The organism is Streptomyces sp. NPDC091209 (assembly GCF_044757755.1).
Taxonomy (GTDB): Bacteria; Actinomycetota; Actinomycetes; order Streptomycetales; family Streptomycetaceae; genus Streptomyces.
This window is the reverse complement of the sequence record NZ_JBIVVR010000012.1, coordinates 1-57,671: the sequence shown is the minus strand read 5'-3', so window position 1 is coordinate 57,671 and position 57,671 is coordinate 1. Positions and strand designations below refer to the sequence as shown.

47 protein-coding genes and 1 pseudogene (1 of these 48 running past the window's edge) are annotated in these 57,671 nt (G+C 71.6%); 26 read left to right on the top strand and 22 right to left on the bottom strand.

The genetic code is table 11. From position 1 onward, the window contains the following. Positions 1-894: the 5' portion of a lipase maturation factor family protein gene (locus ACIQRL_RS30690; protein ID WP_401337613.1), read on the bottom strand. The gene continues 534 nt to the left of window position 1, outside the view; only the first 894 of its 1,428 coding nucleotides appear in the window; its start codon is at positions 892-894; the stop codon falls past the left edge of the window. 117 nt (positions 895-1,011) lie between these two features. Between ACIQRL_RS30690 and ACIQRL_RS30685 the strand changes: the two genes are divergently transcribed. From ACIQRL_RS30685 to ACIQRL_RS30675, 3 genes are all read left to right on the top strand, one after another. Further along, positions 1,012-2,355, top strand: a complete 1,344-nt coding sequence (locus tag ACIQRL_RS30685) for a DUF6777 domain-containing protein (protein WP_401337611.1) — start codon at positions 1,012-1,014, stop codon at positions 2,353-2,355. A gap of 78 nt (positions 2,356-2,433) precedes the next feature. Beyond that, on the top strand, positions 2,434-4,509 hold the full coding sequence (locus ACIQRL_RS30680) for a SpoIIE family protein phosphatase (protein WP_401337609.1): 2,076 nt from the start codon (positions 2,434-2,436) through the stop codon (positions 4,507-4,509). 173 nt (positions 4,510-4,682) lie between these two features. Further along, positions 4,683-5,543 (top strand): Fpg/Nei family DNA glycosylase, encoded by an 861-nt coding sequence (locus ACIQRL_RS30675; protein ID WP_401337607.1) that lies wholly within the window; start codon positions 4,683-4,685, stop codon positions 5,541-5,543. 131 nt (positions 5,544-5,674) lie between these two features. Here ACIQRL_RS30675 and ACIQRL_RS30670 read toward each other — a convergent pair whose 3' ends face one another. The 4 genes from ACIQRL_RS30670 to ACIQRL_RS30655 form a co-directional block, all read right to left on the bottom strand. Continuing rightward, the gene (locus tag ACIQRL_RS30670) at positions 5,675-6,355 is read right to left on the bottom strand and encodes a zf-HC2 domain-containing protein (RefSeq protein WP_401337605.1); all 681 of its coding nucleotides are present in this window, start codon (positions 6,353-6,355) and stop codon (positions 5,675-5,677) included. A 219-nt stretch (positions 6,356-6,574) separates the two neighbouring features. After that, positions 6,575-7,090, bottom strand: coding sequence for a hypothetical protein (locus tag ACIQRL_RS30665; RefSeq protein ID WP_401337604.1), 516 nt, complete (start codon positions 7,088-7,090; stop codon positions 6,575-6,577). Between the two features lie 135 nt (positions 7,091-7,225). Further along, a complete protein-coding gene (locus tag ACIQRL_RS30660) occupies positions 7,226-7,774 on the bottom strand; it encodes a sigma-70 family RNA polymerase sigma factor (RefSeq protein ID WP_401337602.1) in 549 nt (182 codons plus the stop codon). Positions 7,775-7,784: 10 nt separating this feature from the next. Continuing rightward, positions 7,785-7,997 (bottom strand): hypothetical protein, encoded by a 213-nt coding sequence (locus tag ACIQRL_RS30655; RefSeq protein WP_401337600.1) that lies wholly within the window; start codon positions 7,995-7,997, stop codon positions 7,785-7,787. 146 nt (positions 7,998-8,143) lie between these two features. Here ACIQRL_RS30655 and ACIQRL_RS30650 point away from each other — a divergent pair, with 146 nt between their 5' ends. Beyond that, complete coding sequence (locus tag ACIQRL_RS30650) at positions 8,144-9,292, top strand: CapA family protein (protein WP_401337598.1); 1,149 nt, start codon at positions 8,144-8,146, stop codon at positions 9,290-9,292. A 13-nt stretch (positions 9,293-9,305) separates the two neighbouring features. On the opposite strand, the gene ACIQRL_RS30645 is transcribed toward ACIQRL_RS30650, so the two are convergent. Further along, positions 9,306-9,770: a universal stress protein gene (locus tag ACIQRL_RS30645; protein WP_401337597.1), complete on the bottom strand. Its 465-nt coding sequence runs from the start codon at positions 9,768-9,770 to the stop codon at positions 9,306-9,308. 101 nt (positions 9,771-9,871) lie between these two features. Here ACIQRL_RS30645 and lysX point away from each other — a divergent pair, with 101 nt between their 5' ends. Further along, a complete protein-coding gene (lysX, locus tag ACIQRL_RS30640; protein WP_401337595.1) occupies positions 9,872-13,150 on the top strand; it encodes a bifunctional lysylphosphatidylglycerol synthetase/lysine--tRNA ligase LysX in 3,279 nt (1,092 codons plus the stop codon). An 82-nt stretch (positions 13,151-13,232) separates the two neighbouring features. Beyond that, positions 13,233-14,078 (top strand): polysaccharide deacetylase family protein, encoded by an 846-nt coding sequence (locus ACIQRL_RS30635; RefSeq protein ID WP_401337593.1) that lies wholly within the window; start codon positions 13,233-13,235, stop codon positions 14,076-14,078. 110 nt (positions 14,079-14,188) lie between these two features. Here ACIQRL_RS30635 and ACIQRL_RS30630 read toward each other — a convergent pair whose 3' ends face one another. Further along, positions 14,189-14,851, bottom strand: a complete 663-nt coding sequence (locus ACIQRL_RS30630) for a class F sortase (RefSeq protein WP_401337591.1) — start codon at positions 14,849-14,851, stop codon at positions 14,189-14,191. Positions 14,852-15,182: 331 nt separating this feature from the next. Between ACIQRL_RS30630 and ACIQRL_RS30625 the strand changes: the two genes are divergently transcribed. Beyond that, positions 15,183-15,674, top strand: coding sequence for a hypothetical protein (locus tag ACIQRL_RS30625; protein ID WP_401337589.1), 492 nt, complete (start codon positions 15,183-15,185; stop codon positions 15,672-15,674). 129 nt (positions 15,675-15,803) lie between these two features. Here the strand turns inward: ACIQRL_RS30625 and ACIQRL_RS30620 are convergent, their stop codons facing one another. From ACIQRL_RS30620 to ACIQRL_RS30610, 3 genes are all read right to left on the bottom strand, one after another. After that, positions 15,804-16,331, bottom strand: a complete 528-nt coding sequence (locus ACIQRL_RS30620; RefSeq protein WP_401337587.1) for a hypothetical protein — start codon at positions 16,329-16,331, stop codon at positions 15,804-15,806. A 224-nt stretch (positions 16,332-16,555) separates the two neighbouring features. Beyond that, the gene (locus ACIQRL_RS30615) at positions 16,556-17,320 is read right to left on the bottom strand and encodes a hypothetical protein (RefSeq protein ID WP_401337585.1); all 765 of its coding nucleotides are present in this window, start codon (positions 17,318-17,320) and stop codon (positions 16,556-16,558) included. A 15-nt stretch (positions 17,321-17,335) separates the two neighbouring features. Continuing rightward, complete coding sequence (locus tag ACIQRL_RS30610; protein ID WP_401337583.1) at positions 17,336-17,968, bottom strand: hypothetical protein; 633 nt, start codon at positions 17,966-17,968, stop codon at positions 17,336-17,338. A gap of 272 nt (positions 17,969-18,240) precedes the next feature. On the opposite strand from ACIQRL_RS30610, the gene ACIQRL_RS30605 reads away from it, so the two are divergent. The 4 genes from ACIQRL_RS30605 (at position 18,241) to ACIQRL_RS30590 (ending at position 23,831) form a co-directional block, all read left to right on the top strand. Next, entirely contained in the window at positions 18,241-19,185 is a 945-nt protein-coding gene (locus ACIQRL_RS30605; protein WP_401337581.1) for an SCO0930 family lipoprotein, read from the top strand. 462 nt (positions 19,186-19,647) lie between these two features. Continuing rightward, the gene (locus ACIQRL_RS30600) at positions 19,648-20,460 is read left to right on the top strand and encodes an SAM-dependent methyltransferase (RefSeq protein WP_401337579.1); all 813 of its coding nucleotides are present in this window, start codon (positions 19,648-19,650) and stop codon (positions 20,458-20,460) included. Further along, on the top strand, positions 20,457-22,592 hold the full coding sequence (locus tag ACIQRL_RS30595) for a putative bifunctional diguanylate cyclase/phosphodiesterase (protein ID WP_401337577.1): 2,136 nt from the start codon (positions 20,457-20,459) through the stop codon (positions 22,590-22,592). Before ACIQRL_RS30600 ends, ACIQRL_RS30595 begins: the two co-directional genes overlap by 4 nt. 459 nt (positions 22,593-23,051) lie before the next feature. Further along, positions 23,052-23,831 (top strand): oxidoreductase, encoded by a 780-nt coding sequence (locus ACIQRL_RS30590; protein WP_401337575.1) that lies wholly within the window; start codon positions 23,052-23,054, stop codon positions 23,829-23,831. 116 nt (positions 23,832-23,947) lie between these two features. On the opposite strand, the gene ACIQRL_RS30585 is transcribed toward ACIQRL_RS30590, so the two are convergent. Then, complete coding sequence (locus tag ACIQRL_RS30585) at positions 23,948-24,838, bottom strand: LysR family transcriptional regulator (protein WP_401337573.1); 891 nt, start codon at positions 24,836-24,838, stop codon at positions 23,948-23,950. A 120-nt stretch (positions 24,839-24,958) separates the two neighbouring features. On the opposite strand from ACIQRL_RS30585, the gene ACIQRL_RS30580 reads away from it, so the two are divergent. The 5 genes from ACIQRL_RS30580 to ACIQRL_RS30560 all read left to right on the top strand — a co-directional run bounded on the left by ACIQRL_RS30580 (position 24,959) and on the right by ACIQRL_RS30560 (position 30,334). Then, positions 24,959-25,630, top strand: a complete 672-nt coding sequence (locus ACIQRL_RS30580) for a succinate dehydrogenase (RefSeq protein WP_401337571.1) — start codon at positions 24,959-24,961, stop codon at positions 25,628-25,630. 1 nt (position 25,631) lies between these two features. Beyond that, on the top strand, positions 25,632-27,593 hold the full coding sequence (locus ACIQRL_RS30575) for a fumarate reductase/succinate dehydrogenase flavoprotein subunit (RefSeq protein ID WP_401337569.1): 1,962 nt from the start codon (positions 25,632-25,634) through the stop codon (positions 27,591-27,593). After that, positions 27,590-28,339, top strand: a complete 750-nt coding sequence (locus ACIQRL_RS30570; RefSeq protein ID WP_401337567.1) for a succinate dehydrogenase/fumarate reductase iron-sulfur subunit — start codon at positions 27,590-27,592, stop codon at positions 28,337-28,339. The genes ACIQRL_RS30575 and ACIQRL_RS30570 overlap by 4 nt, the downstream gene beginning before the upstream one ends. 265 nt (positions 28,340-28,604) lie before the next feature. Next, positions 28,605-29,375: a GNAT family N-acetyltransferase gene (locus tag ACIQRL_RS30565; protein ID WP_401337566.1), complete on the top strand. Its 771-nt coding sequence runs from the start codon at positions 28,605-28,607 to the stop codon at positions 29,373-29,375. After that, complete coding sequence (locus tag ACIQRL_RS30560) at positions 29,375-30,334, top strand: lysophospholipid acyltransferase family protein (protein ID WP_401337564.1); 960 nt, start codon at positions 29,375-29,377, stop codon at positions 30,332-30,334. The genes ACIQRL_RS30565 and ACIQRL_RS30560 overlap by 1 nt, the downstream gene beginning before the upstream one ends. Before the next feature lie 347 nt (positions 30,335-30,681). On the opposite strand, the gene ACIQRL_RS30555 is transcribed toward ACIQRL_RS30560, so the two are convergent. Next, complete coding sequence (locus tag ACIQRL_RS30555; RefSeq protein WP_401337562.1) at positions 30,682-33,036, bottom strand: ATP-binding cassette domain-containing protein; 2,355 nt, start codon at positions 33,034-33,036, stop codon at positions 30,682-30,684. A 218-nt stretch (positions 33,037-33,254) separates the two neighbouring features. After that, on the bottom strand, positions 33,255-33,755 hold the full coding sequence (locus tag ACIQRL_RS30550) for a methylated-DNA--[protein]-cysteine S-methyltransferase (protein ID WP_401337560.1): 501 nt from the start codon (positions 33,753-33,755) through the stop codon (positions 33,255-33,257). A gap of 206 nt (positions 33,756-33,961) precedes the next feature. Here ACIQRL_RS30550 and ACIQRL_RS30545 point away from each other — a divergent pair, with 206 nt between their 5' ends. The 3 genes from ACIQRL_RS30545 (at position 33,962) to ACIQRL_RS30535 (ending at position 38,451) form a co-directional block, all read left to right on the top strand. Further along, positions 33,962-34,735 (top strand): nuclear transport factor 2 family protein, encoded by a 774-nt coding sequence (locus ACIQRL_RS30545; protein ID WP_401337558.1) that lies wholly within the window; start codon positions 33,962-33,964, stop codon positions 34,733-34,735. Positions 34,736-34,820: 85 nt separating this feature from the next. Continuing rightward, the gene (locus tag ACIQRL_RS30540; protein ID WP_401337556.1) at positions 34,821-35,789 is read left to right on the top strand and encodes an aldo/keto reductase; all 969 of its coding nucleotides are present in this window, start codon (positions 34,821-34,823) and stop codon (positions 35,787-35,789) included. A gap of 490 nt (positions 35,790-36,279) precedes the next feature. Beyond that, complete coding sequence (locus ACIQRL_RS30535; protein ID WP_401337554.1) at positions 36,280-38,451, top strand: ricin-type beta-trefoil lectin domain protein; 2,172 nt, start codon at positions 36,280-36,282, stop codon at positions 38,449-38,451. 37 nt (positions 38,452-38,488) lie between these two features. Here the strand turns inward: ACIQRL_RS30535 and ACIQRL_RS30530 are convergent, their stop codons facing one another. From ACIQRL_RS30530 to ACIQRL_RS30510, 5 genes are all read right to left on the bottom strand, one after another. After that, positions 38,489-39,736, bottom strand: a complete 1,248-nt coding sequence (locus tag ACIQRL_RS30530) for a hypothetical protein (protein ID WP_401337552.1) — start codon at positions 39,734-39,736, stop codon at positions 38,489-38,491. Between the two features lie 216 nt (positions 39,737-39,952). Then, positions 39,953-40,705, bottom strand: coding sequence for a DUF4232 domain-containing protein (locus ACIQRL_RS30525; protein ID WP_401337550.1), 753 nt, complete (start codon positions 40,703-40,705; stop codon positions 39,953-39,955). 150 nt (positions 40,706-40,855) lie between these two features. Further along, positions 40,856-42,247 carry a serine/threonine-protein kinase gene (locus ACIQRL_RS30520; protein WP_401337548.1) on the bottom strand — a complete coding sequence of 464 codons (1,392 nt, stop codon included), beginning with the start codon at positions 42,245-42,247 and terminating at the stop codon, positions 40,856-40,858. Between the two features lie 502 nt (positions 42,248-42,749). Further along, on the bottom strand, positions 42,750-44,225 hold the full coding sequence (locus ACIQRL_RS30515) for an AAA family ATPase (protein ID WP_401337798.1): 1,476 nt from the start codon (positions 44,223-44,225) through the stop codon (positions 42,750-42,752). Positions 44,226-44,328: 103 nt separating this feature from the next. Further along, a complete protein-coding gene (locus ACIQRL_RS30510) occupies positions 44,329-45,204 on the bottom strand; it encodes a universal stress protein (protein ID WP_401337546.1) in 876 nt (291 codons plus the stop codon). Positions 45,205-45,766: 562 nt separating this feature from the next. Between ACIQRL_RS30510 and ACIQRL_RS30505 the strand changes: the two genes are divergently transcribed. The 3 genes from ACIQRL_RS30505 (at position 45,767) to ACIQRL_RS30495 (ending at position 48,643) form a co-directional block, all read left to right on the top strand. Beyond that, the gene (locus ACIQRL_RS30505) at positions 45,767-46,678 is read left to right on the top strand and encodes a DUF1918 domain-containing protein (RefSeq protein WP_401337544.1); all 912 of its coding nucleotides are present in this window, start codon (positions 45,767-45,769) and stop codon (positions 46,676-46,678) included. Positions 46,679-46,801: 123 nt separating this feature from the next. After that, positions 46,802-47,794 (top strand): Acg family FMN-binding oxidoreductase, encoded by a 993-nt coding sequence (locus tag ACIQRL_RS30500; RefSeq protein WP_401337542.1) that lies wholly within the window; start codon positions 46,802-46,804, stop codon positions 47,792-47,794. A gap of 297 nt (positions 47,795-48,091) precedes the next feature. After that, complete coding sequence (locus ACIQRL_RS30495; RefSeq protein WP_401337540.1) at positions 48,092-48,643, top strand: RNA polymerase sigma factor; 552 nt, start codon at positions 48,092-48,094, stop codon at positions 48,641-48,643. 69 nt (positions 48,644-48,712) lie between these two features. Here the strand turns inward: ACIQRL_RS30495 and ACIQRL_RS30490 are convergent, their stop codons facing one another. Both ACIQRL_RS30490 and ACIQRL_RS30485 read right to left on the bottom strand, forming a co-directional pair. Next, the gene (locus ACIQRL_RS30490; protein WP_401337538.1) at positions 48,713-50,062 is read right to left on the bottom strand and encodes a jacalin-like lectin; all 1,350 of its coding nucleotides are present in this window, start codon (positions 50,060-50,062) and stop codon (positions 48,713-48,715) included. Positions 50,063-50,092: 30 nt separating this feature from the next. Continuing rightward, complete coding sequence (locus ACIQRL_RS30485) at positions 50,093-51,472, bottom strand: glycoside hydrolase family 43 protein (protein ID WP_401337536.1); 1,380 nt, start codon at positions 51,470-51,472, stop codon at positions 50,093-50,095. Positions 51,473-51,800: 328 nt separating this feature from the next. Here ACIQRL_RS30485 and ACIQRL_RS30480 point away from each other — a divergent pair, with 328 nt between their 5' ends. Next, complete coding sequence (locus tag ACIQRL_RS30480) at positions 51,801-52,292, top strand: hypothetical protein (RefSeq protein WP_401337797.1); 492 nt, start codon at positions 51,801-51,803, stop codon at positions 52,290-52,292. A 42-nt stretch (positions 52,293-52,334) separates the two neighbouring features. On the opposite strand, the gene ACIQRL_RS30475 is transcribed toward ACIQRL_RS30480, so the two are convergent. Next, a complete protein-coding gene (locus ACIQRL_RS30475) occupies positions 52,335-52,550 on the bottom strand; it encodes a dodecin (RefSeq protein ID WP_261707589.1) in 216 nt (71 codons plus the stop codon). A gap of 241 nt (positions 52,551-52,791) precedes the next feature. On the opposite strand from ACIQRL_RS30475, the gene ACIQRL_RS30470 reads away from it, so the two are divergent. Then, on the top strand, positions 52,792-54,054 hold the full coding sequence (locus tag ACIQRL_RS30470; RefSeq protein ID WP_401337534.1) for an extracellular solute-binding protein: 1,263 nt from the start codon (positions 52,792-52,794) through the stop codon (positions 54,052-54,054). A gap of 182 nt (positions 54,055-54,236) precedes the next feature. On the opposite strand, the gene ACIQRL_RS30465 is transcribed toward ACIQRL_RS30470, so the two are convergent. Beyond that, a complete protein-coding gene (locus ACIQRL_RS30465) occupies positions 54,237-55,211 on the bottom strand; it encodes an Acg family FMN-binding oxidoreductase (RefSeq protein ID WP_401337533.1) in 975 nt (324 codons plus the stop codon). Positions 55,212-55,444: 233 nt separating this feature from the next. Here ACIQRL_RS30465 and sulP point away from each other — a divergent pair, with 233 nt between their 5' ends. Continuing rightward, positions 55,445-57,244, top strand: coding sequence for a sulfate permease (gene sulP, locus ACIQRL_RS30460; protein ID WP_401337531.1), 1,800 nt, complete (start codon positions 55,445-55,447; stop codon positions 57,242-57,244). 222 nt (positions 57,245-57,466) lie between these two features. After that, a pseudogene (locus ACIQRL_RS30455) lies at positions 57,467-57,671 on the top strand (hypothetical protein); the annotation flags it as partial.

Below are 57,671 nucleotides of genomic sequence, written 5' to 3'. Positions count from 1 at the left end.
GCTGAGGGTGAGCAGACCGGCGGCCACCGCGAGGACGACCACCTCGTACCAGAGCGGCGCGGCGGCGACACGCGGCGCGGTGGTGGGGAGTTCGGTCACGCTCAGGGCGAGCACGATCGTCGTCCAGTTGAGCCAGGAGAAGTTGCCGGACAGGACCAGCCACAGCTGGGTCAGGATCATCAGCGAGGCCGCGGCCGTCGCGATCGGCTGCGGGGTGAAGAGCAGGACGGGCAGCACGAGTTGGGTGAAGTGGTTCGCGGCCACCTCGAACCTGTGGAACGGCGCGGGGAGATGGTGGAAGAACCAGCTCAGCGGGCCCGGCATCGGCTGGGTCTCGTGGTGGTAGTAGAGGCAGGTCAGCTTGCGCCAGCAGGCGTCGCCCCGCATCTTGATCAGCCCCGCGCCGAACTCGACGCGGAACAGCACCCAGCGCAGGAGGAACAGCACGACGACCGGTGGTGCCACCTCGTCGTTGCCGAGGAAGACCGCGAGGAAACCCACCTCCAGGAGCAGGGACTCCCAGCCGAACGAGTACCAGGTCTGGCCGACGTTGACGACCGACAGATACAGGGCCCACGGGACCAGCCACAACAGCATCGCCCCCCAGAGCGGCAGACGCCCGTCGAGGCCCGCGATCAGTGCCACCGAGACCGCGCAGCCCGTCCAGCACCAGGCCGCGAAGAAGCGGTCCGAGTAGCGCAGATGGAACACGCTCGGCGCCTCACGGAACGCGACCCGCCGCACGAAGCGGGGCACCGGCAGCATCCCGCGCTCCCCGATCAGCGCACGGAACTGCAGGGCCGCGCCCAGGAAGGCGACGAGATACAGCACCGCAAGGGCCCGCTGGAAGACCAGCCGGCTCAGCCAGTACCCGGGTGCGACGAACCACTCCATGGCGCGTGCTCCTCTCCCCTCCATTGTGACGCTGGGTGACCGATCTCCGCTTGCGTGCGCCAAGAGAGGGACGCAGAGAATGATGCACGAACTGCCCGGGACGAACGGGAGAACGTGGTGCACATACCCCCCAGGACCCTTGTCGCGGCCTGCGCGCTCGCGACGGCACTCCTCGTCGTCGCGGGCTGCGGCGGCGACAGGGACAAGGCGTCGAACGGATCGACCGGCGGTGAGCTGTTCCTCCAGCCCGTCGCGGAGCGGGGACCCGACCCCTTCACGGCGTCCACCGACACCTCCGCCGAGACCGGGCCACCCGTCACCCGAACGCCGCAGTCCACACCCACCGGCACACCGGACGTGCGGACGTTCTCGGGCGCCACACCGGGCCTCTACGGAGGGACCCGGAACACCGGCAGCTGCGACGTCGAGAAGCAGATCCGGTTCCTCGGCGCCGACCGGGCCAGAACGCGCGCCTTCGCCGAGGTCTCCGGCATCTCCCCGGGGTCCGTCCCGGAGTATCTGCGCCAGCTCACCCCGGTCGTACTGCGCGCCGACACCGGCGTCACGAACCACGGATTCGGCGACGGACAGGCGACCGGCTTCCAGGCCGTGCTGCAGGCCGGTACGGCCGTCCTCGTCGACAACCGGGGCGTACCCCGGGTCCGCTGCGCCTGCGGCAACCCGCTGGGCCGGCCCACCGCCATCGACGGGAACCCGGACACCCGGGGCAGGCCCTGGAGCGGGTACCGGCCCGCCCAGGTCGTCATGGTGACCCCCGCGCCCGTCGTGATCACCGATCTCACGATCGTGGACGTCCACGACAACATCTGGATCGACCGGCCGGTCGGCCACGACGGCCACCGTCACGACCACGTCGTGCCGCCGCCCGAAGGCCGGACCCCGAGCCCGAAGCCGGACGGTTCCCCGGCCCCGCACGACCCGTCCGCGGGCGTCACGCCGGACGGGAGGAGCCCGTCCCCGGACGCCTCCCCTTCCGACTGCCTCACCCCGACAGCGACGCCGACCGGGACGGAGACCGCGACGCCGGGCACGGGGGAGAGCGCGCCGGGCGAGAGCGCGGGGCCCGGTACCGCGCCCGCCGGCACACCGACGGACGGCGCCGCCAGGGACGTGTCCCGGCCGGACCGGTCCTCGCCCCCGGGCGCCGGGCCCTCCTCCTGCCCCACGGCCACGGCCACGGCACCGCCGACGAAGAAGCCCCGGACCACTCCGGCCCCCTCGGGCGGGACCACCGGCCCGCGGTCGGACACGCCCGCTCCCGGCCGCTCCGGCTCCCGGGAACCCTCGTCCCCGGCGGTCCCGTCCGACGAGCCGGGGACGCCCACCGAGGACGCCGGTCCGGACAGCCCCGACGCGCCCGACGACGGCGGGGTGATCCCCGACGAGCCGAACGGTCCGGACAGCGTCTTCGACGTCTCGACCGGTGTCTTCGGCAGCTGAACACCCGCCGGTCCGGGGAGCCCGGAATCGGGCTCCCCAGAAGTCGAATAATCGGGCAAATGCTGGCATGGTGGCCCCATGGTTGATCGGGGAGCGAGCGCCCTGTCACTCCCGGACGACTGGCCCGCCCACCCGGCTCCGATCCTGGCGCTCAACCGCATGGGCAGCTTCGACTGGGACCTGGACACCGGTCTGATGCAGATGGACGCCCAGGCCCACGAGGTCTTCGACGTGCGCCCGGACGAATACGACGGAGACCCCGCCACGCTGGGCATACGCGTCCCGCCGGCCGAGTCGCTCCGCCTCGACACGATGGTGTCCCACGCCCTCAAGGACGGCAGCGAGAACTACGGGGCCTACTTCCGTATCCGCCGCCGCGACGGCTCCCTGCGCTGGACCCACACCCAGGGCTACATCCGCCGCGACGAGACCGGCCGGCCGCGCCGGATCATCGGCATCGTGCGCGACGCCACCGACGAGCTCGACGAGAGCGCGGCGCGCCGTGAACAGGCTGCCCAGAACGAGGTACGGCGCCAGCAGACCAACGTCGTCCAGCTCACCACGGCCGCGCTGGCCCACGCCCGCACGGTCGAGGACGTCATCGACGTCCTGCAGGACACCCACGGCCTCACCCACCTCGGGGCGGCCAGCCTGGTCATGGGCCTGGTGGAAGCGGGCCGCATCCGCATGGTCGCGACCGGTCCCGAGCACAGCTACGTGCCCGGCACCCGGGTCACGCGCCTTGACGCGCAGTATCCGATGAACGAGGTCGTACGGACCCTCGCGCCGCACTTCATCGAGTCGCCCGAGGAGTTCGCCGAGTCGTACCCGCTCCTGTGGCCGAACATCACCGGTCTGAAGATCACCTCGGCCGCGTATCTGCCGCTCATCGTGCAGGCCCGCCCCATCGGCGCGATCGGTCTGCTGTACAACGACCGGCACGGCTTCTCGGAGGACGAGCGCAACGTCCTCGTGGCGCTCGGCAGCAGCATCGCCCAGAGCCTCCAGCGGGCCATGTTCTTCGAGCAGGAGAAGGACCTCGCCCAGGGCCTCCAGCAGGCCATGCTGCCGCGCTCCATCCCCGCCGTGGCCGGCGCCGACGTCGCCGTCCGCTACCGCTCCGCCTCCCTCGGCCGGGACATCGGCGGTGACTGGTACGACCTGATCCCGCTGCCGGGCGGCCGCGTCGGCGCCGTCATCGGCGACGTCCAGGGCCACGACACCCACGCCGCCGCCGTCATGGGCCAGCTCCGCATCGTCCTGCGCGCCTACGCCGCCGAGGGCCACACCCCGCCCACCGTCATGGCCCGCGCCTCGGTCTTCCTCGACGAACTCGACACCGACCGCTTCGCGACCTGCCTGTACGCCGAGATCGACCTGTCCACCGGCGTGGCCCAGGTGGTGCGGGCCGGCCACATCGACCCGCTGGTCCGGCACCCCGACGGAACCTGCCGTCGGCTTCGCGTGGAAGGCGGCCTGCCGCTCGGTCTGTCCGCCGAGTTCGGAGCCCTCGAATACCCCGTCGCCTCCGTCGAACTGGACCCCGGCCAGACCCTGCTGCTGTGCACCGACGGGCTCGTCGAGGAGCCGGGCGTCGACCTCGACGAGGGCATGCGCACGCTCGGAGAACTCATCTGCGGCGGCCCGGACGACGTCAGCGACCTCGCCGACCGGCTCATCGACATGGCCGAGGAGCGCGGCGGGGACGACGACGTCGCCCTGCTGCTCCTGCGCCGCCACGGTGTGAGCGACCAGCGCTCGGGCGGGCGCCTCCAGCAGCATGTGGCGCCCGGCGACCCGGAGGCGCTCATCGAGGCCCGCCACATGATCCGGGCCGCGGTCCGCGCGTGGGGAGCCCGTGACCGGGCCGACGAGATCGAGCTGGTCGCCGACGAACTCATCACCAACGCCCTCATGCACACCGAGGGCTCGGCCATCGTCACCCTGCGCGTGCTGACCGGGTCCGACCGCAGACTGCGCGTCGAGGTCGAGGACTCCTCCAGCGCGCTGCCGCGCCGCCGCGAGGCGGGCGAGTCCGGTGTCTCCGGCCGCGGACTCCTGCTCGTCGACCGCCTCACCGACGTGTGGGGCGTCGAGGCCCGCGGCGGCGGCAAGTGCGTGTGGTGCGAGTTCATGGTCCGGGAACGGAACTGATCCCTGGCGTTGCCGGCGCCGGACGGCACCGCGATCCCTGACGTTGCCTCCGCCGGACGGCACGCCCATCCATGGCGTGTCGGCGCCCGACGGCACTCCGATACCTGGCGCCGTCGGCGCCGGACCCCACTCCCCTCCCCGGCGTTGCCGGCGTCGGATGGCACTCTGGACGTATGCCGGAACTGCCCGAGGTCGAAGCGCTCAAGGACTTCCTGGCCGACCACCTCGTCGGCCGTCGGGTCGTGCGCGTGCTGCCCGTCGCCATCAGCGTCATGAAGACGTACGACCCGCCCGTCTCCGCCCTGGAGGGGCGCGAGGTCACCGCCGTCCGCCGGTTCGGCAAGTTCCTCGACCTCGACGCGGACGGCCTGCACCTCGTCACCCATCTGGCCCGCGCGGGCTGGCTGCACTGGAAGGACACGCTCCCCGACGGCCCGCCCAAGCCGGGCAAGGGGCCGCTCGCGCTGCGCGTCGCGCTGGAGACCGGCGAGGGCTTCGACCTCACCGAGGCGGGCACCCAGAAACGGCTCGCGGTGTACGTCGTCGAGGACCCGGAGCTGATTCCGGGCGTGGCCCGGCTCGGCCCGGACCCCCTCGCCGACGACTTCGACGAGAAGCGGTTCGCCGGGCTGCTCCAGGGCGAGCGGCGCCGGCTCAAGGGCGCCTTGCGCGACCAGAGTCTGATCGCCGGCGTGGGCAACGCCTACAGCGACGAGATCCTGCACGCCGCCCGGATGTCCCCCTTCAAGATCGCCTCCTCGCTGACCCCCGAGGAGACCCGGCGGCTGTACGAGGCCCTGCGCGGCACGCTCACCGAGGCGGTGGAGCGCTCCCACGGGCTGGCCGCCGGACGGCTGAAGGCGGAGAAGAAGAGCGGTCTGCGGGTGCACGGGAGGACCGGGGAGGCCTGCCCGGTGTGCGGCGACACCATCCGCGAGGTCTCCTTCAGCGACTCCTCGTTGCAGTACTGCCCGACCTGCCAGACCGGTGGCAAGCCGCTGGCGGACCGTCGGATGTCCCGGCTGCTCAAGTAGGCGGACCCGAGGCCGGTCCGGCGAAGCCGTGGGGCCTCGGCAGGGTCGGTGACCCGGTCGCCCAGGCGGTGGGACCTGCCGGGGGAAGAGGGGCGCGTGACGTCGGCCCGAGCGGTGGGACGGGCGGTCGTTCAGGGGGAGTTGAGCGTCACGAGGTGCTTGCCGTCCGCCGTGCGCACCTCGAACCGGCGGATCTCGTCGGTCCGCATCGACGAGCCGCCCTGCATGGTGATGGCGGCGCCGTTGTGCGGGGGCTCCATCCAGCTCGTCACCGTCTGCTCCGAGCCGTCCTTGCCGATGGCGACGAGCTCGCAGGAACGGGGGCCCGTGTCGTCCTTGACCTCGACCTCGATCTCACTGCCCGAGACCCGGTCCCGGGTCGTCACCTGGGCCCAGACCCCGGTCGCCGCGTCGGTCCTGGCCATCTGGGTCGCCGGGGGCTCGGCCGCGGCGACCTGGTCCGCGGGGGAGTCGTGCGCGGTGACGAGGGCGATCGCAGGGCCGCCCGTCGCGAGCACCACGGAGGCGGCCAGGGCGTACAGCAAGCGCCGGCGCCCGGCCCGGTTGCGCGTGGCCACCTCACCGAGCAGCCGGTCGAGGAGCCGCGGCCCGGGAGTGGCGAACGGGTGCACGGTGCGCGGCGTGGACTGGCGGTAGAGCATCAACTGCCGTGTGGCGGGGCGGAATTCGCTGACATACGCCGTGCACCGAGGGCACTCCATGAGGTGGTCCTCGAAGCGGAAGGCTTCCGCCTCGCCGAGCACGCCGAGCGCATAGGCGCCGACGTCGCGATGCCGTTCCAGGGACCTCATACCGAATACCGAATCCTCGTGGCGTGGTGGGGACTGTGAGTGGTGTTGCTGTTGCCCACGGGTACGCACCAGACCGTCGAATCACTCAAGACTCGTCCGGAATCGGGGTCAAGACATTCGGAGCACGGGTGCTCGCGGATTGGTGCGAGCCGGAAAAAATTGTTCCCCGCGCGGTCGCGGCCGCCGCCGGGAGACTTCCCGGGGCGGTCACGGCCCCTGTCAGAACAGGTGGATGGCCAGATGCCCGAGCGGCAGCCCCAGCCGCCAGGCCGCCGTCCAGACCTTCGGACCGTCGTCCTCACCCGGTACGGAACCGCCGCCGGGCACCGCGTCCAGGTCCGGAGCGAGCAGTTCCGTCTCCTCCAGCCAGCGCCAGGCCGCCGACGCCAGCGTCAGATCGGGATCGGGCGCGGTGGATCCGGTGGCCTCGGCCGCGCGCAGCGCGAGGTGTTCGCGCACCCACGCGTGCCAGGGCTGGTCGTACGCCGTCAGGGAGAGCCAGGTCTCCAGCTGGGTGATGACCCGGATCCCGGACAGCTCGCCCCCGCTGTCGGAGAGGAAGATGGTCAGCGCGAGGGCGTCGCGCCCGGCGCGGAACTCGAAGGAGGTGGGCGGCATCAGGTCGCCCGTCCGCAGCAGTTCGTCGGCGATGTACTCGGCGTACAACCAGGCCATGGGGACGGTGAGTTCGCCCCCGTCGGTGCCGTCCGTGCTTTCTTGACCTCTGTGCAGCATCCCTTCCTGCCTTCCTCCGGTGCGTGCGCGTCGCCCGACCCCGGGCCCCAGTCCGGAAAACGGATGAGGCAAGCTGATTGCTCAACCATGGTCCTCAGCAAGGCGCTTTACGGAGGTTTGACTAAGCCTTCGGTTTCACCGCAGGTCGGCCGCGTATCCCGGAAGAACCCGGCGCAGGGCGCGCAGCGCGTAGTACGCGCGGGACTTCACGGTACCGGGCGGAATCCCGAGTGCCGCGGCGGCCTCCGCCACACTCGCCCCCTGGAAGTACACCAGCACCAGGACTTCACGGTGTTCGGGAGTGAGTGTCTTCACAGCCTCCCGCACATCGAGCGTCGCCGCCGACCGTTCGGCGTGATCGGCACAGATCCGGGCGTTGTCGAGGACCGCGTCACCGACCTCCGGAGGCCGTGCCTGGCGGGCCCGGCGCGCGTCGATGGCCAGCCGCCGTCCCACGGTCAGCAGCCAGGGCCGTACGGAGTCGAAGTCGTCGGCACGCAGGGCCTCGGGGTGCTGCCAGGCGCGGACGAACGTCTCCTGCAGCAGGTCCTCGGCGCGCTGGCGGTCGCCGTCGGACAGACGCAGGAGCAGGGCGAAGAGGGGGCGCCCGTGCTCGCGTTGCAGCGCGGCCAGTTCGTGCTCGGCGGTCGTCCCGTGGGTGATGGTGGTGGTTCCGGCCGTCATGGCGTGTATGTCAGCGTGCCGCGCCCCGCGCGGACAGGCCGGGAACGCGGTCGTGCGGTGGGCGGTCGAAGCGGTCGGTGAACGGTGCGCCGAACGGTCCGCCGAGGCGGAGCCCCGGATTCCGACGCCGCCGACGTCGCATCGCCGTTCGCACCGTGTTCGTACCGCCCTCCACGCAGCCGTCCACGCAGCCGTCCACGCAGCCGTCCATGTCGCCGTCCACGCCGTGTCCACGCCGCCGTTCGTCCCGCCGGGCATGCCCGTGAGCGCCGAACGGGCTAGTGGCGGTGGTGTCTCCTTGACTGCGGACTGCCGGTGTACGTGGATGCGTATCAATTGGTAATTAAATACGACGGTATGGGGCCCGGCATGATCACACGCGCGCGACAGATCAATCTGGCCCTCGCGGCCGCCCTCATCGTGGCCGCGGCGGCCTGCCAGGCCCACGACTCGGTCGCGCACCGGGGCGCCGGGCAGCCCGCCCCCGCGGCCGCCCGCGGTTTCACGCTCGTCGCCGGTGGCGCCGTCCTGCCGGACAGCTCGGTCGTCGAGCGGGCGAACTCCGACGCGGGAGGCGGCGGATACGACTTCCGGCCGATGCTCGCGGGCGTCCGGCCCGTCGTGTCCGCCGCCGACCTGGCGATCTGTCAGATGGGCACCGTGTACGACGCCGACTACACCGGCTCTCCGGCCTTCAGGTCCCCGCCCCAGGTTGCCGAGGGTCTCGCCGCGACGGGCTACGACTCCTGCTCCACCGCCTCGGACCACACCCTGGACGACGGCGCCGACGGCGTGCGGCGCACCCTGGACGCGCTGGACCGCGCGGGCGTGCGGCACGCCGGATCGGCGCGCACCGAGCGGGAGGCGAGCGGTGCCGGTCTCATGCGGGCGGGCAGTGCCCGCGTCGCCCATCTCGCGTACACCGACGACGCGAACGGGCTCCCGCTCCCGCAGGGGCAGCCCTGGGCGGTCGGCCTGATCGACCCCGACCGGATCGTCGCCGACGCCCGCGCGGCCCGGAAGGCGGGCGCCGACGTGGTCGTCGTCTCGCTCGACTGGGGCACCGCGTGGCAGGATCAGCCCGACGAGCGGCAACTGCTGCTGAGCAAGGAGCTGACCGCGTCCCGCACCGACGGGCGGCCCGACATCGACCTGATCCTCGGCACCCACGCACACGTCCCGCAGGCGTACGAGAAGGTCAACGGCACCTGGGTCGTCTACGCCACCGGCGACCAGATCGCCGGCGAGATGTACAACGACCAGGGCGTCCAGGACCCGCGCGGCGACGAGAGCACCATCGGACGCTTCACCTTCGCCCCGCCCGCCCGGCCGGGAGAGCGGTGGGCGGTGACGAAGGCCGAGTTCATCCCGCTGGCCTTCGACCTCGACGCCGGCCGGGTCGTCGACCTCGACGCCGCGCTGGCGCAGGGGGCCACGGTCGGCGCCGAGCGCGACCGGATCCGGGACGTCGTCCTCGGCCGCGGCGCGGGCCGGGCCGGCCTCGTCATGGGCAGGTGAGGCGGGAGCCGCCCTACGGCACGACCGTGACCGGCCAGCGGCCCGCCTTCACCAGCCGGATCGCCACCGAGCCGACGATCCGGTGCCCCGCCTGCTCGGAGGCCCCGACCACCACGGCGTCCGCCTTCAGCTCGTCCGCGGCCGTGACCAGGCCGTTGTAGGGGTCGCCGTGGAAGGTGTGGAACTCCCAGCGCACATCGAATATGTCCTTCACCCGCTCGGCGGCGTCGCGGATGTACTGGACCAGATCCTCGGCGATCTCGTCGGTCGTCTCCGCGACCGGCACCCCGAGCGCCGCCCCCGCCGCCATCACCGGCTTGATGTAGACCACCGCGAGCAGCGCCCGCTGCCGCCGCGCCAGCCCCCCGGCGTACGCCGCGGCGCGCAGCGAGGAGTCGGAGCCGTCCACACCGACGACGATGACCTTGGGACCGTCCGTCCCGCGCTCGAACCTTTGCGCGTGCTGCTCTTCCGTCACGGCTGCGAGGCTATCGGAACGCCCAGGTCCCACCGCCGCTGGGGAGCGGGGAGGATTCTCTCGACGGGCGGGGCGGCGTCGCTCTTCCTACAGTCGGAACCATGAGTGCCACCGTGGAGGCCCGCCCGCCGAAGACCGCCGGGGGCCCGGCACGGCCGCCCCAGGACGGTTTCCTCAGCAAGGTGCCCGAGGGCTTCGCCGCGTTCTTCGGCGCCATCGGCCTGCTCTGCGCCCTGCTCGCCTTCATCCCCCCGGTGCGCGCGGTGCTGCGTCCGGTGGTGCGTTTCCTCGACCTTCTGATCATCCCGGTCAGCGCCAACCTCGCGTACGCCGTCTTCCTCTTCCTGCTCGCCGCCGCGACGGCAGCCCGCAAGAAGATCGCCTGGTGGCTGGTGGTCGTCTACCTCGGCCTGCTGGTCCTGACCGACGCGCTCGGGGTCGCCGTCGGCCTGTACGCCGCCTCGATCCCCTCGCTGATCGTCTGCGGACTCCTGCTCGCGCTGCTGATCGTGGCCCGCCGGGAGTTCTACGCCGACTCGCGGCGCGCCGCCGTACGACGGGCCCTGCTCGTCCTGATCGGCGGACTCGTCGTGGCGATCCTGCTCGGCTGGGGCCTGGTCGTGCTGTTCCCCGGCACTCTGCCGGAGGGCCAGCGGCTGCTGTGGGCCGCCAACCGGGTCTGCGGCGGACTGGTCTCCGGGCGCTCGTTCGACGGCCGTCCGCCGCACTGGCTGTTCTTCGTCCTCGGCCTGTTCGGTGCCCTCGCCCTGCTCAACGCCGCCGCCGCGCTCTTCCGTTCCCAGCGCCTGGTCGCGGCCCTGCACGGGGACGAGGAGGCCCGTATCCGCGCCCTGCTCCAGGCGTACGGCGGTGACGACTCCCTCGGCTACTTCGCCACCCGCCGCGACAAGGCCGTCGTCTTCTCGCCCAGCGGCAAGGCCGCCGTCACCTACCGCGTCGAGGCCGGAGTGTGCCTCGCCAGCGGCGATCCCGTCGGCGACCGGGAGGCCTGGCCGCACGCGATCGGCGCCTGGCTCGACATCGCCCGCCGCTACGCCTGGGCGCCCGCCGCGATGGGCGCCTCCGAAGAGGGCGCCAAGGCGTTCGCGCGCGCCGGGCTCGGTGCCCTCCAGCTCGGCGACGAGGCGATCCTGCACATCGCCGGCTTCGACCTCTCCGGCCGGGACATGCGCGTCACCCGGCAGGCCGTCAACCGCGTCAGACGCACCGGCGCCACCTGCCGGGTACGCCGTCACTCCACCCTGTCCGAGGCCGAGATGGAGGAGATCGTCAGCCGGGCCGACGCCTGGCGCGACACCGAGACCGAGCGGGGCTTCTCGATGGCCCTCGACCGGCTCGGCGACCCCGAGGACGGCGACTGCCTGCTCGTCGAGGCGATAGGGGCCGACGGCAAACTCCTCGCGCTGCTCTCCTTCGTGCCCTGGGGCCGCGACGGCATCTCCCTCGACCTGATGCGCCGCGACCGCAGCGCGCCCAACGGCGTCATGGAGTTCATGGTCGCCGAGGTGTGCGCGGTCGCCGGGAAGTTCGGCGTCCGGCGCATCTCCCTCAACTTCGCGGTGTTCCGCTCGGTCTTCGAGGAGGGCGCCCGCATCGGCGCGGGTCCGGTGCTCAGACTCTGGCGCAGGCTGCTGCTGTTCTTCTCCAAGTGGTGGCAGCTTGAGGCCCTGTACCGCTCCAACGCCAAGTACCACCCCGAGTGGTACCCGCGCTTCATCTGCTACGGCGACACCGGCGCCCTCGCCCGTATCGGCATGGCCTCCGCCATCGCCGAGGGCTTCGTCTCCGTGCCCTCCCTGCGCACGCTGTGGGGCAAGGGCCACCTGAAGGGCGGACCCAAACCCGCCACGACCGCGGGGCTGCCCTCGCTGGCGGCCCTGGGTCTCCCCACGGGGGACGGGGCCGAGGCCGGTGATCCCACCACCGGACTGCCCGACCAGGTGCGCGTGCGGCACCGCAAACTCGACCGGCTGCGCGCCGACGGCACCGACCCCTACCCGGTCGGCATCCCGCCGCGCACCCATGTCCTGGCCGACGTCCGCGGCGGCGAGGACGTGACCGTCGCCGGACGCGTGATGCTCGTACGCGACTTCGGCGGCATCCTCTTCGCCGTGCTGCGCGACTGGTCGGGTGATCTCCAGATCGCCCTCACCCGCAAGGAGTCCGGCCCCGCGCTCGACCGGTTCCGGCAGGTCGTCGACATCGGCGACCACATCAGCGCCGACGGTCTCGCGGGCGCCAGCGACACCGGCGAACCCACGGTCTTCGTCACGTCCTGGCAGCTCACCGCCAAGTGCCTGCACCCGCTGCCCGACAAGCGCAAGGGTCTCGCGGACCCCGAGGCCAAGGTCCGCCGCCGCTATCTCGACCTGGTGTCCAGCCCCGGCGCCCGCGATGTCGTACGGGCCCGCTCCACGGCCGTCCAGGCGCTGCGGCAGGGCCTGCTCGACCGCGGCTACCTGGAGGTCGAGACCCCGATGCTCCAGCAGATCCACGGCGGCGCCAACGCCCGGCCCTTCACCACCCACATCAACGCCTACGACCTGAACCTGTATCTGCGCATCGCGCCCGAGCTCTACCTCAAACGGCTCTGCGTCGGCGGCATGGAGAAGGTCTTCGAGATGGGCCGCACCTTCCGCAACGAGGGCGTCTCCTACAAGCACAACCCCGAGTTCACGATGCTGGAGGCGTACCAGGCCTTCGCCGACTACGACGTGATGCTCGACCTCGCCCGCGAGCTGATCCAGGGCGCCGCGACCGCCGCCTTCGGCTCACCGATCGCCCGCAAGGACGGCACCGAGTACGACATCTCCGGGGACTGGCCGGTCAAGACGGTGTACGACGCGGTCTCCGAGGCGCTGGGGGACGGGATCGACGCCGACACCTCCCTGGAGGCGCTGCTGCGGCTGTGCGACCGCGCGGGCGTGCCGTACACGGCGGACGACGGACGCGGCGATGTCGTCCTGGAGATGTACGAACGTCTGGTCGAGGAGAAGACGCGGCTGCCCACCTTCTACAAGGACTTCCCGACCGACGTCTCCCCGCTCACCCGGCAGCACCGCACCGATCCACGTCTTGCGGAACGCTGGGACCTCGTCGCCTTCGGCACCGAACTAGGCACCGCCTACTCGGAGTTGACCGACCCGGTCGAACAGCGCCGGCGGCTCACCGAGCAGTCCCTGCTGGCCGCCGGGGGAGATCCCGAGGCCATGGAGCTGGACGAGGACTTCCTCGACGCGCTGGAGTACGCGATGCCGCCCACCGGCGGGCTCGGGATCGGCGTCGACCGGCTCGTCATGTTCCTCACCGGGCTGACGATCCGTGAAACGCTGCCGTTCCCGCTGGTGCGACGCCGCTGAAAATGGTCCGGTCGGGTGCATTCATGGGGCCCTACCGGTGTTGCTCGGCGTGGTGACCCCTCCGCCGGGTGACTGATTGGTCATGAAAAAGGATCAGCTGATTACCCGGCGCCGGGCGTTGATCGCCGGCGCCGCGGTCCTGGGGGCTGCCGGGGCGGCGGGCACAGCACGCGTCCTGACCGCCGGCCAGGCCGCGAAGCCGGCGCGGAGTCTCCCGCTCTCCGGCCCCCAGGCGTCCCGCGCCCTCAAACCGTCCGCCTACCGCCTCCAGCCGATCGCCGGGTACGGCCCGCCGCCGAACAGCGCCCACCTGCGGACCCTCGTCCGGCACGAGCCCTTCATGCGCGTGTCCGCGCGTGGCCGCAGCCTGGTGCTGACCTTCGACGACGGCCCCGACCCGCACTACACCCCCGAGATCCTGCGCACCCTGCGCGAGTACGACGTGCACGCCATGTTCTTCGTGTGCGGGGAGATGGCCAACGACAACAAGGACCTGCTGAGCGAGATGGCCGACGACGGGCACATCGTCGGCAACCACACCTGGAGCCATCCGCTGCTGACCAAGCTCTCGCGCTCCGCGATCCGCTCCGAGATCGAGCGCACCAGCAAGGTCATCGAGGAGGCCTACGGAGAGCCGCCGGTCTGGTTCCGCGCGCCGTACGGTGAGTGGAACCGGGCGACGTACCAGATCGGCGCCGAACTCGGCATGGAACCCCTGGCCTGGACGATCGACACGCTCGACTGGTCGATGCCGGGCATCCGTTCGATCGTCGGCGCGGTCGAGAAGGGGGCCGCCCCGGGCGTCGTCGTCCTCTCGCACGACGCGGGCGGTGACCGCTCGCAGAGCGTTCAGGCGCTGCGCGCCTATCTCCCGCATCTGCTGGACTCCGGCTACCACATCACGGTACCGCGCCGGAAATACGCCTAGAAACGAAGGCGGGCCCCGCGCACCGTGCGTCGCGGGGCTTTCGGCCGGGCCGGCCGGCGGGAGGCGAATGGCCTCGCCGACCGGCCTTTCGCCCGCTCTCCCGGGAACGCTCAGCGCACCTCGGACAGACGGGCGAAGACGACCACGTTTCCGTCGTAACCGTGCTGCTTGGAGAAACCGCCTCCGCAGGTGATGACGCGCAATTCGGGAGTGCCCTTGCTGTTGTACACGCGGTCGCCGGGGAAATCCGCCTTCGCGAAGACCTCGATGCCGTAGATCTCGAACACCGCGGTCTTCCCGTCCTTGCGCAGGACCTCGATCCGGTTCCCCTTCTTGAGCGCCCCGAGCCCGTAGAAGACGGCCGGGCCCCGCATGTTGTCGACATGGCCCACGATCACGGCCGTGCCCTTCTCGCCGGGCGAGACCGCGCCGGTGAACCAGCCGGCGAGATTCGGGTCGTCGGGCGGCGGCGCGTCGACCCATCCGTCGATGTCCAGGCCGACCGGCATGACCGGGGCGTCGACGCTGATGGCCGGGATCCGCACCCGGTCGACCACGGAGTACGGCAGGGGGGCCGGCGCGTTCGACAGCGTGCCACCCGGCGTGCGGCTGTCCGCCGCGGCCGCCGAGGCGGGCTGCGGGGGGCCCACGTCGAACTCACCGGAACCATTCCGAATGAGTGCGAGGCCGGTCAGCAGAACAAGCGCTATCACGCCCCAAGGAGCGCGCTTCCTCTGCCGCTCCTCCTCTTCGGCCAGCTCGGACGCAGACATTCGCAATCCCCTCTCGACGCGGCCGTCGCCTCGTCATCCGCGCATATGAGCACGCTAATGGCAGCGGGACCGCCCGGCGACGGGGCGCGGGCGAACGGGTGGCGGGAGGAATGCCCCGTGAGCCATCCGAGTTGCCGTGACCAGGAATTTTCTGACAGTCCGTGACCTGCGGCAATATCCGATTGTGTGGAATTCTTTCGGCGTGTCCTCTCACCAGGACGGACCATTCCCGAAATGCGGCACCGTGCACGGCATCTGAGGGTCTGTCTGGGAGGCGCTTTCTCGCCGATCCACCGGGGACGGTTCCCGGGGCGCCCCCGCGGAGGATCACATGCGTACTACTCGTGCCCTGGCGGTGTCTGCCGCCGCGGTCGCCGCCGTGGGGCTCGCCGCCCCGATGGCCGTGGCGTGGAACACCCCGAGCAACATCGTCGCGATGCCCAGCGTCATCGCCCGCGGCGGCCAGCTCACCGTCACGGTCGACGGGTGCCCGAGGGGAGGCACCATGACCTCGCCCGCGTTCCGGCAGGCGAGGCTCTCGCCGCTGCTGGGCAGCCACAACGAGTCGTCCAGCGGTACGGCCACCATCAACCAGGACGCCCGCCCCGGCTCGTACGACATCACCGTCAACTGCGACGGGACGGGCCCGCTGACCCGCCCGGCCGCCTTCACCGTCATCGGCGGTGTGCGCGGCGGTCTCGGCGGCAGCAGCACCACCGGTGCCACGCCCACCGACATGGCGATCGGCGGCGGCCTGGTGGCCGCGGCGGCCGTCGGCGGCGGGGTGTTCTGGATGCGGCGCAGGTCGGAGCGGCACATCTGACCGTTCCGCGGGCGCGGCGGCCGGTCCCGTCCCCTTCGGAGGCCGGCCCCCGCCGCGCGGAGCGCACGTGACAGCCCTTCGCTCCGGACCCACCTGACAGGGGCCGGGGTGAAGGGCTGTGCCGCCGCGTCAGGACGCGTCGGAGTCGGTGCGCCGGCGGGACAGGTACCAGGCCGCTCCGACGGAACCGGCGATGAGCGCCGTTCCCATCCCGATCTCCTTCAGGTCGAAGCCGCCGACACTGCCGCCGACACCGGCGCGGACACCCCGCTGCAGGGGGACGGGCGTCGGTGTGACCGGCCGGCGGCCGGCGATGGTGAGACCGGTGCTGCCGCTCGCTCCGCCGCACGCGAACGTCACGTCGTACACGGCCCCGGGTCTGGCGTCCCAGTCGACCATGGCGGTGGCCGAGGACTGCCCCGGCGGGATGGTGACGGTGTCGAAGACCCCGGAGGTGACCGTGGCGGTTCCCCTGCACCCGCCGTCCCGCTTCAGGAGGAGCGACACCTGACCGCCCGCGGCGATGGTCGACGGCTGCACGCTGAAGGCGAACGGGGTGATGTTGTGGTCCCCGTCCCCGGCGAGGGCGGCGGGTGCGGTGAAGGTCAGGGCGGTCATGCCCAGCAGTGCGGCCGAAGCGACGCGTATCGCGCGCATGGTGAGCCTCCAGGTCCCCGAGGAGCCTTGCCGCGGACCTTTTCCGCTTGCGCCAGAAATGCACCTCGATGACCGGAACGCTAGGAAAGGGTGACCGGGGGCGCGCTCTCAGTAGCGCGAACGGGGCAATTCTGTGGGCCGTTCGGGGGATGTCGTCCGTGCGGACGGGGGACGGACGCGGCGTGGCGTCCGTCCCCCGTCCGCCGGGTGCCCCCAGGGGGCCGTTACCCGGGAAGCTGCGGGAACAGCGTCGTGAAGGGCTCCGCCGACTCCGTGATCCCACGGCTGTAGGGCGCGTCGAAGTCCCAGATGAGGAAGAGCAGGAAGGCGATCAGGGCCGAGAACAGCCCGGCCAGGATCAGTTCCCGGGCGGTGCGCCGGATCTGCAGCGCGAAGATCATCCCGACCGTGACCACGGCCCCGGTGATCAGCCCGAACCACACCACCCCCGGCATGGTCGCCCCCGTGGAGTCGGCCCGGGCGCTGCGCGCGGTGTCGGCCGCCGTCACCTGGTCGAGGAGGGGCTGGTACGCCTGCGCCTCGAAGTCCGACTTCGGCTGGTAGTCGGTGACGTCGTGCCGGATCCGGTCGAGGAGCCGGCCGCCCTCGGCGGTCACCCGGCCGTGTTCGGCCATGCTCTTCCACTCGGTGGTGACCACGTAGTGGACGTACGCGTCGACGTCACCGCGGATGCGGTCGCGGACGTCGGGCGGGTAGACCCTGACCCGCTCGGAGATCTCGTGCAGGGCCTGCGCCTCCGCCTGCACATGGTCCTGGGCGCCGCCGCGGGCCTCCCAGACACCGGCGATGGCCAGACCGAGAACGATGGCGTACACCACGCCGATCATCATCGTCATGTACTCGATGACGTCCGGGGTCTCGGTGGGGTCCTCGTCCTCGCGGGCCCTGCGATGGCGTACGAGGGTCACGATGAGGACCACGAGGCACGCGGCCGCCATCGCGAGGGCGAGAACAAGCCAATCCGACAAAGTTTGCCTCCAGGGTCAGCGCGGGCGCAGCGCCGCGACGGCGAGCACCGCGGGCGCGGTGATGAGCAGGGTGAACGAGACCAGCGACGGACCGCTGCGGGGCTGGTGCTTGTGCGGCGGGGTGCGGTACGCCGGATAGCTGACCGGGACCGGCACGGGAACGGGGCGCGCGCTCGGTGTCGGTGGGGGCTTCGGCGCGGGTCTCGGCGCCGGGACGGGTGCCGGCCGCGGCGGCAGGGGCCTCGGCTTCGGTGCCGGCGGAGGAGGCGGCGGTGGTGGTGGCGGGGGAGGAGGAGGCGGTACGGGCTTCGGCGCGTGGGTGGGCGGCGGAGGTGGCGTCGGCTTCGGCGGCGGCGGAGGCTTCGGGGGCGGCGGCGGGGTCGGAGTGGGGGTCGGCGGGCAGGGCGGGGTCGGGGCGGGGCACCGGGCGCCGCTCCCGGCGACGGCGACCGCCCCGTCGCCCGCCACGGCCACCGCCCCGCTGCCCGCCACGGCCACCGCGGTGAGCCCGTCGCCGCCCGTCGAGGCGTACGCGCAGGCGTCGGCCGCCGCCGTTCCGCTCGGCGCGCCGACGAGGAGCCAGGTGAGCGCCGTCAGCGCCAAGACGCGTATGACGAGGGCGGATCGGGTCCGCTGGGGTGCGTGCACGACGGAGATCATGAGGCGCGCGGGAGCCGGCCACGCCGGAGTGTCCGGGATTGCCCCCGAAGGGGGTACCTCGGGTTCCCCGTGGTTTGACGTGGGAGGCCGAAAACGGCGGCGTGGGGTCGCACGCGCGCGCGAGTGACGCCGAGCGCGTCACAGGCTTCCGAAAGAAATTTGTGGCCCGTTTGAACACTCCTGCCCCTCCCGCCCGTACCTAGGGCCATGCGCGGCGCTGCAGGGCGCTGCAACACTTATGCGAACAGCGGGAGTTACCAATGAAGACCTCCTGGCGGAGCGCCTCACTCGTAGCGTCAGCTGCGGCCGTGCTGGCGCTCACGACGGCGTGTGGTCAGGAACAGGGCACCCCTTCGACGGGCACTCAGAACGTGGGTGCCACCGCCGCGGCGGGCGGTTACGGAACGAGCGCCACCGCCGGTGCGGGCAATGGTTACGGAGCCGATTCCAACCAGAGCGCCGCCGCCAAGCCGGAAGTCGCGGGGCAGCTCACCGTGACGGAAAGCGTCAAGCTCGGCAAGGTGCTGACCGACGGCGCCGGATTCACTCTCTACCGCTTCGACAAGGACACCGCCGAACCGCCGAAGTCGTCCTGTGACGGCGCCTGCGCGACCGCGTGGCCGCCCGTGCCCGCCGACGGTGCCGAGGCCGCCACCGGCGTCGACAAGGCGCTGCTCGGCGAGGTCACCCGGACCGACGGCACGAAGCAGCTCACCATAGGCGGCTGGCCCATGTACCGGTTCGCCAAGGACACCAAGGCCGGTGACACCAACGGCCAGGGTGTGGGCGGTACTTGGTTCGCCTCGGCGCCCAACGGCAAGAAGGCCACGCTGGCCGCCCTGCCCGGTCTGTCGGTCCGCCACGACTCGAAGCTCGGCGACATCGTCATCGACAAGAACGGCATGACCGTCTACCGCTTCATGAAGGACCAGGCCTGGCCCGTCTCGAAGTCGGCCTGCACGGGCGCCTGCCTGGAGAAGTGGCCCGCGGTCGCTCCGGTCACCGCGAGCGACACCAAGGGCGTCAAGAAGAAGGGCCTGATGGGCTTCACCCGCCCGGACGGTGTGAAGCAGATGACGGTCAACTGCTGGCCGATCTACACTTTCTCCGGTGACAGCGCTCCGGGTGACACCAACGGTCAGGGCGTGGGCGGCACGTGGTACGCCGTCTCGCCCGACGGAAAGCCGGTCGGCGCGGCCAAGTAGGGCATCGACTCCCCACGGTCGATCAGTTCGACGGCATCGACTCCCCACGGTCGATCGGTTCGCCCGAACAGTTCCCAACGCGCCGCCAAGGGTCCGCCCCCTCCGCACGGAGGGGGCGGACCCTTGTGCGCGTCCCGGCGCGGGCGAGGCGTTCCGGCCGTCGCCGGAACGTGAAAGATCCCGGCGACGGCCCGGATGTGAAAGAACGACGCGGACCCGTCGGCCACTTGGCCACGCTTCGTGACCCCGCGGAGCTTTTTGGAAGGCTTCGGAGTGATTTCGCAACGGCGGTGAGTGGCGGGCGCGCGATACGTTCGCAGATGCCAATTGGGCACGTGCCCGGGGCAGTGACCGGGAACGGACGGTCAATTTCCGTTTTGACTCGCCCCTTTGGCGGGCGATCAGTAGCCTCTGCTCGAACACCGGATCGTCCACGTCGTCGCCTACGCCTTGGAGAGATAGATGGAGCGTCCCGCCTGGGCCCCACGCAGCATTGACATCTCAGTGCCGAGCGTGTCCCGGATCTACGACTATTACCTGGGCGGTTCGCACAACTTCGAGGTAGACCGGGAAGCGGCGCGCAAGGCGATGGAGTTCATGCCGGGCCTTCCCAAGGTCATGCAGGCGAACCGGGCGTTCATGCGCCGGGCCGTCCGTTTCGCGGCCGACGAGGGTATCGACCAGTTCCTCGACATCGGGTCCGGCATCCCGACGTTCGGCAACGTCCACGAGATCGCCCAGCGCGCCAGGCCCGGCGCACGGGTCGTGTACGTCGACCACGATCCGGTTGCCGTCGCACACAGCGAGGCCGTGCTGCGGGACAACGAGGACGCGGGCGTCGTCGCCGCGGATCTGCTCAAGCCCCAGGAAATCCTGGTGAGCGCCCAGGTTCAGCGGCTGATCGACCTGAACCGGCCGGTCGCACTGCTTCTCGTTGCCATACTTCACTTCGTGGAAGACGCGGACGACCCCTACCGGGCAGTGGCCGAACTGCGCGACGCCCTCGCGCCGGGAAGCATGCTCGTCGTCACGCACGCCGCGTTCGAGGGAATTCCGCTCTCCCGGGAGCAGGCCGAGGGCGCGGTCGACGTCTACAAGAACATCCGCAACCCGCTGATCATGCGCACGCGCGAGGAGATCGCGCGGTTCTTCGAGGGGTACGACATGGTGGAACCCGGACTGGTGCCGATGCCGGAATGGCGGCCCGACACGGCACCCGAGGACGAGGATCCTTATTCGTTCTCCGCGTTCGGCGGCGTGGGACGCACGGCGTGACCGCCGAGCCGGACGGGCCGGAGGACAGACTGCGCCGGTTCGCGACGATCTGGAGCCGCGCGGTGTTCCCGGTCACCTCCACCTCGCTGACCCGGCCCGAGTTCGAGGAACAACTGCTCCCGCTCGCAAGGCGGTTGAGTGAGGCACTGCGGGCGAGGAACTTCGAGGCGGCAGCGGGGCGGACCGTCGGCGCCGCACTCGTCGCCGCGCACTGCACCGACCCCGAGGCCCTCAGCCGGGCCCTCGACTGCGTCGACGCCTACCTGGTGCTCTACTGCGGCGAGGACGGGCCCCGGGAGGCGCTGCGGACCCGCTCCGCGCGACTCCAGCACGCCATGGCCGCCGGGTACGCCGGGGCGTTGCGCGAGCGCACCCTCGCCGAACAACAGGCCATCTCGCAGGCCGCGTTGACCGCGCGCAGCGCCGTCGCCGAGGCGCTGCACGACAGCGAGGCCCGCTTCCGCGCGGTCTTCGAGGGTGCGGCCATAGGCATCGGCATCGCCGACCTCGACGGCAACATCCTCCAGGTCAACGGAGCCCTGCTGCGCATGTTCGGCGGCTCCGAACAGACCATGCGCGGCCGCAAGGTCCCGGAGTGGACGCACGCCGAGGACGCTCCTCAAGTATGGCGGCTGTACGAGGAGTTGGTGCGCGGCCAGCGCGAGCACTACCACGTGGAGAAGGCCTTCTACCGTCCTGACGGCACCGCCCTGTGGACCAACCTGACGGTCTCGCTGCTGCGTGACGCGGACGGCGAACCCCAGTACCAGCTGGCGCTGATGGAGGACACCACCGAGCGGCGCCTGCTCAATCTGCGGCTGCGTTACGAGGCGACGCACGACGCGCTCACCGGACTGCCCAACCGGACCCTGTTCTTCGAGCGCCTGGAGAAGGCGCTGGCCGCGGGCGAGGGCCAGCGCTTCGGTCTGTGCTACCTCGACCTCGACGGCTTCAAGACCATCAACGACAGCCTCGGGCACGCGGCCGGCGACCGGCTGCTCGTCGAGGTCGCCGACCGCCTCCAGTCCTGCGCCACCGCCCCCGGCGAGATGGTCGCCCGGCTCGGCGGCGACGAGTTCGTGGCCCTCACCACCGGCCCGGACACCGAGCGCGAGGTCGACGAACTGGCCGGGCGCATCATGAACGCGCTCGTGACCCCGATCAGGGTCGACGGCCGCGACCTGACCGTCCGGGGCAGCGTCGGCATCGTCGAGGGCCCGGCCGGAGAACGCGGCGCCGCCGAGGTGCTGCGCAGCGCCGACATCACGATGTACCGGGCCAAGTCCGCGGGCGGCAACCGCTTCGAGCTGGCCGACCCCGAGGCCGACGCCCGCGCGATCACCCGCAACGGCCTCACCACCGCGCTGCCCGCCGCCCTGGACCGGGGCGAGTTCTTCATCGAGTACCAGCCGCTGGTGCACCTCGGCGACGGCACTGTGCAGGGCGCGGAGGCACTGGTGCGCTGGCTGCACCCGCAGCACGGCGTCCTCGGCCCCGACCGTTTCATCCCGCTCGCCGAGCACACCGGACTCATCGTGCCGCTCGGCCGCTGGGTCCTGGAGCAGTCGGTGCGCCAGGCTCGCACCTGGCAGGAACGGAACTCCGGCGCGGGCCCGCTCCGGGTCAACGTCAATCTGTCGCCGTGCCAGCTGACCCATCCCGGTCTGGTCCAGGACACGGTCGACATCCTGGAACGCGAAGGTCTCGACGCCCGGGCGCTGTGCCTGGAGGTCACCGAGTCCGCGCTGATCGGCGCCGACGACGACCTGCTCAAACCGCTGCGCAGGCTCGCCGAGATGGGCGTCGACATCGCCCTCGACGACTTCGGCACCGGCTACTCGAACCTCGCCAACCTCCGCCGTCTGCCGGTCAGCATCCTCAAGCTGGACCGGTCCTTCACCCAGGGCATGCAGCAGTTCCCGGCGGATCCGGTCGACCTGAAGATCGTGGAGGGCATCGTCTCCCTCGCCCACAGTCTCGACCTCGCGGTCACGGTCGAGGGCGTGGAGACCGGCGCCCAGGCCGAACAGCTGCGGATACTGGGCTGCGACACCGCCCAGGGCTGGTACTACGCCCGCCCGGGTCCGCCGGAGCGGCTGCACGAACTGGCACTGGTCGACGCGGTCGGCTGAACGGCGTCGCACGGCCCGGCCTCCCCACACGGAGGCCGTGCCGCGCCGCCCGGCCGACGGCGTGCCGCCCGGCCGGAGGGCCAGCCTCTGGCCGGACGACCTGCCACCCGGGCGGGGTGTCGCGGTGGGCCGCGTGGCAAGCGCTGCTACGACTGGCTCGGCGGGCGGCCTTGCTACGACTTGCCCGGCGTGCGAGATCCGCCCACCGTGACTCGCTCGGCGTGCAAGATCCATCGCGGCCCACCCGGCGTACGGGCGCCGCCGTGACCGTCCGGCGCCCCGGCTCGGGCCACTCCCCGGCCGGGTCGTCCGGCCGGTCGTCGGCCATGTCCGGCGGAGCGTTGCCGCGTACGGTCCGCGTCCCGCGATCGGGGGATCCGTTCCCGGGACGCCTCGCGCGCCCGGGGCTCCGTATGCCTCACTGACAGAACGCACCTCTCACAGATGGAGCCGAGACGGATGAGCACGGAACTTCAGGGCAAGACCGCCGTCGTCACCGGGGCCAGCAAGGGCATCGGGCTCGCGGTCACGGAGGCGCTGGCAGGCGCGGGCGCGACGGTGATCGCCGGGTCCCGTGGCACGTCCGAGGGCCTCGACGCCCTGGTCGGGAAGGGGAACGTCACCTGGGTGCCGGTCGACCTCGCCGAACCCGACGCCGCGGGCCGGCTGACCGAGGCGGCGGGCGGGCGGATCGACGTCCTGGTCAACAACGTGGGTTCGGCCCCCGCCCGTACCGGCGGTTTCCTGTCGGTGACCGACGAGGAGTGGCGGCGCACGGTCGATCTGAACCTGCTCGCGGCCGTACGGGTCACCCGTGCGGCCCTGCCCACGATGCTGGCCGCCGGGCAGGGTTCGGTCGTGACGATCGGCTCGGTCAACGCGACCCTGCCCGACCCGCTGGTGATCGATTACAGCGCGGGCAAGGCGGCCCTGGTCGCCTTCTCCAAGGCGCTGTCGAAGGAGGTCGGCCCGAAGGGCATCCGGGTCAACACCGTGAGCCCCGGTCCGGTGGAGACCGACCTGTGGCTCGGTGGCGGGGGAGTGGCCGCGACGGTCTCGGCCGCCGCCGGGCTGACCCCCGACGACGTGGTCGCCCAGGCCTCCGGCGCGACCGTCACCGGCCGCTTCTCCAAGCCCTCCGAGGTGGCCGACCTGGTTCTCTTCCTCGCCGGGGACCGCTCGCGCAACATCACCGGCAGCGACTTCATCATCGACGGAGGCTTCATCCCGACGTGGTGAACCCGAAAGGGTGAATCCTGACCTGGTGATCCACGAGCGGTGCGGCACCCACGGTGAACCGGGCCGGGCGGTGAACCGCTCACCGTGCTGTGCCGTGCGCCCGGCCCGGCCCTGCGTCAGCGTTCCAGCAGCATCCGCTGAAGCTCTCGGGCCGCCCGGGGCGGAGCCACATCGCTGCGGTGCGCCAGCGCGATCGTCCGCTCCAGACCGGGCCGGGCCAGCGGGGTCACCCGCAGACCCGCCCCGGACCGGGCGGCCACCATGCGCGGTACGACGGCCACGCCGAGGCCCGCCCGGACGAAGCCGAGGACCGCGTCCATCTCGCCGCCCTCGACCGCGAAGTCGGGTTCGAAGCCCTCGGCGCGGCAGGCGGCGACGGTCAGTTCCCGCAGGTCGTAGCCGTGCCGGAACATCACCAGACGCTCGCCCTCCAGATCGGCGACGCGCACCGTGCGGTGGCTGCCGCCCCCGCCCGGCACCGGGGCCTCCGGCGACGACACCACGACCAGGTCCTCGCGCAGCAGCTCCACCGTGGTCAGCGCGGGGGACGGGCTGGGCAGGGGCAGCACGACCAGGGCGAGGTCGAGCGCGCCGCGCGCGAGCTCCCGTACGAGATCGTGCGAGCCACCCTCCTCGATCAGCAGCCGGATGCCCGGATAGCGGTCGTGGAACGCGCGCAGCACGTCCGGCAGCAGGCCCGTGCACAGGCTCGGGGTCGCGCCGAGCCGCACCCGGCCGCTGCGGAGGTGGGCGAGTTCCTGCACTTCCTGCCGGGCTGTGTCCGCGTCGGCGAGGATGCGCCGGGCCAGCGGCAGCAGCGCCTCGCCCGCGTCGGTCAGCGTGATGTTCCCGCGTGCCCGCAGGAAGAGATCCGCCCCCAGCTCCCGCTCCAGCGCCTTGATCTGCTGGGACAACGAGGGCTGCGCGACATGCACCAGCTCGGCGGCCCGGGTGAAATGCCGGGCCTCCGCGACGGCCACGAAGTACTGGAGCTGTTGGAACTGCACCCCTCGACGATAGCTCACACCTATGGAAACGAGCCGGACCATGTCTTGGACTGATCGGTTCCCCACGCCCTAGCGTTCTGTCCCATGGCTTTGGCAACGCGGACGGACCGACGGCCGTCCATGGCACGCACCGTGTGGGACAGCTCCGTCGGCAAGAAGACCGTGATGGCCGTCAGCGGCCTGATCATGCTGCTCTACCTGGTCGTCCACATGATCGGGAATCTGAAGATCTACTTCGGCGCGGCCGAGTTCAACCACTACGCCCACTGGCTGCGCACCGTCGGCGAACCCTTCATGCACTACGAGTGGACGCTGTGGCTCGTCCGCGTGGTGCTGGTCGCCGCCGTGGTCGCCCACGCCACGTCCGCGTACCAGCTCAGCCGCCGTGACATCAGGGCGCGGCCCAGCAAGTACGCGCACAAGAAGCGCGGCGCGAGCTATGCGACCCGCACGATGCGCTGGGGCGGGATCATCCTCGGCCTGTTCATCGTCTGGCACATCCTCGACCTGACCACCGGCACGGTGCACCCCGGCGGCTTCCAGGAGGGTCACCCCTACCAGAACGTCGTGGACACCTTCTCCACCTGGTACGGCGACGTCGTCTACATCGTCGCGATGCTCGCGCTCGGCCTGCACATCCGGCACGGCTTCTGGAGCGCCGCCCAGACCCTCGGGGCCGGCAGCCGCACCCGCGACCGCGCACTGAAGACCATCGCGAACATCCTCGCGCTGCTGCTCACGGCGGGCTTCATCGCCGTACCCGTGGGCGTCATGACCGGAGTGGTGAGCTGAAATGACCGCTGAATACGCCCACTTCACGACCGGGGAGCCGGTCGCCGACACCAAGGCACCCGCCGGCCCGGTCAACGAGCGCTGGGACAAACGCCGTTTCGAAGCCAAGCTGGTCAACCCGGCCAACCGGCGCAAGCACACGGTGATCGTCGTCGGCACCGGACTCGCGGGCGGCTCCGCGGGCGCCACGCTCGCCGAACAGGGCTACCACGTCGTCCAGTTCTGCTACCAGGACTCTCCGCGCCGTGCCCACTCGATCGCCGCCCAGGGCGGTATCAACGCGGCGAAGAACTACCGCAACGACGGCGACTCCGTGCACCGGCTCTTCTACGACACCGTCAAGGGCGGCGACTTCAGGGCGCGCGAGTCCAACGTCCACCGTCTGGCGCAGATCTCGGTCGAGATCATCGACCAGTGCGTCGCCCAGGGCGTGCCCTTCGCGCGTGAGTACGGCGGCCTGCTCGACACCCGTTCCTTCGGCGGCGTCCAGGTCTCCCGCACCTTCTACGCCCGCGGCCAGACCGGCCAGCAACTCCTGCTCGGCGCCTACCAGGCGCTGTCCCGGCAGATCGCCGCCGGCAACATCGAGATGCACCCGCGCACCGAGATGCTCGACCTGATCGTGGTCGACGGGAAGGCCCGCGGCATCGTCGCCCGCGACCTGATCACCGGCAGGATCGACACGTACTACGCGGACGCCGTGGTCCTGGCGAGCGGCGGCTACGGCAACGTCTTCTACCTCTCGACGAACGCCATGAACTCCAACGCCACCGCGATCTGGCGGGCCCACCGGCGCGGCGCGTACTTCGCCAACCCCTGCTTCACCCAGATCCACCCCACCTGCATCCCGCGCACCGGCGACCACCAGTCGAAACTGACGCTGATGAGCGAGTCGCTGCGCAACGACGGCCGGATCTGGGTCCCCAAGGCGCACGGCGACACCCGCCCGCCGAACGAGATCCCCGAGGACGAGCGCGACTACTACCTGGAGCGGATCTACCCGTCCTTCGGCAACCTCGTCCCCCGCGACATCGCCTCCCGCGCCGCCAAGAACGTCTGCGACGAGGGCAGGGGAGTGGGCCCCGGCGGACAGGGCGTCTACCTCGACTTCGCGGACGCCGTCCGGCGCATGGGCCGCGAGGCGGTCGAGGAGAAGTACGGCAACCTCTTCGACATGTACGCCCGGATCACCGCCGAGGACCCGTACACCGTGCCGATGCGGATCTACCCCGCCGTGCACTACACGATGGGCGGACTGTGGGTCGACTACGACCTCCAGACCACCGTCCCCGGCCTGTTCGCCGTCGGCGAGGCCAACTTCTCCGACCACGGCGCGAACCGGCTGGGCGCCTCCGCTCTCATGCAGGGGCTCGCCGACGGCTACTTCGTCCTGCCGTCGACGATCAACGACTATCTCGCCCGCAACCCGCACCGCTCCACCGACGACGACCTGAACGACGAACACCCCGCGGTGCAGGAGGTGCTGGCCGAGACCGAGGACCGGCTGAGGCTCCTGCTCGCCGTCGACGGCGACCGCACCCCCGACTCCTTCCACCGCGAACTCGGCGAACTCATGTGGGAGTTCTGCGGCATGGCCCGCAGCGAGAGCGGGCTGCGCAAGGCCCTGGAACGCATCCCGCAGATCCGCGAGGAGTTCTGGCGGCGCATCAAGGTGCCCGGCAGCGGCGAGGAGTTCAACCAGTCCCTGGAGAAGGCCAACCGGATCGTCGACTACCTCGAACTCGCCGAGCTGATGTGCCTCGACGCGCTCCACCGCGCCGAGTCCTGCGGCGGCCACTTCCGCGAGGAGTCCCAGACCCCGGACGGCGAGGCGGCCCGGCGGGACGCGGAGTTCTCGTACGCGGCCGCCTGGGAGTTCACCGACACCGGCGCCGCGCCCGTCCTGCACAAGGAAGACCTGGTCTTCGAGTACGTCCACCCCACCCAGCGGAGCTACGCATGAAGCTCACCCTGCGCGTCTGGCGGCAGAAGAACGCCGACGCCGACGGAGCGATGTCCACGTACGAGGTGGACGGCATCTCGGCCGACATGTCCTTCCTGGAGATGCTCGACACCGTCAACGAGGAGCTCATCCTCAGCGGCGACGACCCCGTCGCCTTCGACCACGACTGCCGCGAGGGCATCTGCGGCGCGTGCAGCCTGGTCATCAACGGCGACGCGCACGGACCCGAGCGCACCACCACCTGCCAGCTCCACATGCGCTCCTTCCACGACGGCGACACGATCGACATCGAGCCGTGGCGGGCCGCCGCCTTCCCGGTCGTGAAGGACCTCGTGGTCGACCGCTCCGCCTTCGACCGGATCATCCAGGCCGGCGGCTACATCACCGCGCCGACCGGCGCCGCGCCCGAGGCGCACGCCACGCCCGTCCCCAAGCCCGACGCCGACTTCGCCTTCGAGCACGCCGAGTGCATCGGCTGCGGCGCCTGCGTGGCGGCCTGCCCGAACGGCGCCGCGATGCTGTTCACCTCGGCCAAGGTCAACCACCTGAACACGCTGCCGCAGGGCGCCCCCGAGCGGGAGACCCGGGTGCTCGACATGGTGGCGCGGATGGACGACGAGGGCTTCGGCGGCTGCACGCTGACGGGGGAGTGCGCGACCGCCTGCCCGAAGGGCATCCCGCTGTTCTCCATCACCAGCATGAACAAGGAGTGGCTGCGAGCCACCCGCCGAGCGGGCAAGCGTTAGGCACAAAGTCGTTCGCCGTACGGTGCGGACGGGCGGGACCGGGTGTGGTGCTCACGCCCCGGTCCCGTCTCGCTTTTCGGGTCACCCCTGTCATTCAACATCCTCACATCCGCCCTCCTGGCACTGGTCACGCGCACGCCAACCGGCGTCGGAAGAACAGGAGCGCGCAGACCGTTCGGATCCGGCCTGCCTCCCCCGAGCAATCGAATCCGTTCGAGCAGGGGGTACCCCCTCCGCCGAACCGGCCCGTGACCAGGAGAGTGCCATGACCGGCGTTTCCACCCTCGACAGCCCGCCCCAGCCCGTCACCCCCACCCGCTACACCGTCACCCTGGCCACCGACGAGGCCGATGTCCGGGCCGCACAGCGGCTCCGCCACGAGGTCTTCGCCGGGGAGATGGGCGCCCTCCTGAACACCCCGCAGCCCGGCCTCGACATCGACGCCTTCGACGCCTACTGCGACCACCTGCTGGTCCGCGACACCGAGACCGGCCAGGTCGTCGGCACCTACCGGCTGCTGCCGCCCGAGCGCGCCGCGATCGCCGGACGACTCTACTCGGAGAGCGAGTTCGACCTCGGGCCGCTGGCCGGAATCCGCTCCGGGCTGGTCGAGGTCGGCCGCTCCTGCGTCCACCCCGACCACCGCGACGGCGCGGTCATCGGCCTGATCTGGGCCGGGATAGCCCGTTACATGATCGACGGCGGTCACGAATGGCTCGCCGGCTGCTGCTCCATACCGCTCGCCGACGGCGGCATGGTCGCCGCGGGCACCTGGGACCAGGTCCAGGCCAAGCACCTGGCGCCGGAGGAGTTCCGCGTCCGCCCGATGCTGCCCTGGAGCGCGGAGGGCGTCGCCCGCCCGGCCCGCACCGAACTGCCCCCGCTGCTGCGCGGCTATCTGCGCCTGGGCGCCTGGGTGTGCGGCGAGCCCGCGCTCGACGCGGACTTCGGTGTCGCCGACATGTACGTGCTGCTGTCGATGAGCCGGGTCAACCCGCGCTACCTCCGTCACTTCCTCTCGCTCGTCCCCGCCTGATGAGTACGCCCCGCACCGGAGCGCCCCGTCTCACGGTCGTCCGCCGCCCCCGCCTCGCCGGCGGGGGAACGGCGGTGCTCCCCGGAGCCGTCCCCGCGCCACGGCGGCCCGCCGCCGGCCCCGTCCAGGGGGCCAGCGCCTGGCTGCCCACCGCTCCCTGCTCGCCGCGCGGCTGCGTGGAGTCCGTACGGCCCTGGACGGGTGTACCGCGCGCCGTCCTGCGGCTGACCGGACTCCTGGTCGTGGTCGTCCTCGGGGTCGCCCTGATCCCGCTGGTGGGACGGCTGCGGGCACAACGGCGCGACCGGTGGATCCGCCGCTGGTGCCTCGCCGTGGTGCACACGGCCGGGGTCCGCACACGGATCACCGGAGCCGCCCGGCCCACCGGGGGAGTGCTGATCGTGGCCAACCACATCTCGTGGCTGGACATCCCGCTGCTCGCCGCGGTCCGCCCCGCGCGGATGGTCGCCAAGACCGAGGTGCGCGGCTGGCCCGTGGTCGGCGTGCTGGCGGCCCGCGGCGGCACCCTCTTCATCGACCGCGACCGGCTGCGCGCCCTGCCCGGCACGGTGGAGCGGATCGCCGGGACCCTGCGCGGCGGCTCGGCCGTCGCCGCCTTCCCCGAGGGCAGCACCTGGTGCGGCCGGGCCCAGGGGCGCTACCGCCGGGCCCTCTTCCAGGCCGCGCTGGACGCGGGTGTGCCGGTCCAGCCGGTGCGCATCCGGTACCGGTTCGCCGACGGAGCGGCGAGCACCGCGCCCGCCTTCGTCGGCGAGGACTCGCTGCTCGCCTCGCTGTGGAGGGTGGTGTCGGCGCGCGGCCTGGTGGCCGAGATCGGCCTGCGGCCGCCGCTCGCAGTCGGCACCCACACCGACCGACGCGCCCTGGCCGAAGCGGCACAGGCGACGGACACCACCCCGGTTCACGCTCCGGGGCGCATCTCTGGGATCCGGAGGTGAGCCGCGTCGGTTCATGTTCCGGGGCGCGTCTCTGAGATCCGGAGGTGAGCCACCCCTGTTCACGCCCTGGGGCGCACATCTGGGATCCGGAGGTGAGCCGCGCCGGCTCGTGTTCCGGGGCGCGTCTCCGAGATCCGGAGGCGGTGCCGTACCGCCTCGCCGTCCGGGCCCCACCTCCGAGATCCGAGGGTGGGGCCCGGACGGCCTCACACTCCGGGGCGCGCGCCCGGGATCCGGGCGGTGCCGCCCCGGTTCACGGCCGGCACGTACGCCTGAAATCCCGTCGGTGCCAGCCCAGTTGCCCCGGTTCACCTCCGCGGCGTCCTCCTGACGCTCAGGGGTTCGCGTCAGCGGAGCCGGCCGAGTGCTCGTGCGAGGTAGGGCGCCGTCCGGCCCGCCCCCGTCGCCACTCGGTCGGGTGGCCCGGCGGCCACGATCCGGCCGCCCTCGTCACCCCCGCCGGGGCCGAGGTCGATGACCCAGTCGGCGCCCGCCACGACCGCCATGTCGTGCTCCACCACCACGACGGTGTGGCCGGCGTCCACCAGTTCGTGCAACTGGCCCATCAGCACCTCGACATCGGCCGGATGCAGTCCCGTCGTGGGCTCGTCGAGCAGATAGAAGGTGTGCCCCCGGCGGACCCGCTGCAACTCGCTCGCCAATTTGATGCGCTGGGCCTCGCCGCCCGACAACTCCGTGGCGGGCTGGCCGAGTCGCAGATAGCCGAGGCCGACATCGAGCAGGGTGCCGAGGCTCCGCGCCACGGCCGGAGTGTCCGTCTCGGCGAAGAAACGCGCCGCCGCCTCGACCGTCAGATCCAGGATCTGCGCGATGTTCCGTCCCCGGTACGTCACTTCGAGCGTCTCGGGGTTGTACCGCGCGCCGCCGCAGTCCGGGCACGGGGCGTACGTACTGGGCAGGAACAGCAGCTCCACACTGACGAAGCCCTCGCCCTGACAGGTCTCGCAGCGCCCCCCGGCCACATTGAAGGAGAACCGCCCCGCACCGTAGCCGCGAGCCCTCGCCTCCTCGGTGGTGGCGAACACCTTGCGCACGACGTCGAACAACCCTGTGTAGGTGGCGAGATTGGAGCGGGGGGTACGGCCGATGGGCTTCTGGTCGACACCGACCAGCCGGCCGACCCCGGCCAACTCCTCCGTCAACTCGCCGATCAGCGTGGACTTCCCGGAGCCGGAGACCCCGGTGACCGCGGTGAGCACACCGAGCGGGAATTCGGCGGTGACCCCGCGCAGATTGTGCCGCGTGACCGGTCCGACCCTCACCTGTCCACGGGGCGGGCGCACCGGTCGCGCCGGCGCGGGCGAGCGGTCGAACAGGAAGCGGGCCGTCGCGGACTCCCGTACCTCCTCCAGGCCGGCGACCGGGCCGCAGTACAGGACCCGCCCGCCGTGCTCCCCGGCACGCGGGCCCACGTCGACCAGCCAGTCCGCGCCGCGCACGACATCGAAGTGGTGCTCCACGACGAACACCGAGTTGCCCGCCGCCTTCAGCCGCTCCAGTACGGTGAGCAGAGCCTCCGTGTCGGCCGGGTGCAGTCCGGCGGACGGCTCGTCGAGGACGTAGACCACACCGAAGAGTCCGGAACGCAACTGCGTTGCCAGCCGCAGCCGTTGGAGTTCGCCCGCCGAGAGGGTGGGGGTGGCCCGGTCGAGGCTGAGGTAGCCGAGTCCGAGCTCGACGACGGGCGCGATACGGGAAGTGAGGTCCTCGGTCAGCACACGGGCCGTCTCCGACTCTCCCGTGAGGGACTTCGCGAGCTCGACCAGCGGCAGCGCGGCCAGTTCGGCGATGGTCCGCCCCCCGAACGTCACCGCCAGCGCCTCGGGCCGCAGCCTGCTCCCGCCGCACACCGGACAGGGAGCGGCGGCGAGGAACCGCTCCGCCTTCGTCCGCAGGCCGGCGCTCTTCGTATCCGAGAATGTCTTGAGGACATAGCGCCGGGCGCTCATGTACGTGCCCTGGTAAGGGCGTTGGATGCGGTCGGCCTCGCGCACCGGGTGCACGGTGACGACCGGCTGCTCGTCGGTGAACAGGATCCACTCCCGTTCCTCGGCGGACAGTTCGCGCCAGGGCCGGTCCACGTCGTACCCGAGCGTGTCGAGGATGTCGCGCAGGTTCTTGCCCTGCCAGGCCCCCGGCCAGGCGGCGATGGCGCCGTCGCGGATCGACAGGGACGCATCGGGGACGAGCAACTCCTCCGTCGTCCGGTGCACTTGGCCGAGACCGTGGCACTCGGGGCACGCCCCGGCCGCCGTGTTCGGCGAGAACGCGTCCGAGTCGAGGCGCTCGGCGCCCGCCGGATACTCACCCGCGCGTGAGAACAGCATCCGCAGCGAGTTGGACAGATTCGTGACCGTGCCCACGGACGAGCGCGAGGTCGGCGCCGACCTGCGCTGCTGAAGGGACACCGCGGGCGGCAGCCCGGTGATCTCCCCGACCTTCGGCGCCCCCACCTGATGAATCAGCCGCCGCGCGTACGGCGCGACCGACTCGAAATACCGCCGCTGCGCCTCCGCGTAGATCGTCCCGAACGCCAGCGACGACTTCCCGGACCCCGACACACCGGTGAACACCACCAGACGGTCCCGAGGGATGTCGACGTCCACACCCCGCAGATTGTGCTCCCGCGCCCCGCGAACGCGGACACAGGATTCGTGCGGGCGGCCGTCGGGGCTGGGCATCGGCGGGACTCCTGGGGGCGGCCCGGGACCGCGGGCCGGTGGGCCGCGGCCCGGACGTCGGTGAGGTGCGGGGCAAACCCCACGATTCTAGGCCGCGGTCGCTCACGCGACCCGGGCGAGGCGCTCACAGCGGTCCCGGGCGAGGCGCGGGCAGGGGCCCCGGAGGGCGGTCCGACCGGGTTGGGAGCCACCGGGAGGGCGGACTCGTCCGCCTTCGGTCACGACGGCACGTTCTCCAGGTCCAGGAGCTGTCGCTTGCGCTCCAGGCCGCCGGCGTAGCCGGTGAGGGCGCCGCTGGCGCCGATTACGCGGTGGCAGGGGCGGACGATCAGCAGCGGGTTCGCCCCGATCGCCGTACCGACGGCACGGACCGCGGCCCTGGACGCGCCGATCCGCGCGGCGACCTCCCCGTAGCTGAGCGTGGTGCCGTACGGGATGGCCTCCAGGGCCTGCCAGACGCGGCGCTGGAAGTCGCTTCCGCTCGTCACGTACTCGATGTCGAAGGCGGTCAGCCGGCCGTCGAAGTACGAGCGCAGCTGGGGGACGATCTCCCGGAAGGCGTCCGCGTCCTCGCGCCAGCCGTCCTGGACGACCGCGCCGTACTTCTGGTCCGGCACGGACAGCGCGGCGAGCGCCGTGCCGTCCTTCGCGGTGGCCGACTCCTCACCCACCAGCAGCAGTCGGCCGAGCGGGCTGTCCATGGTCGTGTAGACCGTCATCGGTCCGGTCCTTTCCGAGGTCTCACAGCGTGTTCACCCTCAACAGTGCGCCCCGCGCGGCATTCCGTCCGGCGGGATTCGGACAGAGCGCTGAGCGGTCGCTACGGGAACGTCGTACACGCGTGGTCCCGGCCTGTTGAGGTCGCGCCGGGGGCGGTACGGGCACACGATCGAAGTCGACCACTCCGCACGGCCCAGGAGTCCACATGGTCTGGATCCCGCAGATCCCCGACCTCGTCGACCGGCTCGGCGCCGCCGAGCTCGCCGAGGCGCTGCGCGACCCGGCGTCGGCCACCGTACCCGTCGCCCTCGACGACCCGGAGGCGGGCCGGATCAGCGGTGTGGGTGTCCTGGCCGCCTGGCTGGCCGTGCAGGACACCTGGCGGGCCGAGCGGAAGGTGGACATCGAGGAGATCGCCACCACGCTCGGCGGGGGGCGTGCCGTCGGTGAATGGGTCGTGCACCTGGAGGGCCCGGAGGGCGGGCGCATCGGGCTGCCCGTGGCCGCCGCCGTGGACCCGGCCTCGACCCTGCCGGTGCGGGTCCATCACTCCCGGCTGCCGCTGCTCGGACGGCATGTCGTGCGCCGCCCGATGGTGCCGCCGGACCCGCGGGCACACGCTTCCGACGTGGTGGGCGCCTACCTGGCCGCCCTCTACGCGGGGGACACGGCGGCCGTCGTCGCCGCCTTCGCGCCGGACGGTTCCTTCCGCGGGCCGGCCGATGACGCGTACCGGCACAGCGGGACCGAGGAGCTGACCGAGCTCTACGACGCCTTCTTCGCCGCGGGCGGCGGCATCCCGCTCAAGCTGTGCACGGTGACCGAGGACGGCACCCGCAGCGCGTTCGAGTACATCTGCGACCGCTGGGGCGACGCCCATCTGCCGCCGCAGCCCGGCCTCGCGGTGTGCGCCCGGGGCGGTGATGGCCTGATCGCGTCGGCGCGGGTGTACGACGACGTGGAAGCCCCGGTGGAGTAGGTCTGTCGGGCGCCCGAGACGGGCAGGGACCTGTCCTCGGATCTCCCCACCCCCACCCCCACCGGCAGCGAGAGCAGGAGTGAGCATGCAGTACGTGAAACTGGGTTCGACGGGTCTGGACGTCTCCCGGATCTGCCTGGGCTGCATGAGTTTCGGCATCCCCGACCGGGGCGCCCACGAATGGACCCTCGACGAGGAGGCCTCGCGCCCGTTGATCCGCCAGGCCCTGGAGGCCGGGATCACCTTCTTCGACACGGCGAACGTGTACTCGGACGGCACCAGCGAGGAGATCGTCGGACGGGCGCTCGCCGAGTTCGCGCGCCGCGACGAGATCGTCATCGCCAGCAAGGTCAACGGCGCGATGCACGAGGGGCCCAACGGCCGCGGTCTGTCCCGCAAGGCGATCATGACGGAGATCGACAACAGTCTGCGCCGCCTCGGCACCGACTACGTCGACCTCTACCAGATCCACCGCTTCGACCGCCGTACCCCCGTCGAGGAGACGATGGAGGCCCTGCACGACGTGGTCAAGGCGGGCAAGGCCCGCTACATCGGGGCGAGTTCGATGTACGCGTGGGAGTTCTCCAAGGCCCAGTACACCGCGACGCTGCACGGCTGGACCCGGTTCGTGTCCATGCAGAACCACTACAACCTCCTCTACCGCGAGGAGGAGCGCGAGATGCTGCCGCTCTGCGCCGACCAGGGCGTCGGCGTCCTGCCGTGGAGTCCGCTCGCCCGCGGCCGGCTCACCCGCGACTGGGACACGGCCACCGCGCGCAGCCGCAACGACGCGTTCGGCCGGAACCTGTACCGGGACGGAGACCGCGAGATCGTCGACGCGGTCGCCCGCATCTCCGCCGAGCGTGCGGTGCCGCGCGCCAGGATCGCGCTCGGCTGGCTGCTGCGGCCCGGCACGGTCACCGCGCCCATCGTCGGCGCCACCAAGCCGTCGCACATCGAGGACGCGGTCGCCTCGCTCGACGTGGAGCTCTCGGACAAGGAGATCGAGGAGATGGAAGCGCCCTACACACCCCGGGCGATCAGCGGTCACTGACGATCATGATCCGGCACGCCGCCGTCGGCGGTGTGCCGCGACGGCACCGCGCGCTGTCGGCGAGGAGTCGGGAGACCGATGGCCCGGCGACAGGAATTCCGTGCGGAAAGGTGCTCGGATGAGCGCGTGAGAGCGCTCCCATTGTGGAGACTTCGGACGGACGGCGGATCCTTCGGTTTCCGAATTCCTTTTAGCGCGGGCTTGACTGACGTTCGGTCAATATCCGGGGCGGCAGCGCATTAAAGGAAAATCAGGGATCGCTTGTTCCCGCTCGTCGCCCTGTGCAAAAGTGTGCGTTGTCGGCGTGCAGACAATATTGGCTTCGTTCTGCGCGCGTGCGGCGCGCCCGCTCCCCCTCGCCCGAAAGGGCTGTCAGAGGTGGTCGTTCGCGGCGTCACCCCCCATGGGTAGACCCTCCGGCTCCGTCGGGCGGTCTACATACCCATTGGTATGGACTATTTGCCACGCTACCTTTGGGAGGAAAGCGGACGTGAATGACGGAACGCTGTCTCATTCGTCTGACCCCGACCGCTTCTTCGAGGTGTCGGACGAGCGGCTGGCGGCCGAACTGAAGAGCCAGGGAGGCGCGCCCGCGAACCATCCCGTCGGAGAACTCCTGGACCGCCACTGGGAGGCGGTGTTCTCTTACGCGCGGTTGTGCACCGACGGCGTACGTCCCGCCGGAATGCTCACCACGGCCTCATTCACGCGCCTGTTCGGGGATTCGCTGCACCAGGGCGGTCCGAGCGCTGCGTGGCGGCCCCAACTGCTCGTCACCGTCCGCCGCATCGCCGCGGAGTGGCTCACGGACCCCCGGCGCGAACTGCTCGATGCCGGACTCCTCGCCGAAGCGGAGCGGGAGGACCGGGAGAACCAGGAGAACCGGGCCGCAGCACGACTGCTCCCCCCGGAGGGCCGGCGTCTGATCTCCAGGGCGTTCCAGCGGCTGCCCGAACCGGCCCGCTGCCTGCTGTGGCACGGTGAGGTGGAGGCCGAACAACTGGACGTGCCTGCAGCCCTGTTGGGAATTTTCCCGGAGGACGCGGTCACCGAACTGGAGCGCGCCAGGGAACGCCTGCGCCTGGGCTGTCTGGAGATCCACCACGAACTCGCCCCCGGGGACGAGTGCCGCCGCTACCACCGCATGCTCGACGTCTCCTTCCGGCGCGGCGGCGCCGACCTCGACCCCGACCTGCGGCGCCACATGGACGAATGCGGCCACTGTCGGTACGCGGCCGACCAGTTGAGCCAGTTCAACGGCGACCTCGCCGTCCCGCTCGCCGAGGCGGTGCTCGGCTGGGGCGCGCGCGCCTACGTGGCCTCCCGGCAGGCGCGTGCCGAGGCCGGCGCGGAGGCGGTCCGGGAGCCCGGGACCGGCGACGCCGACCAGGGCATGCCTTTCGCGGGCGGGGCGACGGCCGCCGGGAACTGGCCGACCGCGGAGACCGCCCGCATCGTCGAGTTCCAGCCCGAGGCCGACGCCGTACGCCCGCCGGGACTTCCCCCGCTCACGGCGCCGAACACCGGCACCCCGCCCACGGCTCACGAGGCGGCGGCGCCGCAACCCGCCGCCCCGTCCCACTCGGCTGCCGCCACACCCGGTGCCGCTGCCCCCGGTGCCGTTGCCCCCGGCGGAGGCACACCCGGTGGAGACACGGCCGGTGGAGGGGCCCGCCCCTCCCGCCGCAGAGGCGCGCCCCGCTCCGGCGTCGGCACACGCCCGTCCCGCAGGTCCACCGGGCACAAGGCGCCCCGGCGCGCGCCGGGGCGCCGCAACGTCGCCCTCGCCGTGCTGACCGTCAGCGCGCTGATCCTGGTCCCGCTGGTGCTGTGGGTATCCGATCCGGGCTCCGACAGCAAGAACGGTACGGCCGACGGCAGCCACTCCTCCGCGGCACCGAGCCGGCGTACGAACCCGTCCTGGGTCGGGACCGGCGAGCAGAAGGACGGCACCGTGCGCGGCCGGCTGCGCAACGCCGCGACCGGGATGTGCGTCGGAATCGACGGAACCACGCCCGCGATCGGTGTGGAGACCCGGCTCATCCCGTGCTCGTCGGAGTCGGCCACGGAATACACGTACGCGGCGGACGGGCTGCTGCGCGACGCGGACCACCCCGAGCTGTGTCTCGACTCGCACCTGGGCTACTCCGTCCAACTGGCGCCCTGCACCGGCCCGTCGCAGCCCGGAACCAAGAACGTCCGCTACGACTTCACCCTCCAGGGCATGCTCGTGCCGCGCTGGAACCAGGATCTGGCCCTCGCCCCGGCGTCGGCCAAGGGAGGGGCGGCACTCGTCCTCAAACTCCGCAAGGACGAGCCGATCCAGCACTGGACGCTCGACACCTCGTCTCCCTCGCTCCAACTGGAAGTCGTCAACTGGGACTCCACGACCGGTGACGCGAAAGGCTCCACCACCCCGGAGCGGTCCACGTCCTCGACGTCACCGGCACCCACCGCCACCCGGACGCCCACCGCGACACCCTCGACCCCGGGCCAGACCACGCCGACCGTGGCCTCGTCCGACGGCTCCTGTTCCACCCTTTCCGCCTCCTGTCCCGGGGACGGGCACAACGGCTCGGCCCGGGACGGCGGTTACGGTACGGGCTCCGGATCCGGCGGCTCTGGATCGTACGGCGGAGGAGGCCAGGGAAGCCGCCGTTGACACGATGGACGCCGAGGGCTTCCCGGACTTCGGACCGTCAGGATGTCGCGGTGCCAGGGGACTTGGCGGCCGACCCGGCCGGGCCCAGGAACTCCGCCCAGCCGCCGAGCGGCGACTGCCCGGGGCTGAGCGTGCGCAACTTCCGCAGGACCGCGGGGTCCTGGACCTCCAGCCACTGGACGAGCTGGCGGAAGGAGACCATGCGGACGTCGTCGTGGGCAGCCATCCGGGAGACGGCCTCCTCGACGGCGTCCATGTAGATGCCGCCGTTCCAGCGCTCGAAGTGGTTGCCGATGAAGAACGGGGCCCGGTTGCTCTCGTAGGCGCGCCGGAAGCCGGCGAGGTAGCTGTCCCGGGCCTGGGCGCGCCAGGCGTCGTACCGGGTGCGGTCGCCGAGAGGGTTCGCGTTCGACTGGTTGGCCATCAGGTTGTAGTCCATCGACAGGACCTGGAACGAGTGGCCGGGGAACGGAATGGACTGGAGCGGGAAGTCCCAGATCCTGCCGCCCTGAACCTTCCCGGGCCACAGCTGCAGCCCGCCGGGTGAACTGGCGTCGTACTTCCAGCCGAGAGCGGCCGCGGTCGGCAGCAGATTCGACTGCCCCTCCAGGCACGGAGTGCGGCCGCCGGTCAGCTCCTTCTCGTAGTCGAAGGGCAGCGGTTCCAGGTCGGTGAAGCCGGTGTTGGTCCGCCACTCGGTGACGAACTTCTTCGCCTGCTCGATCTCGCTGCGCCACTCGGCCGGCGACCACCGCCGGACCCCGTCCGGGCCGCAGAAGTGACCGTTGAAGTGGGTGCCGATCTCGTGGCCCTCCAGCCAGGCCGCGCGTATCTGCTGGAGCGTCGCGTGGATGTGCCGGTCGGAGAGGTAGCCGATCGCGGAGGCGCCGACGGGATGCTGCGGCGGGTGGTAGAGGTGCTTCTTCGACTCGGGCAGGGCGTAGATGCCGCTGAGGAAGAACGTCATCGACGCCCCGTGGTCGGCGGCGACCTTGCGGAAGCGGGAGAACAGCTTGTTGCTGAGTTCGCCCGCGCCGTCCCAGGAGAAGACGACGAACTGCGGGGGGCGTTCGCCGGGCTTGAGACGTTCCGCCCTCGGCTGCTTCGGCTGGGCTCCGGTGTCCGCGGTCGAGCCGTCGCCGATCGGTTTGACCGGCCGGGGCCGCGCAGGGCCCTTGCCGCCGCTTCCCACGGACCAGTCGTTGGCCGAGCAGGCCGACAGGGCCCCCAGCGCGCCCGCAGACGCCGTCGCCGCCAGCAGCCGCCTGCGTGAGACACCGCTCATGGTGCTTCCCCCGATCCTCGCGGTACCGGCCGGGGTCGTACGGCCGGAACCTTCGTCCGTGCGACGCGCCCTTCACCGGGTGCGTCAAACGGTGGGATGCGCGTCATTCCGGAAAGGGTCGCGAGAACCCGGACGTGTAGCCGTTTCGTGACAAACCCGCCACCCGTGGGACGGGTGGCGGGCCGGGGGAGTGGGACGGCTGTCGTGGACGTACGGTCAGACGCCGCTTCCGGGGCTGACGACCGTCAGGGAGACCGACGAGGAGTTGCCGGACACGGGCACCTTGCCCCCCACCCACGTCACGGTGAGAGGGTCCCTCTCGTCGGGCGGCGTGACGATCAGTGAGGCGGGCGTTGCCGTATGGGCCCCGCTGATCTCCGGGCTGGAGAAGGACAAGCCCGACCACGCGCTGTGCCCGGGCGCGAGCACGACCGTCGTCGGCGTGCCCGATGACCGCCGGGGATCGGGGCCGAGCTGCTTGCCGGACGCGTCGACGAACGCCGCGCCGGGGTAGCCGCGCACGGTGCAGGTGCGCCCGGACTTGTTGGTCAGGACGATGGGGAAGTTCTCCTGCCCCGCTCCCGGGTCGTTGCGGCCGACCGAGGCGCGCAGCTCCGAGGTGTGACAGCGGCCGCTGCCGGCGGCGGCGCTCCCCGAGGAGGCCGAGACCGAGGCGGAACCCGTCCCTGTCCCCGTCCCTGTTCCCGTCTTCTTCGAGGCGGCGTTCGCGGACGGGCTGGCCGCTCCGGTGGAACCCGCTGTCGTGCTCGTGTCGCCGGAGGCCGGACCGGCCGTGCCGGGAAGCGTCTTCGGCGAGCTCTGCGTGCTGCCGTTGCCGCAGGCGGTGAGCAGGCTCAGCAGTGCGACACCCGCGAGCAGCGCGGTCCGCCGGGCGGCGGGTGAAGGACGGTGCCTGGACACCGTGCCGGGCCGGTCCGTGTCCGCCACCGTGCGCGGGAAGGTCGACATGTCACCACTCCTTGCGTTTCTCCGCACGGGCTCGTCGCCCGTGCGCGGGGCGTGTTGTGCCCCGTCACTACTCTCGGATGCGCCCGGGGGCCGAAAAGTTCGCGGGACCGCCGACGAATTCCACCGGGACCGCCAACCGCCTGCCCAGGATCAGCCCTTGAGCCGTACGGAGCCGATGACACCGTCGGCCGTGTCGCCGTCGCCGCTCTCCTGGCGGATCTGGACGTACACCTGGGGCTGTCCGCCGCCGCCCGCCGAGGTGAGCGCCGCTTCGGTGAGGGACCCGTGGTCGCCCGGGCAGCCGTCCCAGGTCCGTATCAGTCCGTGCCAGCGCGCGCCGGAGTAGGCGCGGCTTCCGGCGTAGTGGCATCCGGGGTGCGTGATGGCGCGGACCTCGCCCGCCACGTCACCGTGATCGCTGAGTCCGACGAAGGCTCCGTCGACGCCGGAGCCGAGGTCCTGCCAGCGATCCAGGTGGTTCGCGACGACGAGGCCGGGTTCCGCGCCGTCCTGGAGTCCCAGGGCCCGTGGATTCCACCCGGAGTCGCGCACCTGCCCGCCCCAGGCGGCCGGGATCTCCACCGTGATCCGGCCCGTTTCGTCCGTGACCCGGAGGGACTTCGCGGCGGGTTCGCGGGCCAGCAGTACGGCGGCGGCGCCGACGGCGCAGGCCAGGACGACGCCGGTCAGCGTCAGGAGCGCGGTGCGCCGACGCCTCCGGGGCGCGGGGACGCTCCCGTCCGCGACCTCCTCGGCCAGCCGGTCCAGCTCCTCGGCGAAGGCGGCCGCGGTCGGCCAGCGCCGCTCCCGGTCCGGTTCCATGGCGCGCAGCAGCGCCCGCCCGACGTCCGGGCCGACGTCCGTACGGAGCCGGTCGGGGCGTTCGACCTTGCCGGGCGGGCCCGGGACCGAACCGGTGAGGAGATGGTGGCCGAGGGCGCCCAGGCTGTACACGTCGGCCCGCGCGTCGATCCCGGAGCCGGGTTCCGCCTGCTCGGGCGGGGTGTAGCCGGCCGAACCCGCCGCGATCGTGAGCCCGGAGGCCTGGGCCAGGCTCTTGGCGAGCCCGAGGTCGGCCAGCAGCACCCGGTCGGCTCCGCCGGGCGTGGTGCGCAGCAGCACGTTGGACGGTTTGATGTCGCGGTGCACGATCCCGGCCTCGTGGAGCGCCGCCGCGCCCCGCGCGGCCAGGGCGGTCAGGCGCAGCGCCTCGGCGACGGGCAGCCGTCCGGCCTCGATCCGGTCGGCGAGGGTGCCCCCGTCGGCGTACTCCATGACGAAGTAGGGCCTGCCGTCAGGGAGTTCACCGATGTCGTAGACCTGGACGACCCGGTTCGAGTCGGCCTTGCGCAGCAGCCGGGCCTCGGCGAGGAAGCGTTCCCGGATGTCCAGGCGGTCGATCCAGTTCTCGGAGAGCACCTTGACCGCGACGGTCGCGTCGAGGACGTCGTCATGGGCGAGCCAGACCACGCCGAAACCACCGGCGCCCAGGCGCCGTTCCGGACGGTAGCGGCCGATCCGATCGAGGGGATCCCTCAGCACGGACGCCCCGCCGAACGGCTCGTCGACCGGTGGGTACGGCCGCGGTCGTCCCGGCTCGCCGTCCTCGCTCCGCCCGCGAAGCCGGACGAACGCGCCTGAGGCACGTGTCGGCACGTGTTCCCGGTCCCTCGACGCCGAGAGAGGTGTTCACAGCGGTCGTGTCCGGTCGGCCGCGTCCGTGAAGGCTTACGCATCCTGTGTTCACCAACGGGCATGTGCTCTCCAGGGCGGGGCGGAAACCACGAGCGCCACGCCGTGGCCGCGGTCCGTCTGAGGGCTGCTGCTCCTGGCAGCGCTCGAACCACTGAAGCGTACCGGGCCAGTTCGTCGCCTGACACGCCCCTGGCGGTGGCGGGGGTCCGGCTCGGTTCCGTGGTCCGGCCGGCGGCAACCGTGGCCACCTTCCCGCCGCTGTCGGGCCGTGCGGGAGCCGCGAGTGATCAGGGCCGCCGAGCCGGCCGTGCACGGTGTGTCCTCGCCGTCGGTCCGGCCGGTCCGGCTCTCAGCCCGGCTCCATGTAGGGGCGGCGGAAGACCGGTGCCTGGCGGTTGCCGTACGGCCGTACGGCTGCGAGGGCCTGGGCGACCGCGGCCTCCAGAGGACCGTCGGTGTCGATGGCGACGGCGTCGTCCCACGGCGGCTCCGCCGCCGCCATCGCGGCGGCCACGCCGAGGTCGGCGTCGGACACCCCGGTACCGCGGGTGTTCAGACGGCTGGCGGTGACGTCCTCCGGCACCTGGCAGTGCAGGGCCACCAGGTCGGCGCTGGTGCGTTCCGCCGTCTGCCGGGCGGCTGCGCGCAGGCCGGCGGCGGACCAGCTCGCGTCCAGGACGACGGACTCGCCCGCGGACAACAGGACGGAGGCGCGGTCCAGGAGGGCCGCGTAGGTCCTGGCGGTCCACTCCGGGCTGTAGAGCCCTTCGCCGTATCCGGCCGCCGCCGACTTCTCCGCCGGGATTCCGGCCAGCTCCTTGCGGAGACGATCGCTGCTCAGCAGCGTGACGCCGAGGCGATCGGCCAGCGCGCCGGAGAGAGTGGACTTGCCGCTGCCGGGCAGACCGCCGACGAGCGTGAGTCCGACGGCGGAGGTGCGCAGGTGGCGCAGAGCCGTCGACACCAGCCGGCCCGCGGCCGTGCGCGCGCCCGTTGCGCCTTGGCGGGCCTGGATCAGGGAGACCTTCGCCCGGACGAAGGCACGGTACGCGACGTAGTGGTGCATCAGGGAAGGCGGTGCGGGGTCGCCCGAGTATTCGGTGTACTGAGCGAGAAAGTACGCCGCGGCGTCCTGGGCGCCGAGCTGTTCCAGGTCCATGGCCAGGAACGCGGCGTCGTCGAGGCCGTCGACGTAGCGCAGGGGGTCGTCGAACTCCAGACAGTCCAGAACGCGGGGACCGTCGTCGAGGCAGAAGATGTCCTCGGTCAACAGGTCGCCGTGACCGTCCACCACCCGCCCCTGCGCGATGCGCGACGCGAAGAGCCGCTCGCGGCCGGCCAGATAGCGGCGCACCAGCCGTTCGACCTCCTCCACGCCGTCCGGCACCGGACCGTCGTCGGCCGACGCGCGGACCTGTGAGAATCCGGCTTCCCAGCGGGCCGACAGGGCGTCGCGCGTGCCCTGTTCGTCCACTTCCCGGTCGCGGTGCGCATCGGAGTGATGCGTCGCGAGCTGCCGGGCGACGGCGCGCAGCGCGTCGTCGACCTCGGCCCCTTCCCGTACGAGGCGGGAGAGGCGGCGCTCCGCCGGCATGCGCCGCATCACGACGACGGGCTCGGGCACGTCGGAGTCCGGGCTGCGGACCTCCCCCAGGCCCAGGTAGACATCGGGAGCGAAGCGTCGGTTGAGCGAGATCTCCCGCTCGCACGCGGTCCGTCGAGCCGTGACGGTCGTGTAGTCGAGGAACTCCAGATCGAGCGGCTTCTTGACCTTGTAGGCGCGGTCGCCGACGAGGAACACGATCGCGGAATGGGTCTCGCGCACCTCTGCGCGGGGGAGCGGCGGAACGCCTGAGCCCGTGCCGGTACGGAGCACGGACGCGTCGGTCCGATGGACCGCCTCCGCCGGTTCCCCTGTGCGGTCGGGCTCAGTCATGGGGGACGACGGCGACAGCGCAGCGGGCGTGATGGACGGCGGCCTGGGCCACGGGCCCCAGCCGGCCCGTCGGGGCAGGATGGTGCCGGCGTCGGCCGACCGCCAGCAGTCCGGCACTCTCGGCCTCCCGCAGGACGGCCTTGGCGGGACTTTCGAGCCGCACCACATCCGTCACCTCTACACCGGGGAACTTCTCACGCCATCCGCGGAGTGCCTGGTGCATCTGCTCCCGGGCCTCCTGGGTGATCTCCTCGGCCACGCCGTGGTCAAAGCCCCAGGGCGCGTGTGCATGCACCGGCAGGCTCCGGCCGTGGACGACCCGCAGGGGGGCGCTCCACACCGCCGCGGTGACGAACGCGAAGGAGAGCACGTCCTCGCACGGGCCGTGCAGTTGGAGGGCAGCAACCACGGGGGCTGCCGTACGGGGCGTGGGCTGCGGGCTCGCCCCGCGCGCTTCCGCGCGGATCAGGACCGCCGCATGCTCGGCCCGAGCCACGACGGGCATGCTGATGTCGCCCAGGAAGTAGCTCTCGACGTATCCCAGACCGCGCGAGCCGAGCACGATCATCTCGGACTCCGCGGCAGCTTTCAGCAGTGCCTGCTGGGCGTCGTCCGCGACCAGCTCTCCGACGACGGAGAGCCCCGGGTAGCGTGCCTGGAGTTCCGACAGCGCGTTGTCGACGATGCGCTTCGCCCAGTAGTTCTGATCCACCTCCGCGGGAAGACGGGCCGGTTCGGGCACCAGCAGGGGCCATGCGTGCAGCAGGCGCAGTGTGAGCTGCCGCCGCTGGGCTTCTTCTGCGGCCCAGTGGGCGGCGGCAAGGCTCTCGGGTGAGCCGTCGAGGCCCACGGTGATGGCTGGCTCCATGGCGGCTGTCTCCGTCTCGTACGAAGCTGGAGTGACGATGAACGTGTCCCCTCGTCCAGCCTGCGCCCGTATGCCGCCGACGGCCTCTTCTCGGCAAGGCGAGGAGGTACCGCCAGGTCCCGTGCGGAACCCGCCGGTCCTTGGCGGAGCAGGGTTCACGCCGACGCAGAGTCCCGTCGCGAGGACCGGGTGGGCGGAGTGAGGCTTCCCCTGGGGCCGTGGTCCCGGGACCTTCGGCCCTTTGACCGGGAGCCACGGACCGTCCGATCGTGGAAGGGAACCCGACCGGCGACTTCTGGAGGCCAGGGCATGAGCGCATACCGCACATGACCGTCCGCTGCCCGTCCGTCGCGCCGGGACGACTCGTCCACCGGCGCGGAACCGCCGCGGCACCCGTCCCACCGGGTCGAGGCGTGCGTCCGGGCCGGGGTGCACCTCGCGTGCTCACGGCGACGCGTTGTCGGCTCTCGCCCGGGACACGTCCGGGCGGCGTCACATGCGGCGTCGTCCCGCGCGTGCCACGTTGGCTTCACCACCCTCTCTTCAGGAAGCGGAGGCGATCATGCGAGCTCACCTCGGAGATCACCTCGTCATCGAAAGCGTGACGACCGGCGCCGCCAGGCGCGACGGAGAGATCGTCGGACTCCACCATCCCGATGGCGCACCTCCCTACGACGTGCGTTGGTCGGACACGGACGAGGTGACCCTGGTCTTTCCCGGGCCCGACGCCCGTGTCCGTCCCGTTGAGCACGCGCCCGGGCCCCCCGACACCTCCCGGCCGGGGGAGGAACCGAATGGTGCGGCCGCCATGAGCTCACGGCACGAGCCCCCCAACCCCGGCGACATCGGCCGGCGCCTCACCGCCGAGCGAGAGCGGCAGGGGCTGACCCGGACCGAGACAGCACGTCGCGCGCGAATGGCGCCGGACTACTTGGCATATCTCGAAGAACGTCACGCCGATCCGAGCCTGGCGAGTCTCATCAGACTGGCCGACGCGCTCGGCGTCAGCCTCGAGGCACTGCGCGGAGGCGGCGGTGACCTGCCGCCCGGCCGAGGGCAGGCGCTCCTTCACGCCCGGTTGCGGGACCTGGAACCCGACGAATGCCGCGCCCGGCTTTCCACGCACGGTGTGGGCCGCATCGCGGTGTCGGGCCCCGAAGGCCCATCGGTCGTCCCGGTGAACTACGAGGTCGTGGACGACGCGATCACCCTCCGGACCGCTCCCGGATCAGTGGTGGCGAAGGCGGTCGGAACGGAGGTCGCGTTCGAGGTCGACCATCTGGACGAGGCGATGAGCCAGGGCTGGAGCGTGCTCGTCGTCGGTGCCGCGTCGGGCGTCACGGAACCCGAGGCCGTGCGACGGCTGGCCGACCGTGCCCACACCGGGCCATGGGCGGGAGGTGACCGTCCGATGTGGGTGTCTATCCGCATCGGGCGCATCACCGGGCGTCGCATCACCGCGGCCGATCACTGACGGGTCGCGGGACGGTCGCTCGCCGGAGCCCGCAGGCGCGCACTGGATCCCGACGACCACTGACCGGACTACCGAAGTACGGTCCCGTCCCCCGGGGCCGCCGACTCGCGAAGGGAAGTTCCCGTGAACCCTCGGACACCGACCGACGAGTGGGTGGCGGCCCTGGTCCACGACGCTGCCGCCGCCCCGTCGATGCACAACGCACAGCCCTGGCGCTTCGCCTACTTCCAGGGCAGCCGCACGGTACACGTGCGGGCCGACTTCGACCGCACCATGCCGCACGTCGACCCCGACACCCGGGGCCTTCACATCGGTTGTGGAGCGGCGTTGCTGAACCTGCGGGTCGCGGCGGTGCACGGGGGCCGGTTCCCGGTGACCCGGCTGCTGCCCGACCCGGCTGATCCAGGACTGCTCGCGGCCGTGCAGTTGACCGACTCGGGCCCGGGCGAGAGCGACCTCGCCGCGCTGTACCCGGCGATACACAGGCGGCACACCAGCCGCTTCCCGTTCGACGCGACGGAGATTCCCGAGGCCATCCGTACGGCGCTCGGTGACGCGGCCCACCGTGAGGGAGCCGTCCTGGAGTTTCCCGACGTATGGCGGCTGGAGGAAGTACTGGAACTGATCGAGGAGGGCGAGGCGCGCAACCTGGCCGACCCGGGCAGCAGCGAGGACTTGGCCGCATGGACCCGTCTCGACTCCCCTGCCGGGACCACCGCCTCCGACGGGGTCCCGGAGTACGCGTTCGGTCCGGTCAAGCACGGCGGCAGGGCTCCGATGCGCGACTTCGCCGGGGACGAGCCCCTGGCGCATCGCGAGACGAGCCAGTTCGAGCGCTCCCCTCAACTCGCTCTCATCAGCACGGCCGAAGACCGTCCGGCGGACTGGCTGCGCGCCGGACAGGCCATGGAGCGAGTACTGCTGCTGGCCACCATCGAGGGCCTGTCCAGCTCATTCGCCACGCAGGCACTGGAGTGGACCGACCTGCGCTGGCCGCTTCGCGACCCGGTGTCGGGGAAGGGCGACGTACAGATGGTGCTGCGCCTCGGATACGGCCCTGACGGTCCGGGCGCACCGCGCCGTCCGGTCTCGGACGTACTCGAGTTCCGGCCCTGACGCGCCCCGGAACGGCGGGGAACGGCGGGGAACCACCGCCGGGCCACCGCAGAGTGCGCGGCACCGGTGTCGCGCCCGATACCGGTGCGGCGTCGGCGGCCCGGCGGATGGGGAGCCGGGTCCGACCATGACGGCCTGCCCGTGGCCGTGTCCGACCACGACCGCCTACCCCTGACCGCGAGCGAACGTCAGGGCAGCGGACGAGCCGGGCACTGCGGTGTCCCTGCCCTCGAAGTCGTGCTGGAGAGGCGTTCGGCTATCATCCTGGCCTCTGATCGACATCGAGGGGAGCGCCCGGTGGGGGACGCGGCGGAGACGGAGGAGCTGGCCCTGCGGGCGGCCGCCGGAGACCGGACGGCACTCGACGCCCTGCTCCACCAGGTCCGGCCCGAGGTCGTGCGGCGGTGCGGACGGTTTCTGCCCTGCCGCGAGGACGCGGAGGAGACGGCCCAGGACGTTCTCCTCCAAGTGGCGCGGAAGATCACGACGTTCGAGGGCCGCAGCCGCTTCAGTACCTGGCTGTACACGGTGGTCGCCAACTGCGCCCGGCAGAAGTACCGCGAGCTGAAGCGGCGTGCCGCCGAGCGGCCGGAGACGATCGACACGGCGCGGTACGTCGATCCGCGCACCACGAGTGTCATCGCGGGTTCGAAGATCGACCTCCTGGAGGCGCTGGAGCGCCTGGAGCGCGAACACCCCCATCTGGTCGCGCCGTTGGTCTACCGCGACATCTGCCAGCTGGAGTACGCGGAGGTCGCCGAACGCGTCGGCATTCCGCTCGGCACGCTCAAGTCCCGTCTGCACGAGGCGCGCAGGAAGGTCAGGCCCTGGCTGTCCGACGCCTCCTGACGTGCGGCCGGGTCCTCCGCCGAGTCCGTCGGGGCTCGGCGGAGAACGGGCCCTGTGCCTGTCGTCCGGTCAGCGCTGGGTGTAGATGAAGCCGATCTTGTCGACCTCGTCGCCCGCGCGGCCGTGGAATCCGGCGATCTGCCGGCCGGTCGGTGCGGTGCGGGTCACGCAGTCCGACGTCGTCGTGCCGCCGGCCAGGGTGCGGCCGAGGTTCGTGGTGAACTTCGTGGAGAAGATGCGGGTGTGACTGTCCTTCACGCCCTCGCAGAGCTGCGCGGAGGTGACGTACTCGGTGCTGCCCAGCGTCAGTGAGGCGGTGGTGCCGCCGGTGCCGCCGTGCGCGAACGTGGTGCCGTCGCTCAGTGTCAGTCCCATCCGGTCGACCCGTGCTCCGCTGCTCAGCGAGACGGTGGTCGCGCGGGCACCGGCCGGTACCGCGGCGAGGTCGTTGAAGTAGTCGCCGTGCGGTCCGCCGAACTGGTCGCTGAGCTGGAAGGCCGTGTTGCGCGACCAGGTGAACGACGCGGTGATCGGGTCGTGGTCGGAGAGCATCAGGCCGTCGGAGGTCAGGAAGCGGGTGTGCTCGTTGTTGTAGCTCGTCGCGTCGAGCGTGACGAGCTTGCTGCTGCGGTAGAGGATCTTGTCGACGACCTCGCAGGTGTTGGGCACGGTGGTGCCGCTCTGGTCGCAGACGAGCGCGTCGCTTCCCTTGGCCGGCGGGGTGCCACCGCGAACGAGCTGGACCCAGGCGTCCGTCAGCCCGTTGGCGGCGTCGAACTCGGCGATGGTGTCGCCGGAGCGGGTGTAGCGGGTGTTCGTGTCGCCCATCACGACGACGGCGTTGCCCGCGGAATGGGTGCCGATGAACGCGGTGAGCTGGCTCAGGTTGTCGGCGCGGGAGGCGAGGTCGCCGTCGTTGGTGCCCGCGTTGGTGTGCAGGTTGTAGAAGTCGACGTAGACGCCCTCGGCGAGGCGTTCCCGCATGAACGTGAAGCCCTTGGGCGTGAGGCAGTCGCCGGAGTCGACCTGGCAGGAGTTCCAGCCGACCCGCTCGAAGTCGTCGGTGTCGTAGGAGATCTTCGACAGGGTGTTGAGGCCGCTGCCGACGCCGGCGCCGCCGCTGGTGGGGGTGCGGTAGGGGTGCGCGGTGTCGGCCGCGTACAGGGCCGCGTGGTAGTTGAAGTCCTCCTCGACATGCACGATGTCGTAGGGGGCGATGAGCCCGCCGATCGCCGTGGTGCTGGACGCGCGGGGGGTCGGGGCGCTGGAGATGCCGTCGGGCAGCCCGGCGACGTTGTAGCTGAGCACACTGAACGTGCCCGAGTCGGCGGCCGTGGCGGGGGGCGCGGCCAGGGTGAGTCCGCCGAGTGCGGCGGCTGCCGCCGCGGCACCGGCGAGAAGTCTGCGGAGAGGGGACATCGGGGGTTGTCTCCTGGGGACGAAGGGACGTCAAGAACCGACCGAGAAGGTGGCGTCGGCCTTGTCGGTGGAGGTGGAGATCGGATCGATGCGCAGCACGTAGTCTGCGTGCCTGAGGTAACGGTCCGGGTGGTTGTAGGAGCGGAAGGATGACCACGACGTGTCGGCGAGGCCCGCTGTCCGGTAGAACGTGGCGTCCTGCGCGAACACCGTCGTCCCGTCGTTGGCGTCGAGCGCCATCTGGTAGTTGCTGTGGCGCAGATAGCGCGTGGGGTAGTTGACCGAACGGAACGAGAGGCCCGCCGTGTCGGCGAGTCCCGGCACCAGCGTCCACTGCGAGTCCGTGTACGGGTCGAAGGGGTACTCGTCGATCCGGCCGACGTAGTTGGAGTGCCGGACGTAACGCGCCGGATAGTTGTAGGACTTGAGCCGGTTCCAGGCCGGAGCGCCCCACTTGGCGAGGAGGTTGTCGTACTCCGTCGTGGTGATCGGCTGGATGCCCGCGTGCTTGGAGTTGAGCGGCTGTGTGTACAGGCGCTGGTCGACCGCCGTCCAGGTGCCGCTCGCGAGGTCGGCGGACCGCCAGGCGTAGAACACCCCGTTGGGGGTGTAGGTGTCACCCCAGAGGAACCAAGTCCCGTTCGCCTGCGCCTTGATGAGGATCGGGGCCTCGGTGCCGCCGTGCGCGACCGGGGTGCTGAACACGGTGAAGCTGCCGGGGTCCAGGGACGTCGATCTGGCGCCCACCAGGGTCTGGTCCTTCTTGAAATACAGGTAGTTGACGCCGTTGACGCCCACGGCCAGATCACCGTCGATCACGTCGTAGCCGGGGTCGAAGAAGACCTGCGGCGCCGAGGCCGTGATGAAGTCGGTCGTGTAGTTGACCATGATGACGTTGTGGCCGCTGGAGTCGACGGCGGAGTAGATGATCCCGTATTGGCCCCGCCCGGCGTCCCAGTAGGCCTCGGGAGCCCAGCTGTGGGTGGCCATGTCGTGCAGCTTCAGCCGGCGGTAGCCGCTGAAGGACCGCAGATCGGCCGAGTCCCAGACGTGGATGTACTGGCTCTGCAGACTCCAGTCGGTGCCCTTGAGGTCGGTGGCCAGGACCACGAAGGTGCCGTCCTGCCTGCGCAGGACGAACGGGTCGCGCAGACCGCCGGTTCCGCCCGCCGGGGTCACGACGGGCTTGTTCTGGTTCAGCGGCGTCCACTGGAGGGAGTCGGTGCTGACGGCCAGATGAAGGCCGTAGTCCGCTCCGTCGCCGTTCGGGGACTCGGTGAAGTAGCCCATCACGTAAGCGGTTGCGGCCGCGGCGCGGGCTGCCGGGGTGCCGACGGCGAAGGCGGCGGCGAGGCCCGCCATCGCGCCCAGGGCGACGCGCCGGGAGGGGTGAAGGGGCCTGTCGTTCATGCCGGTCTCCTCGATGCTCATGGGGTCATGACCAGGCCGTGACGGTTCCGTCGTCACAGGTGAGGGACGGCACGCCGGTGCGGGGCGGGTGGTTCACCCGGATCTCCGCACGCCGAGGAGCGGGGCGGTGGCGTCCCTCCACCGCACCCCTCTGTTCGAAATGTCAAACGCCGTGCGACATGCTGTGCGAGGCTTTACGGTAAGGGCTTGCCGGGTGGTGTGAACAGGGCCCGCAGGGACGGAAGTTGAGCGTGTTCACGCACGGGGCCCGGCGATGGTGCCCCGCCCGTTGTCGGTGCCGCTGTCTAGGCTGGTCCGCGTGAAGGACGTGAAGGAGCAGAGCGGCAGGCCACTCGCGGTGTTCGACCTGGACGGCACTCTCGCGGACACCGCGCACCGGCAGCGGTTCCTGGAGCGGACGCCGCGGGACTGGGACGGGTTCTTCGCCGCGGCGTCCGAGGACCCGCCGCTCGCGGAGGGCGTCGCGCTGGCGCGGAGCAGCGCGCGGGAGTGCGAGGTGGTCTATCTGACGGGGCGGCCCGAGCGCTGCCGGCGGGCGACCGTCGACTGGCTGGCCGCGCACGGCCTGCCCGAGGGGCGCATCTGGATGCGGCGCAACGACGACCGCAGGCCCGCCCGCCGCACCAAGCTGGAGGTCCTTCGCCGGCTCGCCCGGGACCGGGAGATCCGGGTCCTCGTCGACGACGACGAATTCGTCTGCGAGGAGGCGGAGCGGGCCGGCTTCACGGTCGTACGGGCACGGTGGGCGGCCGCGTCGGCGGCGCTGAAGGACGCGCAGGGGCGGGAGGGGCGGACCTGAGGGGTTGCCGGAGGGTGGGGGACCCGTGCGGCGCGGGTCGGGTCAGTCGGCGTCCTCCAGCCGGAAACCGAGCTTGAGGCCGACCTGGTAGTGCTCGATCCGGCCGTTCTCGATCTGGCCCCTGACCTGTGTGACCTCGAACCAGTCGAGGTTGCGCAGGGTCTGCGAGGCCCGGGTGATCCCATTGCGAATGGCCTGGTCGACGCCTTCGTGGGAGGTCCCGACGATCTCGGTGACCCGGTAGGTGTGGTCGGACATGCGGGTGCTCCTCTCCGCCGTGGCGCGAGTGCCAGGCGTCATTCCACGGTGCCCCAGGGAGTGGCGCTCCGCGAGACGGCGGGGGTGGCCCGGGTGACGTCGAGTGACATCGGGTGACGGTGGGCCCTTGACGGAGCGGATTGGTCCATACCAAACTCCAGACGCCCGTTCGAGCGACCGGCTCGTCCCCCACGTCGGGCCCTTGCCCCTGTCCGCCAGACAGAACAGGACCCTCGTGAACGTGAAACGCCGCCTTTTCGCCGTTGTCTGCGTCACCGCCTCCCTGCTCAGCGCCTGCGGCACCCTCCCCGGCACGGGCGCGCACCGGCGGACCGTCACGGTGTGGCTGATGAAGGACAGCGCCTCCAAGGATTTCCTGAAGCGCTTCACCGATGACTTCGAGCGGAGGCACGGAGGCCTCCGGCTCGACATCCGCATCCAGGAGTGGACCGGGATCGGTGAGAAGGTCCAGGCGGCGCTCAAGCGGGACGACCAGGCCGCACCCGATGTCATCGAGGTCGGCAACACCCAGGTCGCGCAGTACGTCGACGGGGGCGGCCTGAGCGACATGACCCTGGAGTCGATGCGCGACTGGGACATGAACGACTGGCTGCCGGGCCTCGCCGCACCCGGCCGGTTCGGATCCCACCAGTACGGCATCCCGTGGTACGCGGCCAACCGCGTCGTCATCTACCGCAAGGACCTGTTCGCGGGGGCCGGCATCGAGCAGCCGCCGAAGACCCGCGAACAGTGGCTCACGGACACCGAGCGGCTCAACTCCGGTGGCAACCAGGGTATTTATCTGGCCGGACAGGACTGGTACACGCTCTCCGGGTTCATCTGGGACGAGGGCGGCGACCTCGCCCGGGACTCGGGCTACGGGCACTGGGAGGGCACGCTCGGCACGCCCGCCGCCCTGCGCGGCATGGACTTCTACCGGCGCCTTCAGGGACTCGGCGAAGGACCGGCGGGCGCCGACGAGGAACACCCGCCGCAGTCAGGGGTGTTCGCCAAGGGCCGGGTCGCGCAGATCGTGGCCGTTCCCGGCCTCGTCCAGGCCATCGAGCGGGCCAACCCGGACCTCAAGGGCAGGCTGGGCTTCTTCCCGGTCCCCGGCAGGACGGCCGCGAAGCCCGGCGCGGTGTTCACCGGCGGCTCCGATCTCGTGGTGCCCGAGAACACCGACGACCGTCCCGGAGCCACCGCCGTCGTCGCCGCCCTGGCCGGCGCCAAGTGGCAGACCGAGCTGGCCCGGACGATGAAGTACGTGCCCAACAAGAAGACGCTCGCCCACGTCGTGGCGGGCGAGGCGGGGGTCGCGGCCATGGCGGCGGGCGCCGCGCAGGGCCGGGCGACGCCGTCGTCACCCCAATGGGCCGCCGTCGAGGCGAAGAACCCGATCAAGGAATGCATGACGAGGATCCTCGGCGGAGCCGACCCGGCGACGGAGGCCCGGCGTGCCTCCGACCGCATCACGGCCATCCTGACGGCCGACGGGCAATGAGGGACGCTCTCCGGCGCCCAGCCTGAACGGCCGCCTCGCCCGTCCTGCCCAGGCACGGGGCGGGCCCCGTCCGTTCCCCGGTACGAACGGCAGGCCGGCACCCGGCGTCCACCTCTACGAGGAAGCCGGATTCGTCGGGATCACCGGTTCCCGTCCATCCGAAACGGCCGAAAGCGCAGCCCTTAGGCCGGGAACGGGGGTGGGGGGCGGCGGGGAGTAGCGGGGCCGTCCGGGCCGTAACCGAGCCGGACGAGCATCTGGACGTGGTCGAAGGGTGCGATCGGGCTGCGCAGTTCCTCGCGCAGGTCGGGCCACTCCAGAGCCTGGTGGAGAAGCGAGCTGCGCAGACCGTGGACGGTCGCGACCAGAAGCACGTGCTGGAGCGACTGACCGGCGCGCAGCCAGTCGGAGCGCCGGTCGTGCCCCGTGGCCAGGGAGACCAGGGTAGGGGTGCGTTCGAACGGCCGGGCGGGCAACCGCTCCATGGAGCGCTGCGCGGAGAAGTCGCGCATCGGCAGCTGCTCGAAGGCGTCCTGCGGTCCGAGGGCCGCGGACGGAATGCCGGTGCCATCGGCTTCGTCCCGGCCGGTCCAACGACGGCTTTCGGCGCTGCGGTACGGGTCGGCGTGGTTGCGGTGTTCCCCCTCCGCGGTGACCCGCAGCAGTCGCCCCGCCTCGCCCGGGGCGGCCACGGCCAGCTCGGCGCCCTCGATCTGGGCGGCTTCCACGAGGTCGTGCAGGATGCCGGCGGGCACCGCCCTGTCGGTGAAGGGGAACCGGCTGCTGTGCCGCCGCCAGATCGCGTCGTACAGCTCGACTCCGTGCACCGCGCGGGGACTCGCCCGCTGCGTGATCCGGACGGACGCGAGCAACCCGGGATCGTGGGGATCGGGGAGCAGGCGGGAAACCGGCTTCCAGCCGAGATGCGTCACCGCGACCCGAAGGTTGAACAAGGCCGCGCCCGCCGCGATGTGCAGGGCGCGGCCCCGGGGATCCTCCTGGGGCAACCCCTGCTCAGGGGCCGCGTGGATCTCCACGGTGAGCGACTCCGCGGCGAGACGGAAGCGCCACGGCTGCGTGTTGTGCATCGAAGGTGCCGCGATGGCGGCCGAGATGAGAGTCTCCACCGTCGACGAGTCCGGATAGGTCGAAGACATGAGGTCCTCCTGCCGGACGAGGTCTGTGGGCGTGCGTATCTCCTCAGCCTGCGGCCACGGCGATCGGACGCTAAGGGGCCGACCGGCCCCACGCCCCGGCTGAACGGGTACGCGATGGCCGATCCAGCGGTGACCGCCCGGCACCGGTGGGTCCAGCGGCCGCGATGAGGCCGATCATGTTCGCACGAGGGGCAGGTGGGAGGGGATGCTGTGCGCGTGACGAAAGGAGCGCCATGCCCGTGCGCGACGCTGTGGAGGCAGGGATACGACGGCAGGCTTCCGCGGGGCGACTGGTCCCCGGAATCGCCGTGCTGGCGGGATACCGGCGCGCGTGGCTGCGCGGCGACCTGCTGGCCGGGGTGACGGTCGCGGCGTATCTCGTTCCACAGGTCATGGCGTACGCGGGCCTGGCAGGGCTGCCTCCGGTCGCCGGGCTGTGGGCGATCCTCCCGGCCCTGCTCCTCTACACGCTGCTGGGCTCGTCGCGGCTGCTGTCGGTGGGTCCCGAGTCGACGACCGCCCTGATGACGGCCACCGTCGTGGGGCCGCTCGCCGCCGGTGACGCGGGTCGCTACGCCGTGCTCGCCGCCGCCCTCGCGGTCGTGGTCGGTCTGCTGTTCCTGGCGGCCAGGGTGGCCCGCTTCGGCTTCCTGGCCGACCTCCTGTCCCGGCCGATCCTGGTCGGCTACATGACAGGCGTGGCGCTCATCATGATCGTCGACCAGTTGCCCAAACTGACCGGTGTGCCGACGACCGGCTCCGCGTTCTTCCCCCAACTCCTCTCCTTCGCACGGCGTCTGGGGCAGGCCGACTCCGCCACCGTGGTCTTCTCCGCCGTGGCGATCGCCTTCCTCTTCGCGGTGCCGCACGTCTCCCGCACCATCCCGGGCCCGTTGCTCGCCCTGGTGCTCGGCACCGCGGTGGTCGCGGTGTCCGGTCTCGACGCGCACGGCATCGCCGTCATCGGCGAGGTGCCGGCGGGGCTGCCCACCCCGGCGCTGCCGGATCCCCACGACCTGGCCCGGCTGGTCCTGCCGGCACTCGGTGTGCTCCTCGTCGGCTACACCGACGTCATCCTCACCGCGCGTGCGTTCACGGTCGACGACGCCGAACTCGACCCCAACCAGGAGCTGTTGGCGCTCGGCGCCGCGAACCTCGGCGCGGGAGTGCTGCACGGGTTCCCGGTGAGCGGCAGCGCGAGCCGCACCGCCCTCGCCGACTCGGCGGGCGGCCGCACCCAGGCGTACTCCCTCGTCGCGGCCGGCGTCGTCCTGGCCGTCCTGCTGTTCCTCAGTCCCCTGCTCACGTACACCCCGGCGACCGTGCTCGGTGCCTTGGTGGTCTACGCCGCCGTCCGCATGATGGATTTCGCCGGGTTCCGGCGGCTGGCCGCCTTCAGACGCCGGGAACTGCTGCTGGCGGTGGGCTGCCTCCTCGGGGTGCTGGCCCTGGACATCCTGTACGGCGTCCTGGTGGCGGTGGGACTCTCGGTCGCGGAGATGCTCACCAGGGTGGCCCGCCCGCACGACGCGGTCGAAGGGCTGGTGCCGGGCCTCGCCGGCATGCACAGCGTGGACGACTACCCGCAGGCCCGCACAGTGCCCGGACTGGTCGTCTACCGCTACGATTCACCGCTGTTCTTCGCCAACGCCGAGGACTTCAGAAGGCGTGCCCTGGCGGCGGTCCGCGCACACCGGGGACCCGTCGGCTGGTTCGTGCTGAACGCCGAGGCCAATGTCGAGGTGGACATCACCGCCCTAGACGCCGTCGACGACGTGCGCCGGGAGCTGAAGCGTCGCGGCATCGTCTTCGCGTTGGCCCGCGTCAAGCAGGACCTCCGCCATGACCTCGACGTGTACGGGCTGACGGAGTCCGTCGGTGCCGACTTGATCTTTCCCACGCTGCCCACGGCAGTCGCGGCGTACGAGGAGTGGCGGCGCCTCGACGGCCAACAGCGCCGTGCGAATGGCGTCGACGGTGAACGTCCCCGCGACAGCCATGACATGGGCCGTCCGGGCCCGAGCGAGAACTAGCGTGCCTCCCGCCCGGGCGACGTACGGACGAAGCCGGGCCCGCAGGCTGCCCAGGATGGTCCGGCCCACAGCGGTGAGACCGACAAGGCTTGCAGGAAAGGGCCGTTCGGCCCGCGGTCACGGCCCTACGGCACCCGGCGCACGGTGCCCCGTGTCGGGAGAGTGAGCCGTGTCGGGCACCAGCTCGGCTTCGTCCTTCGCTCCCCCGAAAGGATCACTGTCATGGCAGTCCACGAGCAGTCCCACCGGACCGCAGGGTTCCGCTTCCCGTCGCTGCGCAGGACCCGTTCGGCACAGGCGCCGGGTGAGGCCGTGACCACGTCGGTGACGGCGGTCGGCTCGTACGCCCTCGCCGGTCTGCGTCTGCTGACCGGGTTCGTCTTCCTGTGGGCCTTCCTCGACAAGGCTTTCGGGTTCGGTTACGCCA

Excerpts from the sequence above, each read along its gene's own strand:
- ACIQRL_RS30680 (WP_401337609.1), top strand. The coding sequence starts at position 2,434 with ATGGTTGATCGGGGAGCGAGCGCCCTGTCACTCCCGGACGACTGGCCC.
- ACIQRL_RS30675 (WP_401337607.1), top strand. The coding sequence starts at position 4,683 with ATGCCGGAACTGCCCGAGGTCGAAGCGCTCAAGGACTTCCTGGCCGAC.
- ACIQRL_RS30670 (WP_401337605.1), bottom strand. The coding sequence starts at position 6,355 with ATGAGGTCCCTGGAACGGCATCGCGACGTCGGCGCCTATGCGCTCGGC.
- ACIQRL_RS30665 (WP_401337604.1), bottom strand. The coding sequence starts at position 7,090 with ATGCTGCACAGAGGTCAAGAAAGCACGGACGGCACCGACGGGGGCGAA.
- ACIQRL_RS30660 (WP_401337602.1), bottom strand. The coding sequence starts at position 7,774 with ATGACGGCCGGAACCACCACCATCACCCACGGGACGACCGCCGAGCAC.
- ACIQRL_RS30650 (WP_401337598.1), top strand. The coding sequence starts at position 8,144 with ATGATCACACGCGCGCGACAGATCAATCTGGCCCTCGCGGCCGCCCTC.
- lysX (WP_401337595.1), top strand. The coding sequence starts at position 9,872 with ATGAGTGCCACCGTGGAGGCCCGCCCGCCGAAGACCGCCGGGGGCCCG.
- ACIQRL_RS30635 (WP_401337593.1), top strand. The coding sequence starts at position 13,233 with ATGAAAAAGGATCAGCTGATTACCCGGCGCCGGGCGTTGATCGCCGGC.
- ACIQRL_RS30630 (WP_401337591.1), bottom strand. The coding sequence starts at position 14,851 with ATGTCTGCGTCCGAGCTGGCCGAAGAGGAGGAGCGGCAGAGGAAGCGC.
- ACIQRL_RS30625 (WP_401337589.1), top strand. The coding sequence starts at position 15,183 with ATGCGTACTACTCGTGCCCTGGCGGTGTCTGCCGCCGCGGTCGCCGCC.
- ACIQRL_RS30620 (WP_401337587.1), bottom strand. The coding sequence starts at position 16,331 with ATGCGCGCGATACGCGTCGCTTCGGCCGCACTGCTGGGCATGACCGCC.
- ACIQRL_RS30605 (WP_401337581.1), top strand. The coding sequence starts at position 18,241 with ATGAAGACCTCCTGGCGGAGCGCCTCACTCGTAGCGTCAGCTGCGGCC.
- ACIQRL_RS30600 (WP_401337579.1), top strand. The coding sequence starts at position 19,648 with ATGGAGCGTCCCGCCTGGGCCCCACGCAGCATTGACATCTCAGTGCCG.
- ACIQRL_RS30590 (WP_401337575.1), top strand. The coding sequence starts at position 23,052 with ATGAGCACGGAACTTCAGGGCAAGACCGCCGTCGTCACCGGGGCCAGC.
- ACIQRL_RS30580 (WP_401337571.1), top strand. The coding sequence starts at position 24,959 with ATGGCACGCACCGTGTGGGACAGCTCCGTCGGCAAGAAGACCGTGATG.
- ACIQRL_RS30575 (WP_401337569.1), top strand. The coding sequence starts at position 25,632 with ATGACCGCTGAATACGCCCACTTCACGACCGGGGAGCCGGTCGCCGAC.
- ACIQRL_RS30570 (WP_401337567.1), top strand. The coding sequence starts at position 27,590 with ATGAAGCTCACCCTGCGCGTCTGGCGGCAGAAGAACGCCGACGCCGAC.
- ACIQRL_RS30565 (WP_401337566.1), top strand. The coding sequence starts at position 28,605 with ATGACCGGCGTTTCCACCCTCGACAGCCCGCCCCAGCCCGTCACCCCC.
- ACIQRL_RS30560 (WP_401337564.1), top strand. The coding sequence starts at position 29,375 with ATGAGTACGCCCCGCACCGGAGCGCCCCGTCTCACGGTCGTCCGCCGC.
- ACIQRL_RS30555 (WP_401337562.1), bottom strand. The coding sequence starts at position 33,036 with ATGCCCAGCCCCGACGGCCGCCCGCACGAATCCTGTGTCCGCGTTCGC.
- ACIQRL_RS30550 (WP_401337560.1), bottom strand. The coding sequence starts at position 33,755 with ATGACGGTCTACACGACCATGGACAGCCCGCTCGGCCGACTGCTGCTG.
- ACIQRL_RS30545 (WP_401337558.1), top strand. The coding sequence starts at position 33,962 with ATGGTCTGGATCCCGCAGATCCCCGACCTCGTCGACCGGCTCGGCGCC.
- ACIQRL_RS30540 (WP_401337556.1), top strand. The coding sequence starts at position 34,821 with ATGCAGTACGTGAAACTGGGTTCGACGGGTCTGGACGTCTCCCGGATC.
- ACIQRL_RS30530 (WP_401337552.1), bottom strand. The coding sequence starts at position 39,736 with ATGAGCGGTGTCTCACGCAGGCGGCTGCTGGCGGCGACGGCGTCTGCG.
- ACIQRL_RS30525 (WP_401337550.1), bottom strand. The coding sequence starts at position 40,705 with ATGTCGACCTTCCCGCGCACGGTGGCGGACACGGACCGGCCCGGCACG.
- ACIQRL_RS30510 (WP_401337546.1), bottom strand. The coding sequence starts at position 45,204 with ATGGAGCCAGCCATCACCGTGGGCCTCGACGGCTCACCCGAGAGCCTT.
- ACIQRL_RS30505 (WP_401337544.1), top strand. The coding sequence starts at position 45,767 with ATGCGAGCTCACCTCGGAGATCACCTCGTCATCGAAAGCGTGACGACC.
- ACIQRL_RS30490 (WP_401337538.1), bottom strand. The coding sequence starts at position 50,062 with ATGTCCCCTCTCCGCAGACTTCTCGCCGGTGCCGCGGCGGCAGCCGCC.
- ACIQRL_RS30485 (WP_401337536.1), bottom strand. The coding sequence starts at position 51,472 with ATGAACGACAGGCCCCTTCACCCCTCCCGGCGCGTCGCCCTGGGCGCG.
- ACIQRL_RS30475 (WP_261707589.1), bottom strand. The coding sequence starts at position 52,550 with ATGTCCGACCACACCTACCGGGTCACCGAGATCGTCGGGACCTCCCAC.
- ACIQRL_RS30465 (WP_401337533.1), bottom strand. The coding sequence starts at position 55,211 with ATGTCTTCGACCTATCCGGACTCGTCGACGGTGGAGACTCTCATCTCG.
- sulP (WP_401337531.1), top strand. The coding sequence starts at position 55,445 with ATGCCCGTGCGCGACGCTGTGGAGGCAGGGATACGACGGCAGGCTTCC.